Annotated in this window: 47 protein-coding genes (2 of these 47 only partly in view); 1 reads left to right on the top strand and 46 read right to left on the bottom strand. The window is 41.6% G+C overall.

Annotated elements, in window-relative coordinates:
• From DV740_RS11240 to DV740_RS11025, 43 genes are all read right to left on the bottom strand, one after another.
• A protein-coding gene (locus DV740_RS11240; protein WP_278336391.1) for an acetyl-CoA carboxylase carboxyltransferase subunit alpha crosses the window boundary here: on the bottom strand, positions 1–1,164 show its 5' portion. It extends 549 nt beyond the left edge of the window; the window shows 1,164 of its 1,713 coding nt (coding positions 1–1,164); the start codon lies at positions 1,162–1,164; its stop codon lies beyond the left edge, outside the window.
• A gap of 1 nt (position 1,165) precedes the next feature.
• The gene (fabZ, locus tag DV740_RS11235; protein WP_117698965.1) at positions 1,166–1,603 is read right to left on the bottom strand and encodes a 3-hydroxyacyl-ACP dehydratase FabZ; all 438 of its coding nucleotides are present in this window, start codon (positions 1,601–1,603) and stop codon (positions 1,166–1,168) included.
• A 14-nt stretch (positions 1,604–1,617) separates the two neighbouring features.
• Positions 1,618–2,853 (bottom strand): beta-ketoacyl-ACP synthase II, encoded by a 1,236-nt coding sequence (fabF, locus tag DV740_RS11230; protein ID WP_118088107.1) that lies wholly within the window; start codon positions 2,851–2,853, stop codon positions 1,618–1,620.
• Between the two features lie 93 nt (positions 2,854–2,946).
• Positions 2,947–3,687 carry a 3-oxoacyl-[acyl-carrier-protein] reductase gene (gene fabG, locus DV740_RS11225; RefSeq protein ID WP_118088106.1) on the bottom strand — a complete coding sequence of 247 codons (741 nt, stop codon included), beginning with the start codon at positions 3,685–3,687 and terminating at the stop codon, positions 2,947–2,949.
• Positions 3,674–4,588, bottom strand: a complete 915-nt coding sequence (gene fabD, locus DV740_RS11220; RefSeq protein WP_118088105.1) for an ACP S-malonyltransferase — start codon at positions 4,586–4,588, stop codon at positions 3,674–3,676. Before fabD ends, fabG begins: the two co-directional genes overlap by 14 nt.
• Positions 4,589–4,598: 10 nt before the next feature.
• A complete protein-coding gene (gene fabK, locus DV740_RS11215) occupies positions 4,599–5,525 on the bottom strand; it encodes an enoyl-[acyl-carrier-protein] reductase FabK (protein ID WP_022243651.1) in 927 nt (308 codons plus the stop codon).
• A gap of 3 nt (positions 5,526–5,528) precedes the next feature.
• Positions 5,529–5,759 (bottom strand): acyl carrier protein, encoded by a 231-nt coding sequence (gene acpP, locus DV740_RS11210; protein ID WP_022243652.1) that lies wholly within the window; start codon positions 5,757–5,759, stop codon positions 5,529–5,531.
• 328 nt (positions 5,760–6,087) lie between these two features.
• Positions 6,088–7,344: a leucine-rich repeat domain-containing protein gene (locus DV740_RS11205; RefSeq protein ID WP_117946111.1), complete on the bottom strand. Its 1,257-nt coding sequence runs from the start codon at positions 7,342–7,344 to the stop codon at positions 6,088–6,090.
• A 51-nt stretch (positions 7,345–7,395) separates the two neighbouring features.
• Complete coding sequence (srtB, locus tag DV740_RS11200; protein ID WP_118088104.1) at positions 7,396–8,511, bottom strand: class B sortase; 1,116 nt, start codon at positions 8,509–8,511, stop codon at positions 7,396–7,398.
• Between the two features lie 143 nt (positions 8,512–8,654).
• Positions 8,655–9,314, bottom strand: a complete 660-nt coding sequence (locus tag DV740_RS11195; RefSeq protein ID WP_118088103.1) for a hypothetical protein — start codon at positions 9,312–9,314, stop codon at positions 8,655–8,657.
• Position 9,315: 1 nt separating this feature from the next.
• Positions 9,316–11,412, bottom strand: coding sequence for a transglycosylase domain-containing protein (locus DV740_RS11190; protein ID WP_118088102.1), 2,097 nt, complete (start codon positions 11,410–11,412; stop codon positions 9,316–9,318).
• Between the two features lie 52 nt (positions 11,413–11,464).
• A complete protein-coding gene (gene spoVT / locus DV740_RS11185) occupies positions 11,465–12,013 on the bottom strand; it encodes a stage V sporulation protein T (protein WP_022243657.1) in 549 nt (182 codons plus the stop codon).
• 131 nt (positions 12,014–12,144) lie between these two features.
• The gene (locus tag DV740_RS11180; protein ID WP_330414772.1) at positions 12,145–13,503 is read right to left on the bottom strand and encodes an MATE family efflux transporter; all 1,359 of its coding nucleotides are present in this window, start codon (positions 13,501–13,503) and stop codon (positions 12,145–12,147) included.
• A 15-nt stretch (positions 13,504–13,518) separates the two neighbouring features.
• Complete coding sequence (locus tag DV740_RS11175) at positions 13,519–14,046, bottom strand: hypothetical protein (protein ID WP_117841425.1); 528 nt, start codon at positions 14,044–14,046, stop codon at positions 13,519–13,521.
• A 51-nt stretch (positions 14,047–14,097) separates the two neighbouring features.
• The gene (locus tag DV740_RS11170; protein WP_147339146.1) at positions 14,098–14,631 is read right to left on the bottom strand and encodes a hypothetical protein; all 534 of its coding nucleotides are present in this window, start codon (positions 14,629–14,631) and stop codon (positions 14,098–14,100) included.
• Positions 14,632–14,845: 214 nt separating this feature from the next.
• Positions 14,846–17,140: a hypothetical protein gene (locus DV740_RS11165; RefSeq protein ID WP_147342281.1), complete on the bottom strand. Its 2,295-nt coding sequence runs from the start codon at positions 17,138–17,140 to the stop codon at positions 14,846–14,848.
• Between the two features lie 4 nt (positions 17,141–17,144).
• Entirely contained in the window at positions 17,145–19,880 is a 2,736-nt protein-coding gene (locus DV740_RS11160) for a GH36-type glycosyl hydrolase domain-containing protein (RefSeq protein ID WP_118088100.1), read from the bottom strand.
• A gap of 16 nt (positions 19,881–19,896) precedes the next feature.
• Positions 19,897–20,754: a carbohydrate ABC transporter permease gene (locus DV740_RS11155; RefSeq protein ID WP_022243665.1), complete on the bottom strand. Its 858-nt coding sequence runs from the start codon at positions 20,752–20,754 to the stop codon at positions 19,897–19,899.
• Between the two features lie 3 nt (positions 20,755–20,757).
• Positions 20,758–21,645: a carbohydrate ABC transporter permease gene (locus tag DV740_RS11150; RefSeq protein ID WP_118088099.1), complete on the bottom strand. Its 888-nt coding sequence runs from the start codon at positions 21,643–21,645 to the stop codon at positions 20,758–20,760.
• Positions 21,646–21,700: 55 nt separating this feature from the next.
• Entirely contained in the window at positions 21,701–22,978 is a 1,278-nt protein-coding gene (locus DV740_RS11145) for an extracellular solute-binding protein (protein ID WP_118088098.1), read from the bottom strand.
• Between the two features lie 227 nt (positions 22,979–23,205).
• Positions 23,206–24,147 carry a helix-turn-helix domain-containing protein gene (locus tag DV740_RS11140; RefSeq protein WP_117697219.1) on the bottom strand — a complete coding sequence of 314 codons (942 nt, stop codon included), beginning with the start codon at positions 24,145–24,147 and terminating at the stop codon, positions 23,206–23,208.
• A gap of 30 nt (positions 24,148–24,177) precedes the next feature.
• Positions 24,178–24,885 carry a YjjG family noncanonical pyrimidine nucleotidase gene (locus DV740_RS11135; protein ID WP_118088097.1) on the bottom strand — a complete coding sequence of 236 codons (708 nt, stop codon included), beginning with the start codon at positions 24,883–24,885 and terminating at the stop codon, positions 24,178–24,180.
• Between the two features lie 32 nt (positions 24,886–24,917).
• On the bottom strand, positions 24,918–26,309 hold the full coding sequence (mgtE, locus tag DV740_RS11130; RefSeq protein WP_117841433.1) for a magnesium transporter: 1,392 nt from the start codon (positions 26,307–26,309) through the stop codon (positions 24,918–24,920).
• Between the two features lie 873 nt (positions 26,310–27,182).
• The gene (locus DV740_RS11120; protein ID WP_022243671.1) at positions 27,183–27,746 is read right to left on the bottom strand and encodes a helix-turn-helix domain-containing protein; all 564 of its coding nucleotides are present in this window, start codon (positions 27,744–27,746) and stop codon (positions 27,183–27,185) included.
• 109 nt (positions 27,747–27,855) lie between these two features.
• Entirely contained in the window at positions 27,856–29,040 is a 1,185-nt protein-coding gene (locus DV740_RS11115) for an iron-containing alcohol dehydrogenase (RefSeq protein WP_117841436.1), read from the bottom strand.
• An 86-nt stretch (positions 29,041–29,126) separates the two neighbouring features.
• A complete protein-coding gene (locus DV740_RS11110) occupies positions 29,127–30,650 on the bottom strand; it encodes an APC family permease (RefSeq protein ID WP_118088095.1) in 1,524 nt (507 codons plus the stop codon).
• Positions 30,651–30,662: 12 nt separating this feature from the next.
• A complete protein-coding gene (locus DV740_RS11105; protein WP_022243674.1) occupies positions 30,663–31,268 on the bottom strand; it encodes a cytidylate kinase-like family protein in 606 nt (201 codons plus the stop codon).
• A 215-nt stretch (positions 31,269–31,483) separates the two neighbouring features.
• A complete protein-coding gene (locus tag DV740_RS11100) occupies positions 31,484–32,701 on the bottom strand; it encodes an aspartate aminotransferase family protein (protein WP_118088094.1) in 1,218 nt (405 codons plus the stop codon).
• A 442-nt stretch (positions 32,702–33,143) separates the two neighbouring features.
• Positions 33,144–34,088 (bottom strand): GTP-binding protein, encoded by a 945-nt coding sequence (locus DV740_RS11095; protein WP_118088093.1) that lies wholly within the window; start codon positions 34,086–34,088, stop codon positions 33,144–33,146.
• 17 nt (positions 34,089–34,105) lie between these two features.
• The gene (locus DV740_RS11090) at positions 34,106–36,715 is read right to left on the bottom strand and encodes an ATP-binding protein (protein ID WP_118088092.1); all 2,610 of its coding nucleotides are present in this window, start codon (positions 36,713–36,715) and stop codon (positions 34,106–34,108) included.
• Between the two features lie 245 nt (positions 36,716–36,960).
• On the bottom strand, positions 36,961–37,626 hold the full coding sequence (locus tag DV740_RS11085) for a cytidylate kinase-like family protein (RefSeq protein WP_118088091.1): 666 nt from the start codon (positions 37,624–37,626) through the stop codon (positions 36,961–36,963).
• A gap of 15 nt (positions 37,627–37,641) precedes the next feature.
• The gene (locus DV740_RS11080) at positions 37,642–38,382 is read right to left on the bottom strand and encodes an amino acid ABC transporter ATP-binding protein (RefSeq protein WP_118088090.1); all 741 of its coding nucleotides are present in this window, start codon (positions 38,380–38,382) and stop codon (positions 37,642–37,644) included.
• A gap of 11 nt (positions 38,383–38,393) precedes the next feature.
• A complete protein-coding gene (locus DV740_RS11075) occupies positions 38,394–39,149 on the bottom strand; it encodes an amino acid ABC transporter permease (RefSeq protein ID WP_022243680.1) in 756 nt (251 codons plus the stop codon).
• 49 nt (positions 39,150–39,198) lie between these two features.
• Positions 39,199–40,104 carry a transporter substrate-binding domain-containing protein gene (locus tag DV740_RS11070; protein WP_022243681.1) on the bottom strand — a complete coding sequence of 302 codons (906 nt, stop codon included), beginning with the start codon at positions 40,102–40,104 and terminating at the stop codon, positions 39,199–39,201.
• Positions 40,105–40,285: 181 nt separating this feature from the next.
• Positions 40,286–41,482 carry a helix-turn-helix domain-containing protein gene (locus DV740_RS11065; protein WP_242988671.1) on the bottom strand — a complete coding sequence of 399 codons (1,197 nt, stop codon included), beginning with the start codon at positions 41,480–41,482 and terminating at the stop codon, positions 40,286–40,288.
• 107 nt (positions 41,483–41,589) lie between these two features.
• Complete coding sequence (tuf, locus tag DV740_RS11060; RefSeq protein ID WP_117697235.1) at positions 41,590–42,777, bottom strand: elongation factor Tu; 1,188 nt, start codon at positions 42,775–42,777, stop codon at positions 41,590–41,592.
• 116 nt (positions 42,778–42,893) lie between these two features.
• On the bottom strand, positions 42,894–45,011 hold the full coding sequence (gene fusA, locus DV740_RS11055; protein WP_117697237.1) for an elongation factor G: 2,118 nt from the start codon (positions 45,009–45,011) through the stop codon (positions 42,894–42,896).
• 50 nt (positions 45,012–45,061) lie between these two features.
• Positions 45,062–45,532 carry a 30S ribosomal protein S7 gene (gene rpsG / locus DV740_RS11050; protein WP_207659146.1) on the bottom strand — a complete coding sequence of 157 codons (471 nt, stop codon included), beginning with the start codon at positions 45,530–45,532 and terminating at the stop codon, positions 45,062–45,064.
• 191 nt (positions 45,533–45,723) lie between these two features.
• On the bottom strand, positions 45,724–46,143 hold the full coding sequence (gene rpsL / locus DV740_RS11045; protein WP_022242941.1) for a 30S ribosomal protein S12: 420 nt from the start codon (positions 46,141–46,143) through the stop codon (positions 45,724–45,726).
• Between the two features lie 419 nt (positions 46,144–46,562).
• Complete coding sequence (gene sfsA, locus DV740_RS11040; RefSeq protein ID WP_118088089.1) at positions 46,563–47,225, bottom strand: DNA/RNA nuclease SfsA; 663 nt, start codon at positions 47,223–47,225, stop codon at positions 46,563–46,565.
• A gap of 38 nt (positions 47,226–47,263) precedes the next feature.
• Entirely contained in the window at positions 47,264–47,746 is a 483-nt protein-coding gene (locus tag DV740_RS11035) for a GNAT family N-acetyltransferase (protein WP_118088088.1), read from the bottom strand.
• 264 nt (positions 47,747–48,010) lie between these two features.
• The gene (locus DV740_RS11030) at positions 48,011–48,775 is read right to left on the bottom strand and encodes a hypothetical protein (RefSeq protein ID WP_147340213.1); all 765 of its coding nucleotides are present in this window, start codon (positions 48,773–48,775) and stop codon (positions 48,011–48,013) included.
• Positions 48,776–48,921: 146 nt separating this feature from the next.
• Positions 48,922–50,007, bottom strand: coding sequence for a serine/threonine protein kinase (locus DV740_RS11025; protein ID WP_118088086.1), 1,086 nt, complete (start codon positions 50,005–50,007; stop codon positions 48,922–48,924).
• Between the two features lie 93 nt (positions 50,008–50,100).
• Between DV740_RS11025 and DV740_RS11020 the strand changes: the two genes are divergently transcribed.
• Positions 50,101–50,523, top strand: coding sequence for a hypothetical protein (locus DV740_RS11020; protein ID WP_022242935.1), 423 nt, complete (start codon positions 50,101–50,103; stop codon positions 50,521–50,523).
• Between the two features lie 3 nt (positions 50,524–50,526).
• On the opposite strand, the gene DV740_RS11015 is transcribed toward DV740_RS11020, so the two are convergent.
• The 3 genes from DV740_RS11015 to rpoB all read right to left on the bottom strand — a co-directional run.
• The gene (locus DV740_RS11015; protein WP_118088085.1) at positions 50,527–51,678 is read right to left on the bottom strand and encodes a glycerate kinase family protein; all 1,152 of its coding nucleotides are present in this window, start codon (positions 51,676–51,678) and stop codon (positions 50,527–50,529) included.
• 132 nt (positions 51,679–51,810) lie between these two features.
• A complete protein-coding gene (gene rpoC / locus DV740_RS11010; RefSeq protein WP_118088084.1) occupies positions 51,811–55,482 on the bottom strand; it encodes a DNA-directed RNA polymerase subunit beta' in 3,672 nt (1,223 codons plus the stop codon).
• 20 nt (positions 55,483–55,502) lie between these two features.
• A protein-coding gene (rpoB, locus tag DV740_RS11005; RefSeq protein WP_118088083.1) for a DNA-directed RNA polymerase subunit beta crosses the window boundary here: on the bottom strand, positions 55,503–57,671 show its 3' portion. The gene runs 1,689 nt beyond the window's last position; the window shows 2,169 of its 3,858 coding nt (coding positions 1,690–3,858); the start codon falls outside the window, past its right edge; its stop codon occupies positions 55,503–55,505.

Below are 57,671 nucleotides of genomic sequence, written 5' to 3'. Positions count from 1 at the left end.
CATTCCGTAATTATGACGCATGCAGTCCTTCATGTCCTTTCCCTTCTGGATTCCGATTACCGTAACCGGTTGTCCGTCAAGGTATGCGATACCGCCCACAATTGCCGGGTCATCCCTGTAATAACGGTCTCCATGAAATTCTATGAATTTGGTAAAGATACTGTTGATATAATCCTCTGCGGACAGACGGTCTACCTTACGTGCCATCTTAACCTTTTCCCATGCACTCTTTTCTTTTGTATTGTAAGCGCGTTCCCGCATCAGCTCTGTCGGTCTTCCATCTACTTCAGTTGCCGGGTCAAATTTGGCATATCCACTTACTTTATGCATACGAAGGATTTCATACAGACGTTTCTTTAAATCTTTCCGCTCTACAATGGCATCCACAAAACCATGCTCTAACTGGAACTCTGCTCTCTGGAATCCCTCCGGCAGCTTCTGTCCGATGGTCTGCTCAATTACTCTTGCTCCGGCAAATCCAATCAGTGCGCCAGGCTCTGCTAAAATAATATCACCTAACATAGCAAAGCTTGCTGTTACACCTCCGGTTGTCGGGTCAGTTAATACAGAAATATATAAAAGTCCGGCATCGGAATGTTTCTTTAAAGCTGCTGCTGTCTTTGCCATCTGCATCAGGGATACAATACCCTCCTGCATTCTGGCTCCGCCGGAACAGCAGAAAAGAATAACCGGAAGTTTTTCTTCCGTAGCACGTTCTACTGCTCCCGCAATTTTCTCTCCGACGGCATGACCCATGCTTCCCATCATAAATCTGGCATCACACACACCAATAACCGCATCTTCTCCGTAAATCTTACCTTTTCCTACGGTAACTGCTTCTTTTAATCCGGTTTTCTCACGGACTGCCGTCAGCTTATCGACATAGCCCGGAAAATCCAGTGGATTTGTTCCATGCTCTTCGGCAAACCATTCTTCAAAGCTCTGTGGGTCTAATACCATTTTCAGGCGGTTTCCGGTTTTTACGCGGAAATATGCTCCACACTCATAACAGACATAGCGGTTTCTTACTACCTCTGCTTTATTTACCATTTTGCCACAGGCTTTACATAGTACTTCCTCTTTCCTTTTTTCTTCCTGTAAAATACCTTCTGCGGCATCCTTTACGGCTTTATTTTCCTTGATTTTATCCAGTAATCTGCTCACTTTACTCACCACTTCCAATTGCAAATGTCAACTCTGCTGTTGCAGCTATTTTTCCATCTACTGTTGCAGTTGCCTTTCCAATTCCAATCGGTCCCTTTACTTTTATGATTTCTGTTTCTAAAACAAGTACATCCCCCGGGACCACCTTTTTCTTAAATTTTGCATTGCTGATTCCTGCAAAATATGCGGTTTTTCCTTTGAATTCATCCTGACAGAGCATTGCTACCGCACCGGTCTGTGCCAGTGCTTCTATAATTAAAACACCCGGCATTACCGGTTCTCCCGGAAAATGTCCTGCAAAATAAGGTTCATCAAAGGTAACACATTTTTTTCCTACTGCACGAAGTCCCGGCACCAGTTCTTCAATCGTGTCAATCAGAAGAAACGGATGACGATGTGGGATGATTTCCATAATTTCTTTCGTTGTCAGTACTGACATAGTTCCCTTCTCCTTTATGCCTGATATTTTTTCAGAAGCAGACTTGCATTATGTCCGCCAAAGCCCAGTGAATTGCTGATGGCATATGGCACTTCTTCTTCATATGCCTCTTTGCAGTAATTCAAATCCAGTTCTTCATCCGGTGTCTCATAACCTACCGTTGCATGAATGTAACCTTCTTCGATTTCCTTTACACAGGTCAGGCACTCGATGGCTCCTGCTGCTCCAAGAAGATGTCCAATCATGGATTTGGTGGAATTAATCCGGATATCCTTTGCATGCTCACCAAACGCCAGCTTGATTGCTCTTGTCTCAAATAAGTCATTATGATGGGTGCTGGTTCCATGGGCATTGATATAAGTAATTTCCTCCGGATTTACACCGGCATCCTTCATTGCATTTATCATTGCGGTTGCTGCGCCTGCACCATCCTCTGCCGGAGATGTAATATGGTATGCATCCGAAGAACATCCATATCCGGTTACTTCTGCATAAATCTTTGCTCCACGTTTCTTTGCATGCTCTAATTCTTCTAAAATTACAATTGCGGCACCTTCTCCCATAACAAATCCACTTCTGTTTTTATCAAACGGAATGGATGCATGTTTTGGATCATCCGAAGAAGTAAGTGCGGTTAAAGATGTAAATCCTGCTATTCCAAGCGGAGTAATGCAGCTTTCTGTTCCACCTGCCACCATCACTTCTGCATCACCATACTGGATGGTACGGAAGGCTTCACCAATGGCATTCGTTCCGGATGCACAGGCGGTACTAATATTTAAGCTCTTTCCTTTTAATCCAAACTGAATGGATACATTTCCTGCTGCCATATTGGAAATCATCATCGGGACAAATAAAGGATTTACTCTTCCCGGACCCTTTTCCACTAATTTGCTATGCTCTCTTTCGATTGCCTGTAAACTTCCGACTCCGGAACTGATGGAAGTACCCACACGGTATGCATCCTCTGCTTCCATGGAAAGTCCGGAATCCTCCAGTGCTTCTCCGGCTGCCGCTACGGCAAACTGGCAGAATGCTTCCATTCTCTTTGCAGAGCGAAAATCCATATATTCTTTTGCATCAAAATCCTTTACTTCTGCTGCAAGATGACATTTATAGTCTGTTGCATCAAAATGTGTAATCTCTCCAATACCTACCTTCTGCTGCTTTACTGCAGACCAGAATTCCGGCACATTATTTCCAATCGGGGTAATTGCACCCAATCCTGTTACTACAACTCTACGATTCATGTTCTTATCCTCTCTATCTAAACAATCCATCTCTCGTCATTCGTCATCCGCTGTTCTTTCTAGCTTTTTCATCAGCCAGTATTATTTCTGCATCTACATAGTCATTCCGCCATCTACAGCCAGCACCTGTCCTGTGATATAACCTGCCTCTTCGGATGCTAAGAATGCAACTGCTGCCGCAATTTCTTCCGGCTTTCCGATTCTTCCCAGTGGAATGTTATGAAACATATTTTCTTTTACCGTATCCGGTAAATCCTTTGTCATATCGGTCTCAATCATTCCCGGTGCTACTACATTTGCAGTAATACCGCGGGTGGAAAGTTCTCTTGCAACACTCTTAGTCAATCCAATGACTCCTGCTTTGGCTGCACAGTAATTTGCCTGACCAGCATTTCCGGTAATTCCGGATACGGATGATATATTGATTATCCTTCCACTTTTCTGTTTTAAGAAATAGCGTGATGTATGATGAATGGAATGGAATACGCCTTTTAAGTTTGTCTCATAGACTGCATCAAATTCTTCATCATTCATCTTCATCACAAGATTATCTCTTGTAATTCCTGCATTATTTACAAGAATATCCAGATGTCCATATTTCTTTATGATATCTCTGATCATGGTCTGACATGCCTCGTCATCTGCCACATTGCACTGATAGGATTCTGCTCTGCCACCCATATCGGTAATCATTTTTACTACTTCTTCAGCCCGCTCTTTACTGCCATTGTAATTTACAATTACCGTTGCTTTGTCTTCTGCCAGACGAAGTGCAATGGCACGGCCGATTCCTTTGGCTGCACCGGTTACCAGTGCTACTTTATTCTCCAACATAGGCTTTATAATCCTCCAGTTTTTCAATGCTTACCGTTCTGACATCCCGGTTGATTTTACGCATAAATCCAGATAAAGTATGTCCCGGTCCGATTTCTACAAATTCATCATAACCGTCTGCAATCAGACGCTCGATGCTTTGCTGCCATCTTACAGAAGAAGATACCTGCTTCTTTAACAGTTCTTTTACCGGTTCTGTTGTGGTAACGTAATCTGCCGTCACATTGGTTACATATGGAATAGTGAAGTCCTGCAGCTTTGTATTTTCCAATACTTCTGCTAATTTTTCTCCGGCTCCGGTTAACATGGCGGAATGGAACGGTCCACTTACTTTTAATGGAACCACACGCTTTGCTCCAGCTTCCTTTAATGCTGCACCGGCCTTTTCTACTGCCGCCTCTTCTCCTGTAATTACAATCTGTCCCGGACAGTTATAATTTGCTATAGATACAATTCCTTCGGTATTGCTGCATACTTCTTCAATTGCCTTCGCATCCAGTCCTAAAACGGCTGCCATTGCTCCGCCGGTTGGTACTGCTTCCTGCATAAAGATTCCTCTTGCACGAACGACACGGAATGCATCTTCCATACTCATGACACCGGATGCAATCAATGCGCCGTATTCTCCAAGGCTTAATCCTGCACAAGCTGCCGGTTCTTTTCCAGCTTTCTTTAATGCTGCATAAATTGCTGCCTCTGTGGTCAGCATGGCAATCTGTGTATACTCTGTAATATTGATCTCTTCATTTTCTTCAAAACAAAGCTTTGCAATATCAAGTCCGGTTACTTTTGAAGCAAGCTCATATACGGCTTTACTCTCTTCACAGGCATCATAGAAATCTTTGCCCATTCCAATATACTGCGCTCCCTGTCCAGGGAACATGAATACAACCTTACTCATTTTCTTCTCCTTATTTCCGATTCATCAGACGTTCTGCTTCTGATACGATAGAAGTAATAATTTCCTTACAGGACAATTCATCCTGTATCATTCCGGCAATCTGACCTGCCATCAGACTTCCATTTACCACATCGCCGTCCATCACTGCTTTGCGGAGGGAACCAAGGGTAAGCTGTTCTAATTCATCTAATGTTGCGCCTTCTTTTTCCATCTTCAGATACTCACGGCTCATCTTATTACGGATGACACGGATTGGATGTCCGGTACTGGAACCTGTTATTTCAGAATCAATGTCTTTGGATTTTATCAGCTTCTCTTTGTAGTTTGCATGTACGATAGATTCTTTAGCTGCCACAAATCTTGTTCCCATCTGAACTGCTTCTGCACCCAGCATAAATGCTGCAGCCATTCCTCTTCCATCTGCAATTCCTCCGGCTGCAATCACCGGTGCATCAATGGCATCTGCCACCTGTGGCACCAATGCCATGGTTGTAGTGGAACCGATATGGCCACCGGATTCCATTCCCTCTGCCACAACAGCATCTGCGCCACCGCGGACCATAAGTTTTGCCATGGCTACACTTGCTACTACCGGAATTACTTTAACACCTGCTTCTTTCCAGAGGCTCATGAATTTGGCTGGATTTCCGGCTCCTGTTGTGACAACCGGAACCTGCTCCTCAACTACCACCTTTGCCACTTCCGGTGCATTCGGATTCATCAACATGACATTTACACCAAATGGTTTGCTGGTGCGTTCCTTCACCTTGCGAATCTGCTCCCGAACCACTTCAGGTGGAGCACTGGCTGCACCGATAATACCAAGTCCACCTGCTTCAGATACTGCAGCAGCCAGATGATATTCTGCAACCCATGCCATTCCGCCCTGGATAACAGGCTCTTCTATTCCTAACAGTTCTGTGATTCTTGTTTTCATATTTTATTCCTCAACGCCCTTTGCTTTTAAGTAGTCAATAACATCTCCTACAGTTGCGATTTTCTCTAAATCTTCTGACGGAATCTCTACACCGAATTCTTCTTCCATGCTCATAACCAGTTCAAACAAGTCTAAAGAATCTGCTCCTAAATCATCCTTGAAATTGGATTCTGCTTTTACCTCTCCATCATAGTTTAACTGCTCTTTGATTAATTCTGCTAATTTTTCTAACATTATTTCGTTCTCCTTTTTTGTCTTTTCTTTGATAATACTTTGAGTTACAAATATTTTGATTATCAAATTATTTGTAACTCAAAGTATATACATAAGCATTTCTGTTGTCAACTATATTTTTACTCAAGGAATAAAGAATGTGCCTTGGCACATTCCCGCGCCTGCGGCGGTCGCTTGCGACATCTACCTTATACGCCGCAGTGTGCATCCTCGCGGAGCGTTTTTTACTTTACAGGAAAGCAATTTCCTGTAAAGCAAAAAAGACAGTGTCGGAACTTTTCTGTTCTTTCACTGTCTTATGTTAGTTACTTCTTTTATTTTTTATCACTTATGCAGCTTTCTTACGATTTGATACTACAAAGTAAACACCTACTAATAATACTCCGATGCATAAGAAGAATACCGGATTGATACCGTCACCTGTCTTCGGAGTGCTGTCCTTCTCGTGGCTGCCTGAAGTTACTGTCTTGCCGGAATTGCTGTTCTTAGTTGCGCCAATCACATTTCCGCCGGTCACTGCTGTGCCGCCACCGGTTACTGTAGTAGCGGAACCACTTCCGTTGTTGCTGTTGGAAGTATCTGTTGAACCATTGCTATTGGAATTATTTCCATTATCCGGAGTCGGCTGTGGATTCTCCCCTCCAAGGCTCTGGAAACTGATTCCATTTCCGGTTGCATATACCTGTGCCTGTGTTCCCGAATAACCGGAAATTGTGGATGGACTCCAGCTGCTCTGGCTTCCGATTGACGTTACACTTGCCGGAATCAAAATTGTACTGATGCTGCTGCCGCTGAACGCATCTGTTTCAATAGTATTAACAGAATCCGGAACTGTCAGTGAAGTAACCGACTTGCAGTTTGCAAAAGAACCTGCTCCGATGGTTACAGTACTGGTCGCAATTTTTGCACCGGATTTTCCCTCCGGGCAACGGATTAACCTGGTCATTGCTTTGTTGTAAAGACATCCGTCACTGGATGCATATGTACCATTTCCTGATGCAACACTGATGGATGCCAGTCTGCTGCAGCCGGTAAATACGTTGCTTCCGATGCTGGAAACGCCAGCCGGAATTGTAATTCCGGTTAAAGAAGTACAATCATAAAATGCTTTATCCCCGATGCTTCCTACGGATTCCGGAATTGTAAACTGGGATAATGAACTGCACTCTGCAAATGCCTGGGAACCAATGGATGAAATTGAAGTTCCAATAGATACACTGGTAAGGCTTGTACAGTTATAAAATGTCTCTGCCGGAATAGAACCGATATCTCCTTCTATGCTGACAGAACCAAGGCTTGTACAGTTATAGAAAACTGCGGTTCCCATTCCAGTCACATAAGATGGAATCGTTACACTTGTAATGGATGTATTGGATGCAAATACACCACTTGCAATTGTAGATACTGACTCTGGAATTGTAATTGCTCCACCGGCTCCGCTGTAGGCAACCAGTGTTCCACTGTCATCTACTGTAAATCCATTTTCATCTGTTGTCTCGTCTGCCCGGACTGTCTGTCCCGGCATCACTGCCAGCAGCAAACATACTGCTGCAAAAATAGAAAATCCTTTTTTCAATATCTGCATCTCTCATCTCTCCTAGCTTTATCTGCTTGATACATTATACTTCTTATCTACTTACTGTACACGCTTTGCCAGTATAAACATTCTTCCGTCCTGTGTGTAATTATTGCAGGTAGAAAGAGTCAGCAGCTGGTCTCCATAAGCACTGTCTATCTCTTCGCCATATACAGAAAGCTGTGCCACATTATTTAAATATTCCTGGTATTCTTCTTCAGAATCTGCATTCAGGAAATTATAATACCGGAATACATTTTCATCCTGATACTGGACCTCCGATAATCCCACTTCAATAACTTCATAGACTCCTCTTTCATAAAGAGTATTAAATTCTATCGTCTTATGGGCATTGTAGAAATCTTCGTCCAGATATTTCTTTAATTCGCCAAACATCATTCCGCTTTTCATATTATGTCCGTAAATGATGATATTGGTATCCCTGTTTATGTAATCATTTCTGGCATCGATAAAAAGGGTGCCATTCAGGTCGTCATTTTTATCAAAATCATGTTTCAGATAATAATCCGGTTCTTCCTGTAAAGACTGCATGACCGGATAATCAATATCCGTATCCGGAATATGTAACCATCCGATTAATTCCGGATTTTCCGCATACAGGGAAACATAATCCTCTAACATAATCAGTGGCTGCTCTGTTGTCTCTCCTGTTTCAGTTGCATCTTCTGTGATTTCCGGATTCATCTGCTCCGTTCCTGTTACAAGGTGCTCTACTACATTATTCTGTTTCTTATTCTGTAAATCCTTAAGCCTGTTAGCAGCTTTATAATCCGCATATTCCGAAATCGCATAATATCCGATACAGGCTGTCGCAACAATGATGCATACGATGCCGACCACCTTCTGCCAGGTAAAATGAAATGGCAGCTTTGCTTCTGCTTCCGCTTCTTCCTTGGCAATTTTTTCTTCTATCATGTTCTGCGAACTATCCGCAACAATATCTGAAATGCACCAGAAGAACGATTTTCCGATTTCACTTTTAAAACGGATTTTCTTCGTGCGCATCATGGTATACAACCGGATTGCTACTTCCGGATCATAAATATCCAGTTCATCGGTAATATACTTGATTTTCTTTAAATCTTCCTGCGCCTGCCTGTATTCCCTTAAGGTTTCGAATTCATAATCGCCTATTTTATAAATCTTTTCATCCATAATTTATGATTCATCTGCCTTATCTTCTCGTGGTCCAGGTAGTTTTATTATAGGTCATTTTGTCATCTTTCGCAAGATTTTTCCGCAAGATATACACAATGTACCATTTCTTATTTTTATATCGTCTATATCTTGCGCTTTCTTTAGTCTAAATTGGATTTTTCCAGCAAATAACGGAACATCTGCTCCGCTGCTTCCTTATGTTCGGAGCCAAGGGCAATACCAAGAATACATTCCTTTTCATAATAACCATGTTCAACCGGCCAGCTTCCGGCTCCAAGACGGATGCCTGCTGCAAAAGTATCTCCGGTGTCCTTATCCTCTACATAGAAGATATAATCCTTTAACTGTTCCAGCTCGTCTTTGGAAAAGTACTGCGTCAAATCTGCTATGGCACCAGACTGGGCAAGATTTTCAAAGACCATTTCATCGGCGCCCAAAACATCTACTCCACCGCCTGCAATCACTGTCTGCAGGGACTGATAGGAATAGAGATTACTGGTATCTGTGCTGGTTAAATCCACATAATATGCATCATTTACCACAACCTCCCGGGCTGCTGGATCATATCCATATTGCTCCATGAATTCTGAGAAATCCGGTTCTTCATCTGCCGGCATACTCTTTGCATTTACCAATACAATCTGGGAAATATCTTCCTTTGTGGTCATATAATGATGTACCGTCATACCAATCAAAATAATCACTGCAACTACTGCCAGTATTACAAGCCTGTAATAGTCCCAGACAAATCCGATCCGCTGTTTCCAGGTCATTGTCTTTAAATCAGCTTTCTTTTCCATATTATCGCCTTTCTTCCTCTGCCGGAGCTGTATTATCTCCTGTAGTGTCATTCTCTGCTGTATTACCCTCTGTCACATCTGTGCCACTCTCAGCATCAGCATCATTGCCTGTGCCAAGAGGTGCCACAAAATCTGCATACGGTAATTCTTTATGTAAATTTTCCATATAATCATACCAGATTTCTCCCGGATAGCTGGCTCCTGTCAGTCCTGGAAGTTCTGCCGGAATATCATATCCAACCCAGACGCTGGTGGTGTAATACTTTGTATAGCCTACAAACCAGCCATCCTTATTGGAATTGGTGGTTCCTGTTTTCGCTGCACTGGCAGTCTCGGACAATGCCAGTCCCTTTGCTGTTCCTTGTGTCAGAACACCCTCTAATATATTGGTCATCCAACGGGCTGCATTGGTTTTATAAACCTGCTTTTCATCGACAATTTTCTGATAGATAGCGTTTCCGTCTGCATCCTGTATCTCTACAATGCAGGTAGGCTCCCGGTATTTTCCATCATTTTCTATGGTGGCATAAGCCGCCGCCATTTCTACCGGAGAGACTCCATTGGTAAATCCACCCAGGGATGCCGCCGGTCTTTCATCCTCCGGGGACAGCTTTGCGAAATTCATCTCCTTCAGATAGGAAATTCCTGTAACGGGAGTCATCTCTTCCAAAAGATTCCACGCCACTGTATTAATGGAATTTTCTACTGCATAACGCAAGGTTACGCTGCCAAGATACCTGCCACTGGCATTTTCCGGTCCATCCTCAATCGGTGCATCTTCCACCACAGTATCCGGGGTATAGCCCCGCTCCAACGCCGGTGTGTATACAATCAACGGTTTGATGGCACTGCCCGGCTGCCGGTAACTCTGATAGGCGCGGTTTAGCATATGCCCGTCATATTCCTGACTTCTGCCGCCTACAATTGCCTTTACAAAACCGGTCTCATTGTCAATGCATACTGCCGCACTCTGCAATGTATAAATGCCCTCTTCATTGACATCGGTAAAATCCTGCAGCTTCTCATCCACTGCATTCTGAAGCTGCTCTTCCATATTTAAATCAATGGAAGTATAGATTCTATAGCCTCCTGTATAAAGAGACTGTTCGCAGGTTTTATACTGCTCCTGATAGGCATCTTCATAGGTCTTTCGATCTTCCTCCGAAGAAAAATCTGTCCGGAATTCAAAGCCCTGCTGCTCCATCAATGCCCGTGTTGCACAATAGCAGGCATAGGTCTCTACCGCATCATAACGCTTTGTTGGCTCTGCTGTGCTGAGTACAATCGTTTCCTGTCTGGCATCCTTATATTCCCTGCGGCTGATTTTGCCATCTTCATACATGTTTTTTAAAATGCGGTCACGTCTTCCTAACGTATTATCCGGGTTCTTATAAGGATTATACATCGTCGGATTATTCGGTATCGCACAAAGATATGCCATCTGGGACAATGACAAAAATGAAACATCTGTATCAAAATATCCCCGGCTCGCCGCCTGAATGCCATAATATCCATTTCCAAAATAAATATTGTTAAGATAAAACTCTAAGATTTCATCCTTGGTATATTTCTTTTCCAGCTCTGTGGCAATGAAAATTTCTTCCATTTTTCGCTGCCACGTTCTGTCATTATTTAGGAAAATGGTTCTTGCAAGCTGCTGCGTAATGGTACTTCCGCCCTGGGTTACTTCTCCATTACGCACCATCGCCCAGACTGCACGGATAATTGCCTTAAAATCAATTCCGCCATGACTGTAAAATTTTTTATCTTCTATACTGACCATGGCTTCTTTGACTTCTTCCGGTATCTCATCACTGGTCAGATAGCTTACATCCTTGGTACCACGAAGCGACATGATTCTCGTTCCATTCACATCATAAACCTGACTGGTCTGCTCCGCACGGAAAGTGTCCTTCGTCGACTCTTTTACAAACCGGACTGCCTCTTCATGCATGGCACTGACCTGACTGGCATACCCGCCAAAATAGTAATACGCCAGCCCGCCGATTACCAGAAGTACCAGAACTATCTGCAGCTTTACAAAAAGCCAGAAACCACGGTATTTCTTTTTCCTTTTTTTCTTCTCTTTATGGGACATGGGTTTCCTCCGTATTGCTCTATTTTACACTGTTCCATAAAAAGATACAAGGCTACTGTTCCATTTGTCTTCCTAAAAATCCCGCCGCTGTAATAGCAAGCTTGCTTTCGGTTTCTCCCATTTTTGCAGTTTCATTTTTCTCATATAAAACAACTGCTCCGATGGCATCTCCTTCACAGATAATCGTGCTGATTGCCTGGTCATGATAGTTCCCGGTATCATCTAAGGTAATTCGTACAAATTTGCTGTCTCCCTGCTGTGCAAGAATATTTTTCCGGTCTTCGATCAGTTCCTCTAACTGCCTGCTGATTGGTTTTCCTTCGAATTCCTTCTTTCCGTTTCCTGCAGCCGCAATCACATGGTCCCGGTCGGTAATACATACCAGATGCCCGGTGCTCTGCGCAAGGCTCTCCGCATACTGTCCGGCAAACTGGCTCAGTTCTCCAATCGGTGAATATTTCTTAAGAATAATCTCACCTTCCCGGTCTGTAAAGATTTCCAGCGGGTCACCTTCCCGGATGCGCAGTGTCCTGCGGATTTCCTTTGGCACTACAACTCTCCCCAAATCATCTATTCTACGTACAATTCCTGTTGCTTTCATTAAAAATTCCTCCTGTTTCCTACATACTTTCCATTTTTGTGCTGTATGGGTAGTATGTGGAAAACAGAAGGAATTATGCAAGCCTTCCTCGTATTTACATTTTTAAATCACTGGTATTTTTATTAGCAAAATCAATCTTTTTTCATTTTTTCCTTCCGGTTTAAGATTGTAAATGCAACAACACAGATGATTGCGGAAAGCAGGGAGCCTGCTGCCGTTGCCAGTCCCATTGGGAATAAGGTATCCGGGAATAAAGTCGAAGTCAGATAAACGCCCGGAATTCTTACCAGTGTAATTGCAATGATATTATGTAAAAATGAGATGCCGGATTTGCCGCAGGCACAGAAATATCCGCTGAAGCTGAAATGAATTCCTGCGAACATGCAATCCCAGACATATCCCCTTAAGTATTGACCTCCCAGACGTACCACTTCCGCTCCCGATGCATCCGATGCATCTGTAAATAACGCCACCACCGGACTGGCGAAGAACTGCATGAAGATTCCTACGATAATTCCAAAGCCCACTGTAATCATCACAGCATAGCGCAGTGTTTCATTGGCACGCTGCCTCTTTCCCGCTCCGATATTTTGTGCACCAAGTGCAGATACTGTTGATAACATGGAGGACGGAATCAGGAACAGGAAGCCTATTATCTTTTCCACGATTCCCACAGCCGCTGCATCATTTAATCCACGCTGGTTCGCAATGATGGTGATAATCATAAATGCCACCTGAATGAAACCGTCCTGCAATGCAATGGGAATACCGATTTTTAAAATCTGTCCCATTACATTTCGGTTCGGTCTGAAATCTTTTCTGCTAAGAGAAAATTTCTCCCGCTGTCTTATAATCATAACGAGGGAAATCATTACACTGATTGCCTGGGCACAAGTGGTTCCAAGAGCTGCACCTGCCGGTCCAAGATGCAGACCGCTGATAAATACATAATCCAAGACAATATTTGCCGCACATGCAATGGCAATAAAGTACATCGGACTCTTGCTGTCACCCATACCACGGAAAATTGCACTGATAATATTATATGCTGTAATAAAAGGAATCCCGATAAAGCAGATGGTAAGATAGGATATCGTTCCCATTACTGCTTCCTGTGGTGTAGACATTACTGTTACAATTGGTTTTGTCAGCAAGAGCAGCACCGTCATCAGCACAAGGGCAACTCCCATAAATAGGATTACCGTGTTTCCAATTCCTTCTGCCACCCGTTTCTTATCTTTGCTTCCAATCGCCTGTCCGATGCTGACCGTTGTTCCCATGGCAAGTCCCACCAGCATAACTGTTATCATATGCATGACCTGTGAGCCAATGGATACCGCCGTAGTGCTGGCAACTCCTTCAAACTGCCCGATGATAAATAAATCTGCCATTCCATACAATGTCTGTAAAAAATAAGATAAAAGGTATGGCAGCGAAAATATAATTACATTTTTAAATACACTTCCTGTAGTAAGATTCCGTTCCACCATTTCATTCTGCTTCCTCTAAGCCAGCGCTGCGCCCAGATGACGGGTCAGCAAATCCACCAGCCATGCATGGTCTTCTGCTGACAGCTCGCTCTGCCTTACCAGAATCACCTGATTGGACAGATTTCTGATATAAATATAATTTTCATAGAATCCCCAGTCCTTATAGGCAGTCCACAGATTCACACCCTCCGCTATTTCTGATTTTATGCTGATGCTTTCTTCACTGAAAATATACTTGCGGTGGCCACTTACCAGTGCCTTCTGTGCATTTGCATAAAATCTCTTAAGTCTTGCTTTCTGCTGTACCTTTTTGCCGCCGCATGCAAAATATAGAAAAGCTGCCCAAAGAATCATAAAAAGTGAACCCATTTCTGCCCTGCCAAGCATAAAGCTTAACATTCCGGATGACAGACAGACTATGCACATAATCACAGAAGTAATCGTTACCACTTTTCTTCTCTTCCGGTATACATCCGATTGCAAAGTTATTTCCAACAGCGCGTCCCGCTCTTCTTTTCCGATTTCAATTTCATATTCTAACATCTCTGTTCCCCCATTTTCTTTTCGTCTATTTTTTATTTATTTTCTTTCCATTCATTTCTCATTTACTGCTTTTCCCAGATGACGGGTCAGTAAATCAATCAGCCATGTCCTCTCTTCTGCCGACAATTTATCCTGTTTTACAAGAACATTTTCATTCGACAGATTCCTGATGCAGATGTAATTTCCATAGATTTCCCAATCCTTATAAAGTGTCCATGCAGTATTTCCTTCTGAAACTTCTGATTTTAAAAGAATTCCATCTTCACTGAAAGTATACTTCCGATAACCGGATTTTAGTTCTTTATCCATTACTGTAACAGATTTCTTTAATACCGTCTTCTGCATCAGCTTGCTTCCTCCGCATATCATAAAAAGACTATATGCAGCCAAGAGTGAGCAAAGTACAACAAGCCTTGTATCGCTATTTGTTACTCTCCATATTATAATCAAAATACAAGCTACAATCAGAATTAAAAATTTTATTGCTTCCGCTTTTCTTTTCTTTCGATACTCCTTCGAATTCAAAGCGATTTCAAGCAGCGCATCCTGCTCTTCTTTTCCGATTTCAATTTCACATTCTAACATCCCTGTTCCCCCATTTCTTTTTTCTAAAAACATTGTAATGAACACTGCTTATTCTGTCAAACACTATCGGTTGTTATCTTTGCTGTTCTGCTTTTGCATGAAACTCTGACTCCTTTTGAAATTCCGGGAGCACTGCTGATACTAATCGGCACAATACCGACTTCTATAGAAAATGCCTCATAGACGCATAAAATGTCTATGAGGCATTATAACTTTACTCGGCAAATATCTGCTCAATTATTTTATCAAACTCTAATGTGTGATATCTTCTTTTTAATGAATCGAGATTGTAAAGTGCCTGACCATTTATCAGTCCATTACAAGTATCATTATCATCTCCTTTATTTTTTGCTACAGCTCCCGAAAATTCCAAATCATCTGTATCAGAAAGCCATAAGGATGTCAGAAATCCTTCACACTGAATTCCAGGCATTGTATATCCATACATTCTTTGTGGCATAGATAAACCGTGCTGCATTCCTAATGTTACAATTTTTCCCAATATAGCCAGTTTTTTATTCCCGCTATACTCTGCAATTCGCATTAAATCTGGTACGAATTCTACAAATTCATCGTCCACATAGCTACATCCCGGAATAACATCACACCCTGCCCAGCCAGTTGTTCCAAAATCATTCTTTCCAAGAAGTGTATTTTCATCAAACGGAATATCCCAAAGATAAGTCCATGATGCAAGAATCTGTGCTGCTGATTTTGCGCCATACAAATATCGTTCTTTTTTGGTAGTTTCATATGCCAACAACAATGTCCGCATATTATACATTACTCCAACAGCATCTATCTTTACAGACTTTTTATGCGTTGTATCATTTAATCCTCCCAGATATAAAACATCTTCTACATAATGTTCCATAATAAAATCAGCAGCTTTACACAATGCACTTCTATATTTCTCATTACCGGTGTATTCATGTACTAATGCTAATACTTCTCCCGGAAAAATTGTTCCTGACCCCTGCTCTATCACATTACTTCCAAACCATTCTTCCGGATATGTCATTGGAGTACCTTCCATCGTATATGCCCGATACCAGGAGCCATCTGTATTCTGAATTTCAATCATTTTATCACAAAATGCAACCACTACATCCAGCCAGTCTTTATGTAATGTTCCATTTTCCTTTTCCTCCAGAAAACAGAGCATTAAATAATACATAGCCTCCGTCATAGTCCGGCAATAATTTCCTTTTGTTCCTTTTAATTTTTCTGCAATTCCCATCATTGCACCTACGACCTGATTCCCCAGAAATTTTTCTAATTCTTTCCTGTTTTCCGAATACTGAAATGGCATTAATACGCCAGTCCACCAATAAACAAATTCTTCTTTTTCTACACTGTACATTGCATTCGGCAAACCACTTTCTGCAATACAGTGTTCCACAAAAAATTGTATTGTTTTTAATGCCCGTTCCCTATATTCTTCCTTTCCTGTTTCTTCTGCAGCCCGAAGCATTTCATAGCAAACCATAGTCTGATTTCCAGAAAATCCATATTCCAGTACATTCTGATTTCCATATTTTTCTCTTGGTGAGAAATGGCACACATAACCACAAGGATGATTTTTCTTTTCTGGAAAATCTCTAAAGCTATTGTGTAATAAGTCTCTTCTGTATGGTATTGTTTCTTCCAGACTAAATGGATGTCTGATATCATCATTAAGAATTCGTTCCATCTGAAATACGCTCGTCTTCCACGATGCTTCTGTCAGATTTTCAGCTTCTCCAAACTGCAGGATATATGAAACTTCCAATTCTTCTCCCTGTTTTATCTTTCGATATGCAGCCCACTCCGATCCATCTACATTTAAGCAAAATGAATTTCTCTCATAAAATGGATAATCACAACGTAACAAAAATTCTTCCATTCTATTTGCAGATGGTGCAATTCCCAGGGATCCAATATCTGTATTATGAACAAAATGCCTTTCTGCTATCTGTTTTCTGGTTATTGTAGTATCCACCTTTGGAATATCTGCCCGAATTAGTGAAATAAATTGCTTGTCATTTTTTGCAAATCCTGTCACTGACAAATTTGGATTTCTATCATCCTTATAATCCTGCTCAAAAGTTCCAAGATAATCATCCTGTCCATTCTGGTCTGTATCATTCTTATTATAAAAAGCACCCGGTATTACAAATTGATAATCGTCAAAATTTTTTGCATGTTTTGATTTACAATGGAATTCCGTAGATATCCGGATAGCAGTCTCTTTTTCTGCTGAAATACAGGCCACCTTTCTACTCAGTTTTATATTATTTGTATTTTGTTCCCACATATCAATAATATGAAATCTGTTTTCTTTATTTACTTCTACGTCTGCTTCTGCAATATGAATGTTTTTTTCACTTCTTATAACATCATACTTTGCTTTCTTATTTCTTTCCTTTAAAATCTGAATCTGAACCGGCCACGGTACTTCTATTTTTATTCCGTCCCTTTCTATTAAAACTTCATTTTTTTCTAATCCTATCGGAAATTTAAGTTCCATCACATCATCCCTTCCTTTCCACTAATTCGATACAAATTTGATTTTTCCTACCTGCTATAAGCTTTTCTTCCAGTTCAGCCTGATGTAGCACAACAAAGGTACTATTTATCTGATTCTTCCATACTTCTCCATTTATGCTAAGTTCTCCCAACTGATATTCTCCATAATCCAAATATTTTCTGTTATAAAAAGAAACACATACTTCTTTTTCCGCAAATAATGTGTCTACTGTTAAAACTTCACCGGAATCATACTGCTCCTTTACTAGTTTTGGTTCAATTAATAAGTCTCCAAGCTTTCCCCTCACACCATATACCTGTGTCAGCATTAGAAAAATTGTCCAGCTTCCTGCACCAGTAACATAAGAATACATTCCCCTTCCTCTGCTACTGATATACTCCGGCACACCAGGATATATTTGTGCTATTTGTGTATTTGTAGAAAGTTCATAAATAGATTTTATAATCTGATAACCTTCCCTTGCATACCCTCTGCTATATAACGCATAAGCATACATAGTTGTCATATGGCTAAACATGCCACCATTTTCTTTTTCTCCATAAATAAGTGCAAATCCTCTTCCAAAATTCCAGGTATTATCTCCCAATGGTAACGTCAGCCTGATTCCTCCGGTATTTTTATCCGGAAGATAATTATTTACAGCATGTATTGTTTTTTGAACCTGTTCATCCGTCGCCGCCCCTGACATAATAGAAAAGGTCTGGGCTGTCAATCCAAATCGCAATTTTCCATCTCCAAGAATTCCATCAACTGCATTTCCATTATTATTATAATAACCATTAAAAAAGCCTTCTTTTGATGATAATTCAATCCATTCATTTTCTCGGACCTGCTGTAATAATTGTTTTCCTTTCCAGCGCAACATATCTTTTAATTCTAAAACCGGTATTTTTTTCTTTTTTCCGCTTATTCCAAATCTTATGTGTTCATAATATTTCTTTAATACTTCCACTTCTTTTTGGGGTTCCTTTTCCTTTAATCCCTCAAGCAGTATTTCCATTTCTTCAAATACAGAAATCGTTTTTCGGTCTTCTTTCTCTATTTGAATCTCAAGTAAATCTGCTATATCACATATATTTTTTCCATAAAAAGCCGTAAATGGTATTGTTTCCCCTTTATCCGGAGCCATATCCAACTGATCATTCCAATCTCCATCTTCAAGCTTTATATTCCCGTGTTCTCCAATATTTAAGCTGCAAATTAAATTTTCTAAAAGTAAATGCTCTAATATTGTTCCGGTATAACATTCACCATCCTTTGTCTTTTGACTATTTCCATCTTCTTTTTTCCAATTTGTGTCAATCCTTTTCGCTCTTTCAATTTGTGCATCTTTCCAGTAAGACACTTCTTCATCTAAAATAGAAATATCTCCAGTTTGATTCATATATAACAACAGTGTAAATAATGGCCAGACACCATGATCCATCCAAACTCTGGATATTTTGTTTCTGTCTGCCTGAAAATTGCCCTCACCGTCCAAAATAATAGTTGCATTACTTCCATCCAGTCTGACACCTTTCATGTTATGAACAAAAACACTTCGAACCCGCATTGGATTTTGTAATAATAATGTCAGATAATCCTGCCACAAATCTCTCCACCCGCGACCACCTCTTCCATAATCATGATATGGAAGAAATGAACAACCATATATTTTTCTTAAAACAGGCTGTATACTTACCCACCTTAACCAGCCATCAAACTTATCTGAATTACCTTGAAATTTTATCTTGTCAGCTTCTCCATTCCAATGCTCTTCATTTTGTTTCCACGCAGCTTCAACCTTTTCTTTACTGTTATACTTTTCAAACTCCTTGTTAAAATTTTCTTTTTCAGTAATTCCAGCGCAGATAATATATTCTTTTTTTTCGCCTGGTGCTAACCGTACCTTTGCAAAACGCATTGCGCCAATGCATTCCATACCATCTTTCCGATATGTCATATCATGTTCTGGTATACTATTTTCTACTACTGTTCCAGGCCAGTCCAATGTTCCTCCCTTTCCAATAAACTCCTCTACTGTAGGGAACATTTCTACTGCTGCCTGCCCGCTTTCATCTGATCCATATACAAAATAACTTGTATCATTCGGTTCATGACCTCTTTCATCATGGTGTATCGTTGGCTTTACAACAATCCCGTTTTCTTCCAATGTTATCCTCTGCATCAGTGATGTTGCATGTCTATGATCTCTTAAATTATCTGCCGATCGTCCAAAAATAGGAAATGCCGCTGTTGGCACAAATTCCAGAATTTCTGACCCGTAATTTTCCAGAATAACCCTGTTAATTTCTACTACATCCTCATTTGCCGGACAAAACGTTGTAAAAATACAGTTTAATTTCAATTCAGGGATTGCATAATACAAGCTGTGATATAGCAATCCGCACTCTATTTTATTCCATTTTTCTTCATCTTTAAAGCAATGCTCCGCTCTCTGTCTTGCAGAATTTCCCACCACAGAAAATGCTCCCTGCTCTTTTGTATAAACCCAGAAATTTCTTCCAGAACGATTATTATGTAAGTCCTCTACTGAAACTGGCAGATACAAAAATTCATTTTGATTCTTTTTGGCATCTCCATTTAAGCAGGGTGTCACCGATGCTTTCATTCCAGCCTCATTGCATATAGGAAAATATAATTGATTTACTTCCCGGGCATTTTCACAAACAAAAGTCCCTTTTTTGTCAATAAAATTCCACTTAAATCCGTGTTCCATTCTTTACTCCTTTTTCTTAACCCTTAACCGCTCCTGCCGTTAATCCTCCTACAATATATCTTTGGAAAATTAGTGCTAATACCATTGGTACAACTGTAGCCAGCAATCCTGCAGTCATCATCATTCCATAATCAATTCCATACTTTGTTCCAAACTCTGATACCGCAACCGTTAATGTCTTCGAAGTTTTTGATGTAGTAAAAATTAATGCGTACAGAAATTCATCCCATGCCATAAGGAATGCAAGAACACCTACTGCAACATACCCCGGTAATGCTGTTGGCATAATAATTTTCCAAAACACCTGATTCCAACTACAACCATCTACCCGTCCTGCTTCTTCAAGTTCAAATGGAACCGATTTAAAATATCCGTTCAAGACCCAGATTACATAGGCAAGAACTGCATTTGTATTAATTAATATTAATGTTCCCAAATGATCCAGCAGCCCCATCCGGCTAATCATGATATAATACGGTATTACCAATGCAATTGGTGGTAGCAGCTGAAAAAACATTACTCCAAATAACATTGGTTTTTTCATTCGAAAGCGTAATCTTGCAAACGCATAGGATGCCACTGCACCTAATACAAGACTAATTACTGTTGTTGTACCCGCAACAATGCAACTGTTTTTTATTGCCATTCGGAATACTTCAACTTGTTTTGTTGGATTTTTATCCCACAATAACATTTTGTATCGTTCCCAGGTAATTGATGTAGGCAGTATTTTGTCACTACTTAACAATTCATTTTCTGATATGATACTGGATATAAACATCCAGATAATTGGCAATAGCGTCCAAAGAACCAATAATATCACTGCCAAATATAATAATATCCTTCCTATTCTTCTCTTTACCGTTCGATTCATATCTTAATCCTCCGTTTTTCCTGCTTTCAGGTAAAGAAGGCTCAATAACAATATAACAACTGCTATAATTACGCATATTGCCGAACCTTTACCATAATGTAAGTAATCAAAGATTTCATGATACGCATAAAAGCTTACTACCTGTGTACTGTCATTTGGTCCACCTGACGTCAACGAATATACAATATCAAAAACTCGAATCGTCTGAATTGTACGCAAAACAAGAACCACTATATACATTGGCTTTAATGCAGGAAAATACACTACTTTAAATCTCTGCCATGCATTTGCCCCGTCTATAATTGATGCCTCCTTTGCATCATTAGACACGGTCTGGAGTCCTGCAAGCAGCATAATGATAACAAGTGGAAGCATCTTCCATGTATCTGATAATATAATCATATTAATTGCAAGCTTACCACTTCCAAGCCAGACTATATTTTCATCTATCAAATGTAATTTTAATAATACTTTATTCAAAATTCCTGCGTTCGCATTAAAAATCCATTTCCACAAATTTGCATTTACAATCGTTGGCACTGCCCATGGAATCAGAATAATTCCACGCACAAAGCCTCTTCCCTTAAAATTTTGATTCAGCAATAATGCTGTAAGTGTTCCCAATATAATCTGAATTATCACTGATACAACTGAAAAATATAAAGTAATTTTTAAAGAATTCCAAAATGCATGGGTACTCATAACTTCTGCATAATTCTTTAATCCAACAAATTTCGTTGCAAGACTACCTGGATTTACATCATTTAAGCTGAACCACAATGTAAACAAAACAGGAAATAATCCTAATCCCATGATAATCAGCATGGCAGGAGTAATCATTCCATAAGCAGTTCGTGCTTGTGATATATTTGATTTATTCTTCCTCTTCATATTCTTACCCTCATATTAAAAATGGCAGGCAGTTTACCTACCTGCCATTCTCTGTTTAATTTGCAAAACTTTCCGATACTTCTTCTGCCTGATTTAATGCATCCTCTATTGAAGTTGAACCAGACAGTGCTGCCGAAAATAATGGCTGTACTGTATTAGACCACTCACTGTAATCAGCAAGCTGTGGTCTTGGATGTGCTGTTGCAAACTGCGGATAAAACTTAGCCAACTCTTCATGTTCAGCCACCAGATTCTCATCTTTATATAATGCATCAATTGTCGGCAACACATTATAATTCTCATAAGCATATTTCTGAATATCCTCACTCGTAAATAACTCAATATATTTATATGCATACTCCGGATATTTTGAGGTAGATAATACTCCGAAGCCACCGCCACCAGTCACTGAAGCACTTTCTGCTTTATCAGTTCCAGGCATTAAACATACATCTACATTTCCTGCAACAGTAGAATTTTCCGGATTATTTGCATATCCATACACATAAGCCCAATTCATAACAAATGCTGTGTCTCCCGCCATGAACGGATCCAAACAATCTCTGTCCGTATAGGTAATTGATGCCGGATCTGCCCATCCATCCTGCATAGAATCATACATGAACTGTACTGCATTATTTGCACTTTCACTGTTAACGTCAAATGAACCGTCTTCTTTCTGCCACGTTCCACCAAAACTGTATATCATGGTTGTCAAATCGCAAATTAAACCTTCTGCCTGGGATGCTCCCCATGCAATACCATACTTGCAAATGCCTTTATCCATCATATCCTGAGACATTTCTTTTAATTCATCCCATGTTTTTGGTGGCTCCTCATATCCAGCATCCGCTAACATCTGCTTATTATAAAACATCCATTTTCCACCATTTGCAAACGGAATTGCTTCTGTTTTTCCATTATAAATCATCTGATTTAACGAACTCTCAATCAAACTGTTTTTTACATCTTCATCCATATATTCACTTAAGTCTATGGTTACTCCCTTACTTTCAAATTCTGCAACCCATGGAATATCTACATAGCAAACATCCGCATTGCCTCCACCGGTCCATGTTGTAGTAATTTTTTCGTGTGTACTATCATAGGACTGACAAATCAGATTTACTTTTACACCATACATTTCTTCGTACTTCTTTCCAGCATACTCATAAAGTCCTTCTTCGTCGGTTGTACAAATAACGCTAATGCTTTCCGGTTTATCTCCGGCTTCTGTTCCTGCTACTTTGTTATTTTCTGTTTCAGAGTTACCACAAGCTGTAATTGATACTGCCATTGTCATGCACAACAGTACTGCAACTAATCTCTTCATTCTTTTTCCTCCTTTTACACTAATACTTTTTTGTTCTTCTCCCCTGGCGCCTTTTACTTTATTCTCCTTGCTTTTTGTAGTTTAAATATAACGATTTTATATTCATGATTCAATTTCATTCTTGCTTTATTTTTGCACTATTTTGCGCAAGACATTTTTAATTAAAAAAAGACGAAATATACTAATCACATTTTGTATATTTCGTCTCCTTTATATACTACTATATTTTAAATTCTGGAATGATGATAACCCTCACAGTTTAATTCTTCATTTCCACTTATTTTACGGTATCTGCTTGGTCCCATAGAATATACTTCCTTAAACTTCCGGTTAAAATAGCTCAATCCCGAGAAACCAGATTCATATGCCACTTCACTGATGGGGAGTTTTGTGGAAAGCAATAATTTTTCTGCAGATTTTAATCGGATATGATTTAAATACTCTACAAATGTATAATCTGTTGCCTGTTTAAACACTCTGCAAAATGTATACATACTCATGCAACACAATTCTGCTACATTTTGTAACTCTATATGATTTTGATAATTTTCTTCTATGTAAGACAACGCAGGTCTAATTTTTTCCAAGGCTATCATAACTTCTGTCGCAGGTCTTCTGGCACAAATATAATCATTTCGCATAAAGTATACCATTAGTTCCATAATATACGCAGGTATCCGAATCTCATATCCCAAAATCTTCTTTTTATATTCTCCCTCTATTTTCCACATAATGGATTCTACTTTTTTACTTCTCAAATTAAAATGTCCAACTTTTCGAAACGGATCTAATAATATACTTGGAATGTGTTGATATTCCTTTGCCACAGAAAAATAGGGTAAAACAGGTTCCATTTGAAACTGTAACAACAATATTTTATGTCGCTTTGTAATTTTTTCCGTTTCATGTGGTTCTTCCCCAGAAATGACCGTGATGTCGCCTGGTCTTGAAATAATCTTCTCCCCACCAAATCTTACATATGCTTCACCCTCTAACTGGCACAAAATTTCCCATGAATGATGCCAGTGCATCGCACACCCCGCTAAAGTATAAATTCCTGCTGAGAACGGTAATTTTGCCTCTTCAATATAAAAAAGCTCCGAAGAGTGAAACTTATTTGCAGTTGATATGGGTTCTTTGATTTTTATAATTTCTTTCCTGTCTTCCATTTTTTCTCCTGTTAATCTCCCCCATTCAAGCTATAATTTATTTGTCAAATCCACCAATTTTTCTACTCTGTAATCTGCCTGCTGTTCTAACTCTTTTAATTTTTCATTGGTTATGGCATCTGCCGGATGATACCAACAGGTTTTAAGTCCTGCAGCATGCCCTCCTGCAATATCTGCTGTCAGGGAATCGCCTATCATCAGGCATTCTCCCGGTTTAATTCCAGGCAATTCTTCCATACATTTTTCAAAGAAACGAAGGGCTGGTTTCTCTACGCCAACCTTTTCCGAAACAAAGCAATGTGTAAAATATTTACGCATGCCGCCTCGTTCCAGGCGGTTTAGCTGCTGCTCATACGGTCCGTTGCTTGCTGCACAGAATATGTATTTTCCTGCTAAAGCTTCCAATGTTTCCAATGCACCGCTCACCGGCACTGCACTATTATGAAGATAGCTTCGGAACACATGCTCCATTGCCACACCATCGGCTTTTAATCCCAGCCGTTTTAATATAATCTGCCAGCGGACATAGGGAAGGTCTTCCCTTGATAATTCACCCTTTTCGATTTTGTCCCAGATAATATGATTTTCTTCCTGAAAAACATTAAACATTTCCGGTTTAAACTCCAGCCCCAAATCTGCAAATGCCTGTTTCATGGAATCTTCTGCTCCCGCATCAAAATCAAGCAGTGTATTATCAATATCCCAAAAAAGGACTTTTATATTCTGGATTTTATTCATCCTTTATTTCCTCATCATCCTAAGGTTTTATGCTATGCAAAATGCAATACATCTATCAACAGCAGCCAGACTAATCCATAATAGGTTACTACTGCTACCAGGTCATTAATTGTGGTAATCAATGGACCGGATGCCACTGCCGGATCAATCTTAATCTTATGAAAAAGCATTGGAATCAAGGTTCCCACAAGGCTTGATATTACCATTGCTATCATCAGTGCAAGACCCACGCATCCTGAAATAATAAATGCATGACTCACCGGATTATTCTTTAACAACCAGACATATAATCCGATAAAGGAAAATGCCAGTATCCCCAGAAAAAGCCCGTTCATAAACCCAACACGCATTTCTTTTCCTACCAGATGACGCTTCTGTTTTGATGTAAGATTTTCATCTACCAGTACACGAATGGTTACAGCCAGCGACTGTGTTCCTACATTTCCTGCCATGTCAAGTATCAGCGACTGGAAGCACATGACAATTGGAATTACGGCTACAACGGTCTCAAAAATCCCCACTACAGAAGATACGCCCATGCCAAGTACCAGTAAGATAATCAGCCATGGCAGACGTTTCTTCATACTCTCTACCAGCGTTTCCTGTAAATCTTCTTCGGCGGTCAGACCTGCTAACTTTGCGTAGTCATCACCCATCTCATCATCCACAACTTCTACGATATCCTGAGATGTGATAACACCTAAGATTTCATCATTTTCATCCAGTACCGGAATGGAGTCCTCTGCATAGTCCTTCATTCGCTCGATACATTCACTGATCTGTTCATGATCCCGCAAATACGGATAGGATGTACTGATGATATCTTCCAGTGCATTATTTTCACGGGCAATGATTAAGTCCTTTAAATCAATAGCTCCATAGAATTTGCCTGCTTCATCAGTAACATAAACTGTCAAAATGTTATCATTTTCTCCCGCCTGACGAATCAGCTCCCGCATGGCCTGCCGGATGGTAAGATCATTCTTAATCACAATGAAGTTCGTAGTCATCTTACTACCGACTTCATCATCCTCATAGGACTGAATCATCTTAATGTCATGACTGGATTCTTCATCCAGCAACTCTACCAGCTGTGCCTGCTTGGAATCATCCAGTTCGTCTAAGACATCTACCGCATCATCGGAGTCCATGTAGGAAATAACCCGTGCCGCTTTATCCAGATCCAATTCATTCAGATATAGATCCGGGTCATCAATATAAGTAAAGATTTCCGCAACCTGTTCCGCTCCCAGAATTGGGTATAATCTCTTTCGTTCTTCTTCATCCAGACGCACAAATGCATCCGCAATATCATTTTCATGATAATCGGATAATTTATCCCGCAATTCCTCATTACTCTTTGTACTGCGGATAATCTCTATTAACTCTTCTACATAATTCTGCTCTTTTAATTTCTCGTCCACTGCTTCTGCCTCCTTACATCATTTTCCTGCAGTAGCAGCACAGATGATACCCTCACAATTACAGGAAACACACAGCGCATTTCCAGCGTAAAAAGAGCAATTGTCCTGTCTGGATTCTTATCAGAAATCCATGGCCAATTGCGCCAAAATCATCTTCTGTCTGCCACCGCAGATACTACTTCGCCCAGTACTGTCGCAACTGTCCATGCATTTCACCTCCTGATTCATTCTCTTTTTCCATTCTAATCCTCGGAATGAATCAAGTCAAGTTTTGCTTTGTCTGATATTTGTATAATCTTTGTAAAATATATATTCTTTATTCTATTTCTTCCATAAATATTCCAGGCAATTGTGAATGAGGGATTGAGAAGAGTTGCCACAATAATATTACGTTGATTCGCAGTGGATTTTCTTTCGCTACGAAATACCACAGTTCTAAAATGCGGGGGTTTCTTTTGGTTATAAAAACAGTCTTTCCAATGTTTGTCAGAATCGCTGTACGGTTCGTCGAAGTACAGATGCCTGATAAGGGCTGTTAGGGGCACTGGGAATTTCGTCTGGCAACGGGCAACGCTGGTACAGGGATGTACCAGCGAGGTGCAATTGAACATGGATGTGAATTTGTGCCGGTTGCCAGATGAAATTATAATTATATCGAAATTCCCAGTGCCCCTTGCAGGCTTTATGTGGCATCTGCTCTCGACGGACAGTGCAGCGATTCTGACAAAGCAAGCGGAAAGACAATTTACAAGCAAGAAAACCCCGCATTCTAAGAACTGTTGGCATTTCATATCGGATAAAGATAATCCTCTGTGAATCAACGTAATATTTTCCGTGCAAAATCTATCTCTCTTTCGCAATTGCCTGCTATATTTATCGAATATTTGTATAGTCTAAGAAAAAGCACATACAGCTTGCCCGCTCACTTCCTTCATTCCGGTAAATGTGCGGCTGGTCTGTTTCGAATTTGTAGACCTGGCTCTTTTCCACCTTCTGGCTGTGGTCATGGCATTCTATGGTCAGCGCGCCGTCAATTACCGTAATATATTCTCTCGTCCGCTCGCCGTGGCTTCCACTGGTGTATACACCGCCCGGCTCTACGTCAATCCGGTAGATTTCTACGGACTGGGAGTCCTCAAATGGAAAGCAGGTAAAGACCTTATACTGTCCCTCCAGTTCCTTGGTTGGAATCATTTCTTCCGGCTTCACCAGACAGAAATCCACACGGGGAGCTTCAATTAAAGTCTGAAATTCAATCCGCAGTCCGCTTGTAATCTTTCCAAGCACACCCAATGATGGATTTGCCGTTCCCTTTTCAATCTGTGCCAGCATACTCTTACTTACACCGGTCTGCTCTGCCACCTGATCAAGACTCATTCCCTTGGACTGACGCAGTCTCTTTAAATTTTCCGATACATTGTGTGACAGGTAATCCATGCATTTTCCTCTCTTTCCATTTGAAACTTCCACTTCAAATTTTTTACATCAAACTTTTCGCATCAAATTTTTATGATATTAACCGATGTTTTTGATAAAGATATCTGTTTTACAGTGCCTTGCGGTATAACATTTCTATATCACACTGACGGGATGACCGTGGGTTCACTGCAATATTGCCGCTCTTCATGGCATCTGCTGCCATTGCTTCTATTTTCTCTTCGATGGTCTCCCGGCTGATGCTTCCTGTTTTGCCTGCCTGATTGATGGCTTCCGTAAGATTTGCCGGAATTCCGATGGCTTTGCATAAGGAACGGATGGCATCCACTAACATCATCGGTTCAAATTCATCTTCATAGGCCGGAATTTCACTGATGTAGTTATAAATTTTATAATACCTTCCATGGTCAGCTAAGGCATTATACTCCGCTACTACCGGAAGCAATACTGCATTGGCAACTCCGTGTGGCACATCAAAAAATGCACTGACCGGATGGCTCATGGCATGTACATTTCCAAGTCTTGCAAAAGAAAATGCAATTCCAGCAAACAGTGAGCCTACCATCATTGCCTCTGCCGCCTCCACATCGGTGCGGTTTGCCACAAATCTCCGGATATTTTCTCCGATGAGCTCCATTGCTTTTTCTGCCATGGCATCGGAAAATGGAGAAGCCGCAGTTGAAATATACGCCTCTTCTGCATGGATAAATGCATCAATTCCGCAGGCTGCCGCCACACTGGCTGGTGCCGTTGTAATCAGGTCTGCGTCCAGAATAGCATATGCCGGCAGCAGTTCATAAGAAAATACCGTCAGTTTATAGTCTCTGCTGTGGTCAGTAATTACAGAAAATGCTGTTACCTCAGAACCGGTTCCTGCTGTAGTCGGTAGTGCCACCAATGGAATAATTTTGCCCGGCACTTTATGTGCCCCTTCGTATTCGGTAATGCTTCCACCGTATTTTGCTACTACACCGACTGCCTTTGCTACATCCATCGGAGAACCGCCGCCAAAAGCTACGATAAAGTCTGCCCCAGAAGCCTGAAATGCTTCTGTCGCTGCTTCCACGGTTGTAACGGAAGGATTTCCTTCGATATCCGTAAAGTCATCCACCAAAATTCCTTCGGCTCTTAAAGATTCTGCCGCTTTCTCCACCAGTCCCATCTTCTTAAGATGCGGTCCGGATATGATAAACGCATGCTTTCCACCCATTTTTTTTGCAACTTCCGGAAGTTTTGCCATAGAGCCTCTTCCTACGATAATATTCTGTGGTACTGAAAAATTAAATTCGTTCATAGCTTTTCCTCTCATTTTCTGTCGGTATTTTCAGAACTTACTACACGACTTTTCTATATTCTGCTTTCTTTACTCCATACATTCCATTATCCTGCCAGCCGCGCCAATACACGGTCGATTGCCACATCGATTACCTGATCCAGCTCCACATCATCTGCCTCCGGCATCAATGTTGCTGCATCTTCATCTGAAATAAGCTGTACCAGACTGCCAAAGGACTCTTTGTATTTCTTTTTACAGATTACAAAGAATACAACTCCAAGCAAGCTCCAGGCTCCAACCATCAACCACTCCGGAAGAATCAGGCTGCCGCCGGTTCCCGGAATGCAGTACATGCATACCATAAATCCTGACATTAAGACTGCCATTACACCCACAAATTTATAACCAGGCACTTTATACGGACGAGGCATATCCGGTTCTTTCTTTCTTAAAATCAGAAATGAAATGGATACCATACAATAGGCAAGACAGCATCCAAAGTTACCTGCATCACAAATCCATACCATCATGACACGTCCCGCAAACGGTGCTAACATCGTAAGAATTCCCATCAGGATTAATGCATTTAACGGGGTCTTATGCTTTGGATGAAGTTTTGCAAAAGTTCTTGGAATCATATAGGATTCTGCCATGGAATATAAAGCACGGGAACCACCAATCATAAAGGAGTTCCAGGAAGTAATGATTCCGCACATTCCACCAACAATAATTACTTTTGCCATGACCGATGTTTTAAACGCTACTGCCATGGCATCTGCGGTTACAAGACCGGTTCCTGTCTGTGATGCTGCAATGGCATCCTGCTTTAATACCAGACCTACTGCAATGATAACCAGCGAGTAAAACAGCACTGCCAGTACAACAGATAATATCAGCATTTTTCCAATTTTCTTCGGTGGAACATTGATTTCCTCTGCCGCCTGCGGGATAACATCAAATCCGATAAAATAAAATGGAGATAACACCGCAACACTAAGCACTGCCTTGATTCCACCTCCGGTTGATGTGCCGGCAAACATCTGTCCGTTAAGATTATCCACACTTCCATTGATGACGGATGCAACAATCAACAAAATCCCTGCTCCACCAATGATAATAGTAAGAATGGTCTGTAAAATAGCTGCTGTTTTGGCTCCAAAAATGTTTATTATCATAATTAAAAATGCAACGATAATTGCTACAATCAGCCAGGAAGCATAGATATCAAATCCAGCTACCGTATAAAGATATCCCTTTAAAAATCCCGGCCAGAGATAGGTCAGAATCGTTGGAAATGCACATGCTTCAAAGCAGGTAACTCCGACATATCCCAGGACGATTGCCCATGTACAGATAAAGGAACCATTTGAGCCCATTGCCCGGTAACTGAACACATGCTCACCACCACACTGTGGCATGGCTGCCGTAAGTTCTGCATAAGTCAATCCCACAAAGAATATCATGATTCCACCAAGAACAAATCCGAGAGCTGCTCCAAGAACTCCGCCTTTCTGAATCCAGCCACCGGAGGATACGACCCAGCCCCATCCAATCATGGCACCAAATGCAATGACAAGAATATCCCAGGCATTAAATACTTTATTGAATTCTGTTTTCTTCTGTTCCATATTTACTACCTCCTATTCCTGAAATACTTTTCCGGCTACTTCTTCAATCAACTGTGCAGTTCCATCCACACCCAGCAAATCGCTGTTAATCAGCATATCCCTGTTATGTCTGTCTCCACGATTGCTTCCGGTCAGTGCCATATGTCTTTTGTGATAACGTTTATCTTTTTCCACAATCAGCAATTTTGCATCATCTGCCGAAAGATTGTGGCTTTCCATTACATTCTTTATCCGGATTTCGTCCGGTGCATAAATGAAAATGCGTAATATTGGTTTCTGTTCTTTTAAAATATAATCAGCAGAACGTCCTATAATCACACAGGACTCTCTTGCTGCGAGTTTTCGAATAATTGTTTTCTGGACGTGAATTGCACGTTCTGTCAAATCAGCGTATTTGGAGAAAGAACCCCTGACATCACCTTCTGCTCCTTTACCGGCAATGGTCACTCCTTCTTCTACCTTTTCCATAATATCCTTGGGAATTCCTACTTCTTTGATAATCTCATCTACCGTTTCACGGTCATAAAACTTGATGCCCAAATCCTGTGCAACCTTTTTCCCAATCTGATTTCCTTTTGCGCCATATTCGCATCCTATTGTAATAACAAGATGTTCCATTTTGCTTCCCTTCCTTAATGTATATACATACGTTTTTTCTCATCCATACGAACCTGCCACTGGCAGCTTCGTATGGATGCCTAACAACTATCTGCATAAAAAAGACGAGGGCGCACTTATTTTCTGTGACATCCTCGTCTTTTCTGTTTCTTATTTTTTTATTTTTCTGTTATTCTTCCGGTGCCCGGTTTGAAGGACACGGATTCCTAAATTTCTTACTTTTCCAGTGATTTTACCGTTTCTTCAATGATTGCATATGCCTTGTCGCATTCTTCTGCGGATACGATAAGTGGCGGCACCATACGAATGACATGTGCACCGATAGCTGTAATCAGAAGCTTTCTGTCTAAGCAGCCATGTTTTACATCTACACCGGAAATGGTATCATCAAATTCTACACCAACTAATAAGCCCTGATGTCTTACTTCTTTTACATGTGGTAATTTTTCTAATTTTGCTGAGAAATAATCTCCCATCTTCTTTGCATTTCCGGCTAAGTCATTGTCTAAGAGCTCCCCCACCTCAGCCAAAGCTGCTGCACAGCTGATTGGATGTCCACCAAAGGTTGTTCCATGGGAACCAGGAGTAAATGCTTTGGCGACCTCTTCCGTTGCACAGATTGCACCGATTGGCATTCCGCCGCCAAGACCTTTTGCCATAGATACGATATCCGGTTTTACGCCATAATTCATATAAGACATTACTGCTCCGGTTCTGCACCATCCGGTTTGTACCTCATCTAATAATAAGAGCATTCCTTTCTCATCACAGAACCCTCTTAAGCCTTTCATGAATTCCATGGTTGCCGGATGTACTCCGCCTTCACCCTGTACCGGTTCAATCATAATTGCAATGGTATTCTCTGTGCATGCATTTTTAAATGCTTCCAAATCGTTGTATGGTGCATAAGAAAATCCATAAGTCATTGGTCCAAATCCCACCTGGCATCCATTTCCCGGCTGACCGGTTGCTGACATTGCTCCAAATGTTCTTCCATGGAATCCCATTTTTGCAGTTACGATATGATATTTATTTGGACCGTATTTTTCAATTCCATATTTACGGGCCATTTTAATCATTGCTTCATTGGCTTCTGTTCCGGAGTTCTGATAGAAAATCTTATCCATGCCAATGGTCTTACAAACTTTTTCTGCTAACAGTGCCTGTGGAATGGTATATGGATAGTTGAAGGTATGCATGATATCATCTACCTGATCTTTGACTGCTGCTACTACCTTCGGGTTACGGTTTCCTGCATTGTTAACAGCGATTCCTGCATAGAAGTCAAGATATGGTGTTCCTTTCTCATCATAGAGGTACATGCCCTCTGCTGTCTCAGCCAGGAAATCGAAACGCTCATATGTTTCAATCATATATTTATTTACTTTATCTTTAATGTCCTGTACGCTTAATCCTGTGTCTTTTAATTTCATAATTGAATCCTCCTTGACATATTCTTTACTCTTTTTTGTTTTCTCTTTAAACCGGTTTGTTTTGTTCAATCGACGGAACAAAGCATGTGCCTCGGCACATTCTCGCGCCTGCGTCGGTCGCTTGCGACATCTACCTTATACGCCGCAGTGCGCATCCTCGCGGAGCATTTTTTACTTTACAGGAAAGCAATTTTCTGTAAAGTAAAAAAGGCACTTACCGATTGGTAAGCGCCTTCGCTTTTGTTTGTCTATTATTTTGAACAGTTATACAATATCACGTCTTTTTTGCTCTGTCAATATTTTTTTACAAAAAGTTATATTTTCCTGTTTTTTCTGCTTTTTCCAGTCTGTTCGTTAGAATTAATAGAATATATTGTGTTATTTTGTGTAGTATATTGTACACTTGTATTATCCATTCGTACACTATAATATCGTTTTATCTTTATACACTCTCCGCTCCGATATATGCTTCGATTCTATCCCGCTGCAAATGCTCTCCGATTACAATAATAACTTCCTGGCCTTCCTGAATCGGTTCCATTCGCACTCCGTTGTGGGTAGCATTGAGTTGTATCCAGGAATTATCTGCTGCCTTTATAAATCCCTTAATCCGGAATACTGCTCCGCAGGAGCTGTCTTCTAAGATTTCTTTTGCGACTCTCTGCATTTTTTCTGCTGTCATAGATACATTCATAAAATACTGTGACTCGAAACCGGAGTGTTCCTCCAGATCCATTTTCTCATAATTTTCCATCACATAGCCACTGCTCATAATCCGGTGCAAATCTTCCGAAGTAAGCTGCGGTGTACTCTTACGCAGAATCTCTTTTCCCAGTCTTCTCTTACAGTGAATCTTCTCCAAGGCTTCGTTGATGTGTGCAACCGTTGCATCCATTTCTTCTGCTGTAGCTTCATCAGCATGGCTTAATAGAATGCAGCCTGCATCTGCCACCTCTGATGCCAGAATAAAATCTGCCTCATCGGACAGCTCTTTTTCCAGCTTGGCATCTACGATTGCAATTACATTTCCAATCTCATACCACTGATCCAGCGGTTCTTCCCGCAGTGCATCAAAGAATTCGTCCACATCAAAAATTCCGGATGGCTCCACCAGCACCCTGTCATATCCGCACATGCCCATGGCGATTAGCTTTGTCTTAAAACGTCTTCTGTGGCAGTCCTTATCACAGCCTCCGGCTACCATTTCCAGCTCACAGTTATCTCCCATCAAATCCTGCAGCAGCATCATGTCCACATTTACTGCGCCATAGTCATTCTCCAAGATTCCAATATTCATGCCCTGTTCCATCAGATACTGGGCGTATTTTCTTATAAATGTTGTTTTACCGGAACCTAAAAAGCCGGTAATTAAGTCGATTTTTACCATGTTTGTCTTCCTCCTTCTCAGACATCCCGCTCCAGCCGCTGCAAGAGCTCCTGGTATGCCTCCATTACTTTATCATGATGACTTCGGATATAATCCGTATCTGGAATGTCATGATTCTTGATGGCATACTCTAATCCCTTAAACTGCTCGGACAGCTCCATGGCTCCGATATTCGCAGACACATTTTTCAGTCCATGCACATGAATCTGATACTGTGCCCAGGTCCCTGCCTCATAATCCTGCTGCAGAGTATCCACCATCTCATCTTTCAGATAAACTTTTAATATCTTAAGATAAAAATCTTCGTCTTCCATGCATACGGACATTCCCTGCTTCGTATCAAGATATGGGAAACGCTCCTGTAATGATTTCTTATTTTCTTCTGCTCCACCGTCAGGATTTTTCTTTTCCACTGCCTCTGTCTGCTTGTCCGCCAGAAAACGTTCCAGTATCTTCCACATCTTCTCTTCAAAAATCGGTTTGGAAATATAATCGGCAAATCCATGCTGCAGATACATTTCCTTTGCTCCTTTTACCGCATTGGCTGTCATGGCAATTACCGGTGTAGTTTTATTCTGATGATTCATTCTCTTCATTTCCTCAAAGGTGGCAATACCATCCATATCCGGCATCATCTGATCCATGAAAATAAGATCATAGTGCTGCTCTTTCATCAGAGTCAGCCCTTCTTCTCCACTGCCTGCCACATCCACGATTGCACCTGTCTGCAGCAGCATCTCTTTTGCCACAATGCGGTTCATTTCCATATCGTCTACCACAAGGATATGCGTGCCGGCAAACTGAGGTACCGGCATCATTGCACCGACAGAAAGCTCATAGTTTTCGAAAATCTGCTTCATATCACCAATGCCATCTTCGCAGATGACCTTCTGCGGTATGATTGCCGTAAATGTTGAGCCTTCACCATACTGGCTTTCTACCTGTACTTCTCCGTGCATCATATCTACCAGACGTTTCGTCAGGCTCAGTCCCAGTCCGGTTCCCTCGATATTGCGGTTCTTATGCTCTTCTAATCTTGTGAAATTCTGGAAAAGGTTCTCCATATCCTTCTTCTGGATTCCAATTCCGCTGTCCTTTACATCGATACGCAGGTTGATACTTTCCTCGTCTATCCTGCTATAAGAAATTTTTAAAATTACATGACCACGCTTGGTATATTTTACCGCATTGGACAGGAAATTATTTACAACCTGGCGGATGCGGACATCATCTCCATATAAAATGGATGGAAGATTCTCATCAATTTCCATATACAGATCCAGATTCTTTTTCTTGCAGTTAGAAGCAACTATCGTATAGCAGTCATTGATGAGGGAAGCCAGCTCATAACCCTCGCAAAGCAGCTCCATCTTTCCTGATTCAATTTTGGAAATGTCCAAAATGTCATTTACAATAGCAAGCAAGGTTCTGCTGGCCCGCTGCATATTTCCTGCATACTCTGCAATCTTCTCTCTTGGCAGCGTATCAATCTGCCGGAGCAGGAGACTGTTCATTCCCATAATACCGTTGATTGGCGTACGGATTTCATGGGACATATTCGTAAGGAAATCGGTCTTCGCCCGGTCTGACACCCGTAGCCGCTCTAAAAGTCCTTCTTCGTAAGTAATATCCACTAGCGTTACGATAGTGTTCTGCATCTCGCCATATTCATCGCAGACCATCGAAGACGTTACCGATAAAATCTGATTGCCCTGCAGGCATTTCACCTTGCAGTGCTCTAATTTTCCCTGATAAAGCTGTTCTGCAAATTCTTCCTTATTGCACTCGCAGGTTACCAGTTCTTCAAAAGGCTGTTCCACATCTGCACCGAACAACACTTCTGCATTTGTATTATGTAAAATATGTGCTCTCTGATAATCATATACCATCACACCATAGTCAATCTGATTAAACAGATAATCTGAAACTGTTAATTTTGATATTCCAAAAGTATCATACCGGATACTAAAAAATACAGTCATTAAAAACGAAACTGTTACACCATAAACCGAACTGGGATAAGATTTAATTCCATAAAATGGCAACACCGTATCCGGAATTGCCGAAAGAAGCATAATTGTATTTCCCAGAATGATATATGCCACATATTTTCTCTGACTTTTACGCATAATTTTCTTCGACCAATATAGTACAATATAGATGCAGCACAAAAAGCAAAGCATAATATACATCCAGTGATAAAACACGCTGCCATGAAATTCTGTGGTAAAGCAGGTTCTTCCATTGACCCTGTAAAAATGGCGGATCCGCATACTTCCAAAAGAAACACCATCCACCAGAGATGTCAGTATTCCTAATCCAACCATCAGACCATATCCCTTTATTTTTACACCAGTCAGACACGCCACATAAATTACAATCGCAATGACATATAAATTAAAGCCCACAATTGTCATGCAAAAGAAATTCTGTGCCAATCTGTCATCTGTACAATTTCCATACAATGCTGAACCCAGTGCCCAGATTCCTCCTCCTATTCCCAGAAGCAGGATGCAAATCCGCCCCTTGTTTTTCGTATTATTAATAAAAAAGTAAAAGATGCCAACGCCAATACATATAGTTGCACATGCCACCAAAAGCACTGTTGTAATCATTCCTGCTTCCATCAATTTTTCTCCCGAGTTGTTTTACTTCATTATATATAAAATCCAGTTTGTTCGCAATAAAACAATCCCTGTGGAAGCTGCCACCAGCATTTTCTTATTGCCGCAAAAAAGCAGGAGCTCCGTTCCTGTTCCGGTGTTCCTGCTTTTTTCTGTCTTTTTCTAATTTTCCAACTCTGTTCCTACTTTGAACTTTTATTTTGAACTTTTATTTCAAACTTTTTACTTCAAACTCTTATCCCAAACTCTTATTTTAATTCTCCTGCCGGATGTATCATATCCGGTGTAATCAGCTCTTTGATAATCAGGTACTGCTCAATGGTTTTTACACAGTTCTGCATGCCAACCCGCTCACTGTTTAATGTCATGTCATAATTGACCGGGTTTGTCCAGTAATTTCCATGGGTGTAATATTCATAATAATCTGCCCGGAATTTATCCGTCCGCTCTATGGTTGCATTAGCGACCTCTTCGGTCACACCCATATTTTCCATGGTACGGTTCACACAGAATGCTCTCGGTGCCTCAATATAGATGCTCACCACATTTGGTTTGCCCTTCAGTACATAATCGGCACATTTTCCGACGATGACGCAGGACTCTTTTTCTGCCAGATCTTTGATAATTTCACTCTGATATTCAAACAGCTTGTCATCCGATACGAATTTTTCATTTCTGGAAATGTAACGTCTAGACCGTGGCAGTCCTCTTAAAAAGCTGGAAAATCCACTGGTCTCCCTCATTTTTTCATTTACTTCCTGAAAAATATTCTCATCCAGTCCACTGAGCTGGCTTGCCAGTGTTAAGATTCGGTTTTCATAACAGTGAATACCTAACTCCTTTGCCAGCTGGGAAGCAATCGCCTTTCCGCCTGTTCCGAATCCTCTTGCAAAGGTTATTACAAAATTCTCCATATTTTCTGTCCTCCTTTAACCTGCTAAATAACGACTTAAGAATTCCCGTGTTCTCGGATTTTTCGGATTGGTAAACAGTTCGGATGGAGCTGCATCCTCTGCCACATAGCCGGAATCCATGAAAATGGTTCTGGTGGACACATCCCTTGCAAATGCCATCTCATGAGTAACAATAATCATTGTAAGTCCCGTCTTGGCAAGCTCTTTCATAACATTTAATACTTCTCCTACCATTTCCGGGTCCAGTGCAGAAGTCGGCTCATCGAAAAGAAGTACTTCCGGATTCATGCAAAGAGACCTTGCAATGGCAACCCTCTGTTTCTGTCCTCCGGAAAGCTGTGATGGTTTTGCATTGATATAAGGAGCCATTCCTACATCCTTTAAATGTGTGATTGCCCGGTTAAATGCCTCTTCTTTGGAAATATGAAGCACCTTTCTGGTGCAAAGCATGCAGTTCTGCAATACAGTCATATTGTTAAATAGGTTAAAGGACTGAAATACCATTCCCACCCTGGAGCGGTATTCATTGATGTCCTTCTGTATATTCCGGACTTCCTTATCATGGTAAAGGATTTTACCAGAGGTCTGCCGCTCCAGTTTATTGATACACCGCAGCAGCGTTGACTTTCCGGAACCGGAAGAACCAACTATACAGATAATTTCCCCTGCTTCTATATCAATATCTATTTTTCTTAAAACCTCATGATTCCCAAATGATTTGCTCAAATCCTTGATTGAAATTACTGTCTCTCCCATATCCGTTCCTCCTACTGATTATCCATATACTCAATTGCCAGTGCGTAATCTGTCTTGCCCTGCATTTTCTTTTCAATAAATTTGAAAATCTTATCAAAGACAAAGCACAATACAAAGTAAATCACTGCAATTACCAGGTATGACTCGAAGTATTTGTAATAATTTCCTCCGACTGTTTTTGCAGCCATGAAAAGTTCCTGTACTGCAATTACATTTAATACGGATGTCATCTTCAGGTTTGTCAGGAATGTATTTGCCATCTCTGGGATAATATTTTTAAATGCCTGTGGCAATACCACATACAGCATTGTCTTAAATGGCGACATTCCCATTGCCCATGCACCTTCCCGCTGGCCCATATCAATGGAGCCGATTCCGGCACGTACTGTCTCACCCATGTAAGCTCCGGTATTTAATACCGTTACCACAATACCTGCAAATACCGGTGTCATTTCTACTCCCAGCATTTTTATTCCATAGTATACAATCATTGCTTGAACAATCATTGGAGTGTCACGGAAGATTTCCACATATACAGTAAAGATGATTTTCAAAAGCCGCATCAGAAGCTTCTTGAAAACATTATCACCCTCGCTGATTTTTGCATCATTTACAAGTCCGACAATATAGCCTAACACAAAACCAACCAGCGTTCCGATTACAGCAATTTCCAGCGTAAGCCAGGTTCCTTTGATAAACATACTTGCATATTTCTGGGCTAAAAATATCATCCACTCTAACGAATTACTCGGATTTTCTACTAACATATTTCTCTACCTCACTTTATCTGTTACTCAGCTCACGCTGGAAATATTTCTAGTTTGCTGCCGGCTGCTGTGTCAGAACAGTATCCATCAGCTCATCCATTTTGGCTTTATCATTCCAGCCAATGGCATCCATAGCATCCTGGATTTTATCTCTTAATGCGGTATCATCTTTTCTGGTAGCGATACATACATTTACCATTTCATCATCACCGGTGAAAGAATCATCTGCATCTAACTGAATAATCACAAGATCATCATTGGTAAGTGCTGCTGACTGTGCGGTTGGCAAATCTACGACACATACATCTGCAACACCATTGGATATTGCCATGAAACATTCGGATGTTGTCTCATAATTTCCTGACTGCTCTGCACCTTCAATCTGGTCCAAAAGAGGTACCCAGCCGGTTCCTAACTGTGTTGTTACTTTACATCCGGTTCCTGCCAGATCAGAAAGTCCTTTTACATTTTCATAAGCACTTCCCTTTTTTACTACAATACAGTTATCTCTGTAATAATATGGTTCTGTAAATGAATAAGAAGCTTCTCTTTCTGCTGTTTTTCCCATTCCTGCAATGATTACATCATAATCTCCTGCATCTAATGAGATTCCAATGGAAGACCATTCTACTTTATGAACCTCTAAATCCATTCCCATCTCATCAGCAAGCTTCTGGGCTACTGCCACATCATATCCATATGCATAATAGTCAGATCCATAAATCGGAACCGCCTTGCTTCCATCCGGTGTTGTATCACTGTCCTGTGTCCAGTTAAATGGAGCATATGCACATTCCATTCCAACTCTTAATACATTCTTATCAGATGTCTCTGCTGTCTCTGAGGTTTTCACATCTGTATCGGATGTTTTTGTATCTGATGAACCACATCCTGCCAATGTAGATATTGCCATAACTCCTGTCAGTACCAATGCTAATAATTTTCTTTTATTCATAATATGTTCCTCCTTAAATGCAAATGTGAAGCCGACTTTTTGTTTCTCTAGAGTATCAAAAAAGACGCTTGAGATTTCTTTCTCTCAAAGCGTCTTTGCTGATAGACAGTATAGTATACTTTCTTTTTCTTCTTTTCAACTTTCAAATTGCACAATTTGGTTGTGCGTTTTGCACAGTCTTTTAATTAAACATCAGTCTTTTTACCAGAATACAGTTTACAATATCGAGATATTCCATGGAATCTTCCAGGTCAACCTCCAGTATTTCTTCTATCTTCTTCAGGCGGTACTGCAGAGAATTCCGATGGATATACAAAGCCTCTGCTGTCTTTCCCACATTAAATCCACTCATATAATATGTCAGCAGTGTCTCCACCAGAAATGCCCCATTGGTCTGGTCATACATCTCAAGCTTCTTTAATTTGTCATTGCAGTAGTCCAGTATCTCCTGCTGATTTCCATTGTTAAACATATATTTATAAATGCCCATGGAACTGGCACTAAGCACTTTTTTATTAGTAGGATTCGGCAGATAATCTTTCTTTGGAATCAGATTTTTTGCTTCCTGATAGCTCTTGCCAAATTCAGACGGATCCGTATAAGCTGCGCCTAAAATACAGGTACTGTGTATCAGCCCGGCAAACTGCGGGCGGCTGTCCAGCTTCTTTAGCAATTGTTCAATCTGCCGCTCTGTCTCCTTATCCTCCGTTGCCTCAAACAGCAGCACAAATTTATTTAAGAATCGCATATACATCGGACGATTTTCCATATGCATTACTTCCCGGTTCAGACAGTCCGTATAATAGAGATAAGTATGCTCATCCTGCTCCAGGTTAATTCCATATTTCCGGTCAATTACAATGATTCCAACACGATATGCCCGGTCGAAAGCCAGTCCAAACTGGCTGGATATTTTTTCAATATATTTATCATTTACTTCATATCCAAACAGCAGATTATATAAATAGTCCCCGGTACGCTTATTTGTAATATTGGTTTCCAGTATCAGCTGCCCGATACTCTGTGCAATATCCACGAAGGTTGCGCCTTCCCAGCGGACATAGAACAGTGGCAATTTCAATTCAACCGCCTTGTCTATCATTTTCTGTGGAATCTTCTCCCGGTCATCCACAATCGATATTGCAAGCCCGGAAATTCCCAATGCATTCAGTTCTACCATTGTTTCAAAGGTCTTCTCGATGTCAAACCTCAGATAATCCACTACAATCAGTGCAAAGTTACCTGGATTCATATGCTCTTCATAGGGCTTCGTCTGCACAAAATATGTCCAGGACACCACTCTGTCCAGTCCTACTTCCCCTGTCAGCAGTTCTACTCCATCCAGATCCAAATTATTGACGTCTCTACAAGTAACCATAATGTCTCCCTCTGTTGGTTGTGTGCAAGTTGCAAAAAACCCGGAGAAGTGCGAACACTCTCCGGGTTAATTTTACTTATTTTAGCAATTCATTGCAAGAGCAAAGATTACTCGATAACTGTAGCAACACGTCCTGAACCTACTGTTCTACCACCTTCACGGATAGCGAAAGTAAGACCCTGCTCCATAGCTACTGGATGAATCAGTTCGATAGTCATTTCTACGTTATCACCAGGCATACACATCTCTGTACCTGCTGGTAATTCACAAACACCAGTTACGTCAGTTGTTCTGAAGTAGAACTGTGGTCTGTAGTTATTGAAGAAAGGTGTATGACGTCCACCTTCATCTTTTGTTAAAACGTAAACCTGAGCTGTAAATTTTCTGTGGCAAGTAACAGTACCTGGTTTAGCAAGAACCTGTCCACGAACGATCTGATCACGGTTAACACCACGAAGAAGTGCACCGATGTTATCACCAGCCTGAGCCTCGTCTAACTGTTTACGGAACATCTCGATACCAGTTACAACTGTCTTCTGAACATCTTCCTTAACACCAAGGATTTCAAGTTCGTCATTCAGATGTAATGTTCCTCTTTCTACTCTACCTGTTGCAACAGTACCACGACCTGTGATTGTGAATACGTCCTCAACTGGCATTAAGAAAGGTTTATCTGTATCACGCTGTGGATCTGGGATATAGCTATCTACAGTATCCATTAATTCCATGATCTTGTCGCCCCATGGTCCGTTAGGATCTTCAAGAGCTTTAAGAGCAGAACCCTGGATGATTGGGCAGCCTTCAAAACCATATTCCTCTAACTGCTCTGTAACTTCCATTTCTACTAACTCGATTAACTCTGGGTCGTCTACCATATCACATTTGTTTAAGAAAACAACGATGTAAGGTACACCTACCTGACGAGACAGAAGGATGTGCTCCTTTGTCTGAGCCATAACACCATCAGTTGCAGCAACAACAAGGATAGCGCCGTCCATCTGAGCTGCTCCGGTAATCATGTTCTTTACGTAGTCAGCATGTCCAGGACAGTCAACGTGTGCGTAATGTCTCTTCTCTGTTTCATACTCAACGTGAGCTGTAGAGATAGTGATACCTCTTTCTCTCTCTTCTGGAGCTTTATCGATGTTAGCGAAATCTGTAGCTGTATTACCTGCAACTCTTGCTGCTAAAACTGCTGTAATAGCTGCTGTTAAAGTTGTTTTACCATGGTCTACGTGACCAATGGTTCCGATATTACAATGTGGTTTGGTTCTTTCAAACTTAGCTTTTGCCATTTTAAAACGTCCTCCTTAATTTTATGCCCTTTCTGGGCGCTTATTTTTACATTTTAATAAGTCACTCGGCTATTTCTGATTATATAAAAAACTTGCGAGTTTTTCAAGCATTTTTATTATTTTGCTTTAGATGCAACAATCTTGTCCTGTACAGACTTCGGAACCTGCTCATATTTCTCGAAGAACATTGAGTAGTTACCACGTCCCTGAGTTCTGGAACGTAAGTCTGTTGAGTATCCAAACATCTCAGCAAGTGGAACATATGCTTTAACCATTTTTCCACCACCGATGTCATCCATACCTTCGATACGTCCACGACGAGAGTTAATGTCACCAATAACATCTCCCATGTACTCTTCCGGCATAGTAACTTCGACTTTCATGATTGGCTCAAGAATTACAGGAGCTGCTTTTGCCATAGCCTCTTTGAAAGCCATGGATCCGGCAATGTGGAATGCCATCTCTGATGAATCGACCTCATGGTAAGATCCATCATATACGGTAGCATGAACACCTACTACTGGGAATCCTGCAAGGATACCAGCTTTGGTAGCTTCTTCGATACCTTCGCCTACTGCAGGGATGTATTCCTTAGGAATAGCACCACCAACAACTGCAGAATCAAACTTGAAGAGTTCATCTCCGTTGGCATCCATCGGCTCGAATTTAACTTTACAGTGTCCGTACTGTCCACGTCCACCAGACTGTTTTGCATATTTGTATTCCTGATCAACTGGCTTTGTAAATGTCTCTTTGTAAGCAACCTGTGGAGCACCTACGTTTGCTTCTACATGGAATTCACGAAGCAGACGGTCAACAATGATTTCCAGATGGAGCTCACCCATACCAGCGATGATGGTCTGTCCTGTTTCTGTATTTGTATGAGCACGGAAAGTAGGATCTTCTTCTGCAAGTTTTGCAAGAGCTTCACCCATCTTACCCTGTCCAGCTTTTGTCTTAGGCTCGATAGCAAGCTCGATAACTGGCTCTGGGAATTCCATGGACTCTAAGATAACCGGATGCTGTTCATCACAGATGGTATCACCAGTAGTTGTAAACTTAAATCCAACGGCTGCTGCAATATCTCCAGAGTAAACTTTTTCAAGCTCTGCTCTCTTGTTTGCATGCATCTGAAGGATACGGCCTACACGTTCTTTTTTATCTTTTGTTGCATTCAGTACGTAAGATCCGGAGTTCATTACACCAGAGTAAACACGGAAGAATGCAAGTTTTCCTACGAATGGGTCAGTCATAATCTTGAATGCAAGAGCGGAGAATGGTTCATCATCAGATGAATGTCTCTCTACTTCATTTCCTTCAAGGTCAACACCCTTAATAGCTGGGATGTCTGTTGGAGCTGGCATATATTCTACGATAGCATCCAATAATTTCTGAACACCCTTGTTACGGTAAGCAGAACCACAACATACCGGAACTGCTGTACACTCGCAGGTACCTTTTCTGAGGGCAGCCTTCATATCTTCAACAGATGGCTCTTCTCCCTCTAAATACTGCATCATAAGGTCGTCATCTAACTCACAGATTTTCTCAACCAGTTCGGTATGATATAATTCTGCGTCGTCTTTCATATCGTCCGGAATGTCTGTTACGGAGATATCATCTCCCTTATCATCATTGTAGATGTAAGCTTTCATTTCAAACAAATCGATAATTCCCTTGAAATCATCTTCTTTACCGATTGGTAACTGAAGAACGATTGCATTTTTACCTAATCTTGTACGAATCTGATCAACAGCTCCGTAGAAGTTTGCACCCAAGATATCCATTTTGTTAATGAATGCCATTCTAGGTACGTTGTATGTGTCAGCCTGACGCCATACATTTTCTGACTGAGGCTCTACTCCACCTTTTGCACAGAACACGCCGACAGCGCCGTCCAGTACACGAAGTGAACGCTCAACCTCAACCGTAAAGTCTACGTGTCCAGGAGTATCAATGATATTGATACGATGCTCTAAAGCACCTTTCTTTGGCTTTGTAAACTCTTCCAAAGTCCAGTGACATGTCGTAGCGGCTGAAGTAATGGTAATACCTCTTTCCTGCTCCTGCTCCATCCAGTCCATGGTAGCAGTACCTTCATGAGTATCACCAATCTTATAGTTAACACCGGTATAATAAAGGATACGCTCTGTCAACGTTGTTTTACCAGCATCGATGTGCGCCATAATACCAATGTTTCTGGTTCTCTCTAACGGATATTCTCTTCCAGCCAAGGTTTTTTCCTCCTAATTTTCTTAACCGAAAAAATATGCTCTCGTTCTGATTAGAAACGATAGTGTGCGAAAGCTTTGTTTGCTTCTGCCATCTTGTGCATATCTTCTTTTTTCTTTACAGATGCACCAGTATTGTTTGCTGCATCCATGATCTCATTTGCCAGTCTTTCTTCCATTGTCTTCTCGCCTCTCTTGCGTGAAAACAGTGTAAGCCAACGAAGAGCCAGAGCCTGACGACGGTCCGGTCTAACTTCGATAGGTACCTGGTAAGTTGCTCCACCGATACGTCTAGCCTTTACCTCAAGTACTGGCATAACGTTGTTCATAGCTTCCTCGAATACTTCAAGAGCTGGTCTCTCAGTCTTCTCTGCAACTCTGTCAAATGCACCGTATACAATCTTCTGTGCAATACCTTTCTTACCATCTAACATAATGTTGTTGATAAGCTTGGTAACCACTTTGTTATTGTACATCGGATCTGCTAATACGTCTCTTTTCTGAGTATGTCCTTTACGTGGCACGTTACTTCCCTCCTTAATCATGTTTTGCATCACAGGTCATTGTGCCTGTCATGTAGTATTTGTTTCGATTAATTCAACGGTACTCACATGTGTCTCTCTAAAATGTGTTCGTGCGGAAATATATCGTATGTGACAATAATTCCAACACTTACCTTTAGCTCTGTTTGTGATACTATTGGTGTGCGCTAAGCTTATTTAGCGTCTTTTGGTCTCTTAGCGCCGTATTTGGAACGAGCCTGTTTTCTGTTAGCGACTCCTGCTGTATCAAGAGTTCCACGGATAATATGGTATCTTGTACCTGGTAAGTCCTTAACACGACCACCACGAATAAGAACAACGCTATGTTCCTGTAAGTTGTGTCCCTCTCCTGGAATGTAGCTTGTTACTTCGATTCCGTTGGAAAGACGAACTCTGGCGATCTTTCTAAGAGCTGAGTTAGGTTTTTTAGGTGTAGCTGTCTTAACAGCGGTACAAACACCTCTCTTCTGAGGAGCAGAAGTATCAGTTGCTTTCTTCTTTAAAGAATTGTAGCCCTTCTGAAGTGCAGGTGCAGTAGACTTCTTAACAGATGTCTGACGTCCTTTTCTTACTAACTGGTTAAATGTTGGCATTATTTTCACCTCCTGTGCTATTATTTGATAAATGTGCATTTGTATGCACACTAATTCAGTATATAAGCCGATTCGCCACTTGTCAAGCAAATTTTTCGTGCAAGCTACGAGCCAGAGAAAAAAAGAAGGCTTTCAGCTGTTCAAATTTATTTGATAACGGCTGAAAGCTTTCTTTTTGATGTGGCGACAGCCACGACTGAGATGGAGCGTCAGCGGAATCGAAGTTGCGGTTCTCGTTCTTATGCCTGAATCTTTCCGTTCATGTGGCGACAGCCACGACTGAGATGGAGCGTTAGCGGAATCGAAGTTCTCTGGCTCGCCGGCTAAATCTTTCCTTCCAACCTCACCGGCTTCCTTACCTCTATCAGATTTCTATCTAAATCATAGAAGCGCACTACCTTTTCTTTATACCACATTTTTTACTCCCGCTGCTCCACTACTCTGAGGCTGTCCTTTTCCACCTTACACATAAGAAACAATACTTTTACGCCTGCTGCCCGTGCTTCTTCTAACGCATCTTTAAACTCCGGGTGTGTCTCTTCATTTGCCCGGACTTCCGTTACGCCTTCCATCTGAATCACAAATGCCACAGCACATTCATAACCGGCTTTTTTTGCTCCAATCAATTCCCGTAAATGCTTTACCCCTCGCTCTGTTGGTGCATCGGGAAAATAACCGATTCCCTGCCGTTCTAAGGTACAGCCCTTTACTTCCATCAGATATTCCTGCATCCCTTTCTTCATATAGAAATCAATTCTGGAATTTCCATATTTATACTCCGGTTTCACTACATCATAATTCTGTGTTTCAAGCCATTCCTTTGCCACCTTATTGGGTGCCTGACTGTCAATATTTATTAAGCCAAAATTTTCTTTATAGACCGCAATCAAATCATAGTCTGTCTTTCGTGCCGGATTGTCTGCCACTTCCAGATAAACTTCCGCATCCGGAAGCAGCAGTTCCCGGCACCGCCCGGTATTCTTTACATGTACCGTCTGAATCTCACCGTCAATCTTAACATGGGCTATAAAACGATTCGGGCGGTCTACAAAGCTTCCTTTTACTACTTTTTTATATTTCAAAGTTCTGCCTCATTTCGTTTTTATAAGATATTCCAATTTTAGAAAGTCAGACGCATCTTGTTCCACACCACGTTTCCATGAGTAGATTCCGATACGCCTTCATTTTCAAAACCAAATTTTGCATAGTAATGTATCAGCTTATCCTTGCAGGTCAGCACCAGCCCTTTTCTTCCCTGGGCTTTTGCATCTGCAATAGCTCTTTTTAATAGCTGCTCTGCCAGACCGCATCTTCGATATGCCGGGATGGTATTCACACCGAAAATCATCTGCCAGTCACCCTGTTCCTCATGCAGGTCTGCTTTTTCATACATTTCATCTGTAAGGTCTTTCTGATTGCTCACCATGCCATCTACAAATGCCACCAGATGTCCCTCATTGAACATCAGCCAGAAATGGTCTTTATAATATTTTAAACGTTCTGCAAATTCTTCCCTAGTTGCTGCTTCTGCCGGCGGGAAACATTCTGTCTCCACTGCTGTAATTGCATCAATATCTTCCATCTGTGCGGTACGGATTGTCATTTTGAGTACTCCTTTTATAACCTTTTATAACTTTTATATTCTTTTATAAGTCTTTATAACTTTTTATAACTTTCCACATTCACTGCAATTGTACCATAATTTTTTCTTAAAGCAATGTGAACTTCTTAAGTTGTCATAATGCTTTCCAAATGCATAGGTAAAAATATATTTTTCACTACTCGCACAAGCACAAAAAAGCACAGCAGCCTTGCCCTCCTCAGGCAAATCCTGTTGTGCTTTTCTATAATATTTCCGTAAATACTTTTATTCCTTTGCCGGCACCAGACGGATATTCACTCCACTTACCTTTAAATCCACACCATCACTGAATTCCACATTTTTCACTTCAGAAGTATAAAGACCATTTCCGTCATCCACACCAAATATCTCATTCATTCCACCGTCAAGCAGATTGGATGAACTGACATTTCCGGTTCCGTCCACCGCTGTCACCGTATAGGTTCCTGCCGGAAAATCTGTTCCTGCGGTATAGTTTCCACTGCCTAATTCTACCGCCTGGGATTCATCATATTCTCTTCCGGTCATGCCACCAGTCACTTCTGTATAACTGACCTGTACAACTACATCTCCGGAAATATGAAATACTACATTTTCTTTCATCTTAAGTCCGTTAAAGGATGATTCGTAAAGATCATTTCCATCATCCACGCCGAACATCTCATTGACTCCACCCTTCAGAAGATTGGAGCTGTTTATATTTCCATTTCCGCTGACTGCGGTAAGGTTACATTTTCCAACCGGCAAATCAATACCTGCGGTGTAATAACCTGCTCCAAGGGTATATTCTGTTTCTACAGCGGATAAATCTTCTTCCGGTTCTGCATCTTTTGCATCGGAGTCCTTTGTCTTTGCGTCTTTGTTATCCGTCTGCTCTGTACCGGCAACAGAATTCTTTCTCGAATCCTTTTTGTCACTTCCGCTGCCGCCTGCTGCAATTGCAAATACAACTACTACAATAATTACCCAGAACCACCATTTCTTATAAATCGGTTTCTTTACTTTTTCCATTTTCTTGCCTCCCGGTTTTTCATCATTCTTAAGTATGAAATCATCATATACGAGTCGGAAGGCTTTGTGGTATGCCGGCAGCATACATTTTCAGCCGTGTTCAAAATCGGAGGCATCTTTCATAGCCCGATAACTTTCGATATTTTCTATTTCAGAGACAGACCAAGTAAGGTTATTTTTACATAGTTTTCCAGCTTCATGCCAAAATAAAAGATAGTAAGTGCCAGTATAATCCGGATTATAATCCGTACCGGCTTCTGCAGGGAGCGGATTCCCGGCACTTTGGTGTCCCACAAAAGGAAATTAAATCCAACCCCGCAGGATATCCACGCATAGATGAATACCGCAATTGCTTCCAGGCAAAAAGTCAATGGAGTCTTGCCATACAGCATCAGAAACTGTATGCTTCCCACAATCAGAAATAGATATACAAAAACTGCCACTATCTCTTTCCAGACAACTCCGGTCCGGAATCCCGGAAGAATCGTTTTCTTTTTTACAGCACCCGGATTTTCTAATTTTAATGCCTCCCGAAGTTCCCCGGCATTCTGATAGCGGTTCTGCGGGTCAATCTCTATACATCTTTTTATCACATTACAAAATGGTTTCCGGGCAGTCAGATGCACATTTGGCAGCGTCCCCTCCAGCATCACATTCATAAGAACACCCAGTGCATAAATATCTGCGGTTGCATCTGTCTGAAGGAAACCATACTGCTCCGGAGATGCAAATCCTACGGTTCCAAGAATTGTCGTGTCTGCATTCTGATTTCGCTTACGTCTCCTTGCAATATCAAAATCCAGTAATTTTACAACTCCATCCGTAGAAATGAGAACATTTTTCGGAGAAATATCACGGTGTACGATTCCCTGTGCATGAATCTGCTCCAATGCTTCCAGTAACTGTCGGATATAATATTTTACAAGCTCCGGCGGCATAACGCCCTGCCGGTGCAGCTTCTCATCCAGTGTCTCACCGCTGATATATTCTTCTGTTACCATGCCGATGTCCTGCTGCTCTTCACAGCTTATAATCCTGGCAAGATGTGGACTTTCTAATTGCTGCAGTTTCCGGTAAACCGGAATACTGTCTTTTTGTATTGCTTTTTGAACCAGAATCTTTCCTGTGGCAGCATCCTGTATCAACCGGGTCTGATAGGGCGGCTGGCCCCCCAGTACGGTAAGCGGTATTTGCCGCTGCCGCCGAAAATCCTGATATAATTTTTCACTCATTTGTTATCACTTTTTCCTTTTCTACTTGAATTTTCATTCCCACAATTCTATGATAATCAATATCACTATAGCAGAAATGAGAGGATTCGCCAAATGAAAAAATCAACCCAGGAACTTTTAGATATTTTGAAAAACACACCTGCTTTCTCCAACTATGCAGAGCAGGAGGAAGCTGAGCTGATCGAGGTCTCACTTTCGGATTATCTGAACCGGTTGATTCAGGCAAAAAATCAAGACCTGCCTTCTCTCATTCGAAAAAGCGGTCTTGACCGTACTTACTGTTATCAGATTTTTGATGGACGTAAGCGTCCTTCCCGTGACAAAGTGCTCGCTCTCTGTTTTGCCATGGACCTGTCCTTCACGGAAGTGCAGCAGCTTTTAAAAGCCACCGGCTATCCGATTCTCTATGCCCGTATGGAGCGGGACAGTGCGATTATTTTCTGCCTGCAAAGAAACTGTGCTCTTTCCGATGCCAATGAGCTGCTCTATGAACTAGGGTACGAAGGGCTGGCATAGAAATTATTTTATATAACAGTTCCCAATCAGCCGGAATACCTGCTCTGCCGTATAGCTCATATTCTCATATGCCACTGTCTTCTGCATGGCCTCTTCCAATGTCATCACACCTGGTAAAATTGGAAATGCTCCATCTACAAGCTGCATTTCATCCTGCACTTTCCGGACGCCCTGTGGTTCAATGCTGCCGGCAAATACCAGTACCATGCAGTCCTTTTCTTTTGCCCGCTTTGCAATTCCAACCGGCGCTTTTCCCATAGCAGTCTGTCCGTCAAATCTTCCTTCTCCGGTCACTACGATATCAGCTTCACTTAATTCTTTCTCCGGCAATACCGCATCTAATACTATCTCTACGCCCGGACGTAAATCCCCGCCCAGATAAGATGCAAATGCGAAGCCCAGTCCGCCTGCTGCTCCGGCTCCCGGCATGTTCCGGTTGTCTACGCCTAAAGCCTTTTCTGATACATCAGCAAAATGAGATAATGCCGCATCCAGTTTTACTACCATGGTCTCGTCTGCACCCTTCTGTGGTGCAAACACAGCACTGGCTCCTGTTGTGCCACATAACGGATTGGTCACATCACAGGCTATTTCAAAAGTACATTCTTTCAGTCTCTTATCCAACGCCTCCGTATCTATCGTTTCCAGGTCTTTCAGTTCTTTTGCTCCAAATCCTATTTCAATTCCATCTTTTTTATAAAAATGACACCCTAAAGCCTGCAGCATTCCGACACCGCCATCATTGGTGGCACTGCCGCCAATTCCAACGATAAACTTACGGCAGCCTCTATCCATGGCATGGCTTATCAGTTCCCCCACACCATAAGTAGTGGTTTCCATTGGATTTCGTTTATCCACCGGCACCAGTGGCAGTCCGGCGGCTTCTGCCATTTCAATGACTGCTGTTTTATCAGGCAGGATACCATACGCTGCCTCGACCTTCTGTCCAAGGGGACCTGTTACCGCTACCTTTTCCAGACTGCCCTGCAATCCAGTGGTCAGGGCTGTTACTGTTCCTTCTCCACCATCTGCAACCGGCCTTATCATAACTTCTGCTGTTGGTATTGCTTTTTTAATACCATCTTCCACTGCTTTTCCTGCCTCTAAGGAACTTAAGCTGTCTTTTAATGAATCTATTGCTACGATTACTTTCATTGCATTTTCCTCGTTTGTTTATTCTACCACCTGTATAAAAGCTTAAAAGAATCTCTAACTCGAAAGGGAAACTCCGGCCTATTAAGCCAGAGCTTCCCTTCCATTAGCTCTGCCAGTTCACAGAACTGACTCTTATTCTTCTGTAGAAGCAGTTACTTCTTCTTTTGCTTCTGTCTCTTCGATTTCATCTGTCACAGGTGCTTCATCGAATCCGTCAAAATCATCAAAGGAGAGTTCTTCCTCTTCGTTTACATCTGTGTTCAGTTTGATGTTACGATAACGCTTCATACCAGTACCAGCCGGAATCAGCTTACCGATAATTACGTTCTCTTTCAGACCAATCAATGGGTCAATCTTGCCCTTGATAGCTGCTTCTGTCAGAACCTTAGTTGTCTCCTGGAAGGATGCTGCTGATAAGAAGGAGTTGGTTGCCAAAGATGCTTTGGTAATACCAAGTAATACCTGTTTACCTTCTGCCGGCTCTTTGCCTTCTTCCTCTAACTGCTCATTCATCTCTTCGTAATCCAGATTATCTACTAATGTTCCTGGCAGGAACTCAGAATCTCCGTTATTTTCAATACGAATCTTCTTTAACATCTGACGAACGATAACCTCGATATGTTTATCATTAATCTCAACACCCTGCAGACGGTATACACGCTGTACTTCCTGAATCAGGTAATCCTGTACGGCACGTACGCCCTTAATCTTAAGGATATCGTGTGGATTTACAGAACCTTCGGTCAGTTCATCACCAGCCTCTAATACTGCGCCATCCATAATCTTAATTCTGGAACCGTAAGGAATCAGATAAGTCTTAGTCTCACCTGTTTCATTGTTTGTTACAATGATCTCACGTTTCTTCTTGGTATCTTTAATGGTTGCAACACCACCAAATTCTGTGATAATTGCAAGTCCCTTAGGCTTTCTTGCCTCAAACAGCTCCTCGACACGAGGAAGACCCTGTGTAATATCGTCACCGGCAACACCACCGTTGTGGAATGTTCTCATGGTAAGCTGTGTACCAGGTTCTCCGATAGACTGAGCTGCGATAATACCAACTGCTTCACCAACCTGTACTGCCTGACCGGTAGCCATATTGCTTCCATAACATTTTGCACAAACTCCGATGTGGGAACGGCAGGTAAGAATGGTACGGATTTTAACCTTGGTTAATGGCTCTCCATTCTCATCTACACCCTTACTCATAATTGCTGCAGCACGTTTTGGTGTAATCATATGGTTTGCTTTTACAAGCACATTACCATCTTTATCGCAAATTGTCTCACAGGAGAATCTTCCTGTAATACGCTCTTCAAGACTTTCGATTTCTTCTTTTCCATCCATGAATGCTTTGACATACATACCAGGAATCTCTCTTCCTGTGCCTGCGCAGCAATCAGATTCACGGACAATCAGGTCCTGTGATACGTCTACCAGACGTCTGGTTAAGTAACCGGAATCGGCAGTACGTAACGCAGTATCGGACATACCTTTTCGGGCTCCATGTGCGGACATGAAGTACTCCAATACTTCAAGACCTTCACGGAAGTTTGATTTGATAGGCAGCTCGATTGTTCTACCGGTTGTATCAGCCATCAAACCACGCATACCTGCTAACTGTTTAATCTGTTTATCAGAACCACGGGCTCCGGAATCTGCCATCATGAAGATGTTGTTGTATTTATCCAGACCGGAAAGCAGTGCTTCTGTCAGCTCATCATCAGTCTCTTTCCATGTTTCAACAACTTCTTTGTAACGCTCTTCCTCTGTAATAAGACCACGTTTGTACTGTCTTGAAATGCGGTCTACCGTATCCTGAGCCTTTGCAATCATTTCCGGTTTCTGAGGCGGTACTGTCATATCTGAAATAGATACGGTCATAGCTGCTCTTGTAGAGTACTTGTAACCCATGGACTTAATATCGTCTAATACCTCAGCGGTCTTGGTTGCTCCGTGTGTATTAATAACTTTTTCCAGAATCTGTTTTAACTGTTTCTTTGCCACATGGAAATCGATTTCCAGTACCAGTTCATTTTCAGGCTTGCTTCTATCTACAAAACCTAAATCCTGAGGAATGATTTCATTGAAGATAAATCTTCCCAGTGTTGACTCAACGACACCAGTCTTAACAGTTCCATCCGGCATTGTCTTATGAACACGCACATGGATTCTGGAATGCAGTGTAAGTGCCTGATTCTCATATGCCAGAATTGCTTCGTTTACGCTCTTATAGTATCCGCCTTCTCCTAAGGAACCTGGTCTTTCCTGTGTCAGATAGTAGATACCAAGAACCATATCCTGTGAAGGAACGGCTACAGGGCCTCCATCAGAAGGTTTTAACAGGTTGTTCGGTGAAAGCAGCATAAAACGGCATTCTGCCTGTGCTTCCTGTGACAGTGGTAAATGGGCAGCCATCTGGTCTCCGTCGAAGTCGGCGTTGTATGCGGTACATACCAATGGGTGAAGCTTAATTGCTTTACCTTCTACCAGGATTGGCTCAAATGCCTGAATACCGAGTCTGTGCAGTGTAGGAGCACGGTTCAGCATAACCGGATGCTCTTTGATGACGTCTTCTAAGACATCCCAGACTTCCGGCTGTAATCTTTCAACCATCTTCTTTGCACTCTTAATATTGTGTGCAGTTCCGTTTGCAACCAGCTCTTTCATAACAAACGGTTTAAACAGCTCGATTGCCATTTCTTTTGGCAGACCACACTGATAAATCTTAAGTTCCGGTCCTACGACGATAACGGAACGTCCAGAGTAGTCTACACGTTTTCCAAGAAGGTTCTGACGGAAACGTCCCGATTTACCTTTCAGCATATCGGACAGAGATTTCAGAGCACGGTTACCAGGTCCGGTTACCGGTCTTCCTCTTCTACCGTTGTCAATCAGGGCATCTACTGCTTCCTGCAGCATTCTCTTCTCGTTACGAACGATGATATCAGGTGCACCTAACTCTAACAATCTTCTCAGACGGTTGTTTCTATTGATAATTCTACGATATAAATCATTTAAATCAGATGTTGCAAAACGTCCACCATCCAGCTGTACCATAGGACGTAAATCTGGTGGAATAACCGGGATAACGGTCATAATCATCCACTCCGGTTTATTTCCGGATTCACGGAAGGATTCTACCACTTCCAGTCTCTTGATGATTCTTGCACGTTTCTGGCCGGTAGCATCTTTTAATTCTGCTTTCAGCTCTGCTGCATCTTTCTCCAGGTCAATTGCCTGTAATAACTCAAGAATGGCTTCTGCACCCATTCCAACACGGAAAGAGCTGCCATATTTTTCCCTTGCATCCTGATATTCCTGCTCGGATAATACCTGCTTTACAGATAAATCTGTAGAACCTGCATCCAGTACGATATAGGAAGCAAAGTACAGAACCTTCTCCAATGTTCTTGGAGAAAGATCTAAGATTAATCCCATACGGGATGGAATTCCTTTGAAGTACCAGATATGGGATACCGGAGCTGCAAGCTCGATATGTCCCATACGCTCCCTACGAACGCTGGCTTTGGTAATTTCAACACCACAGCGGTCGCAGACAACACCTTTATAACGAATCTTTTTGTACTTACCACAATGACATTCCCAGTCTTTGCTCGGTCCAAAAATCTTCTCACAGAATAATCCGTCTTTTTCCGGTTTCAAAGTTCTATAGTTAATGGTCTCAGGTTTCTTAACTTCTCCTCTGGACCACTCTCTGATTTTCTCAGGTGATGCCAGACCAATCTGAATTGCATCAAACTGTATCGGCTGGGAAGTTTCCTGTTTTACTGTTCCTGGCATTAATGACACTCCCTTCCTATTTATTCTTCGTCAAGAACTTCATCGGCAGCATCGTCAAAATCGAAGCCTGCGTCATCATCCTCTTCCTCTTCTTCTACGTTGTTGAGTTCTCCACTCTCAGAATCAAATTCCTGTTTGGTGAAGCCCATCTTTCCGAAGGACTCGCTGTCTTCAAACGCGAAATCTTTATCGCCTGAGATAATGGAATTCAAATCTGTGTTACCATATTCGCTGGTCTCCATCAGTTCAACTTCGTTACGGTCTTCGTCTAATACTCTGACATCAAGACCAAGGGACTGAAGTTCTTTGAGAAGTACCTTGAAGGATTCTGGGATTCCCGGTTCAGGGATATTGTCACCCTTAATGATTGCTTCGTATGTCTTCACACGGCCAACCACGTCGTCGGACTTCACAGTCAGAATCTCCTGTAATGTGTAAGATGCACCATAAGCTTCCAGTGCCCAAACCTCCATCTCTCCGAAACGCTGTCCACCAAACTGAGCTTTACCACCCAGAGGCTGCTGTGTTACTAAGGAGTAAGGACCGGTAGAACGTGCATGAATCTTATCATCTACCAGATGATGCAGTTTCAGGTAATGCATGTGGCCAATGGTAACCGGTGAGTCAAATTCTTCTCCGGTACGTCCGTCACGAAGCTGAACCTTTCCGTCACGGGAAATCGGAACGCCCTTCCATAATTCTCTGTGGTCTCTGTTATCGGAAAGATACTGCATTACATCTTCACGCAATGTATCTTTATATTTTGCTTCAAATTCTTCCCAGGTGGAGTTGACATAATCATTTGCCAGTTCCAGGGTATCCTGAATATCAATCTCTCGTGCACCGTCAAATACAGGAGTCTCAATGTTAAATCCAAGTGCTTTCGCTGCAAGACTTAAGTGAATCTCCAGGACCTGACCGATATTCATACGGGAAGGTACACCCAATGGGTTCAATACAATATCCAGTGGACGGCCGTTCGGCAGGAATGGCATATCTTCTACCGGAAGTACACGGGAAACAACACCCTTGTTACCATGACGTCCAGCCATCTTATCTCCAACGGAGATTTTTCTCTTCTGTGCAATGTAAATACGAACTGCCTGATTTACACCAGGGGATAATTCGTCACCATTTTCTCTTGTAAATACTTTCGCCTCTACAATGATACCATATTCACCATGTGGTACTTTCAAGGAAGTATCTCTTACTTCTCTTGCTTTCTCACCGAAGATGGCACGTAACAGTCTCTCTTCTGCGGTAAGCTCTGTCTCTCCCTTTGGAGTAACCTTACCTACCAGAATATCACCGGCACGAACTTCTGCACCGATACGTATGATTCCTCTTTCGTCAAGGTCTTTCAATGCATCATCGCCGACACCTGGAACGTCTCTTGTAATTTCTTCCGGTCCTAATTTGGTATCACGGGCTTCTGCTTCGTACTCTTCAATATGAACAGATGTATAAACATCATCCTGTACTAATCTTTCACTCAGAAGAACAGCGTCCTCGTAGTTGTAACCTTCCCATGTCATGAATCCGATTAACGGGTTCTTTCCAAGAGCAAGCTCACCATTAGCAGTAGATGGTCCGTCAGCAATTACTTCGCCAGCTTCTACATGATCACCTTTGAACACGATTGGTCTCTGGTTGTAGCAGTTGGACTGGTTACTTCGTGAGAACTTGGTCAGTTTGTATACGTCTCTTGTTCCATCATCATTCTTCACGGTAATCTGGTTTGACTCAGATTTCTCAATAGTACCGGATTTCTTTGCAACTACACATACACCGGAGTCTACTGCAGTCTTGGTTTCCATACCGGTTCCTACTACAGGAGCTTCTGTGGTAAGAAGAGGTACTGCCTGACGCTGCATGTTAGATCCCATCAGCGCACGGTTCGCATCATCGTTCTGCAAGAACGGAATCAATGCGGTAGCAACAGAGAATACCATCTTAGGAGATACATCCATATAATCAAACATCTGCTTGTCATATTCCTGTGTCTCATCTAAGTAACGGCCGGAAACGGAATTTCTTACGAAATGTCCTTCTTCATCCAGTTTTTCATTCGCCTGTGCTACATGGTAATTATCCTCTTCATCTGCGGTCATGTATACAACATCTTCTGTAACACGCGGATTCTTAGGATCTGTTTTATCAATCTTACGATATGGTGCCTCAATGAAACC

Origin of the sequence: Roseburia sp. AF02-12 (genome assembly GCF_003461765.1) — a bacterium.
Classification (GTDB): Bacteria; Bacillota; Clostridia; order Lachnospirales; family Lachnospiraceae; genus Roseburia_C; species Roseburia_C amylophila.
This window is presented reverse-complemented; position numbering and strand designations above follow the sequence as displayed.

Bases quoted from the DNA above. Each gene is read 5' to 3' on its own strand.
- fabZ (WP_117698965.1), bottom strand. From the start codon at position 1,603: ATGTCAGTACTGACAACGAAAGAAATTATGGAAATCATCCCACATCGT.
- fabF (WP_118088107.1), bottom strand. From the start codon at position 2,853: ATGAATCGTAGAGTTGTAGTAACAGGATTGGGTGCAATTACCCCGATT.
- fabG (WP_118088106.1), bottom strand. From the start codon at position 3,687: ATGTTGGAGAATAAAGTAGCACTGGTAACCGGTGCAGCCAAAGGAATC.
- fabD (WP_118088105.1), bottom strand. From the start codon at position 4,588: ATGAGTAAGGTTGTATTCATGTTCCCTGGACAGGGAGCGCAGTATATT.
- fabK (WP_022243651.1), bottom strand. From the start codon at position 5,525: ATGAAAACAAGAATCACAGAACTGTTAGGAATAGAAGAGCCTGTTATC.
- acpP (WP_022243652.1), bottom strand. From the start codon at position 5,759: ATGTTAGAAAAATTAGCAGAATTAATCAAAGAGCAGTTAAACTATGAT.
- DV740_RS11205 (WP_117946111.1), bottom strand. From the start codon at position 7,344: ATGCAGATATTGAAAAAAGGATTTTCTATTTTTGCAGCAGTATGTTTG.
- srtB (WP_118088104.1), bottom strand. From the start codon at position 8,511: ATGGATGAAAAGATTTATAAAATAGGCGATTATGAATTCGAAACCTTA.
- DV740_RS11195 (WP_118088103.1), bottom strand. From the start codon at position 9,314: ATGGAAAAGAAAGCTGATTTAAAGACAATGACCTGGAAACAGCGGATC.
- DV740_RS11190 (WP_118088102.1), bottom strand. From the start codon at position 11,412: ATGTCCCATAAAGAGAAGAAAAAAAGGAAAAAGAAATACCGTGGTTTC.
- spoVT (WP_022243657.1), bottom strand. From the start codon at position 12,013: ATGAAAGCAACAGGAATTGTACGTAGAATAGATGATTTGGGGAGAGTT.
- DV740_RS11180 (WP_330414772.1), bottom strand. From the start codon at position 13,503: ATGGTGGAACGGAATCTTACTACAGGAAGTGTATTTAAAAATGTAATT.
- DV740_RS11175 (WP_117841425.1), bottom strand. From the start codon at position 14,046: ATGTTAGAATATGAAATTGAAATCGGAAAAGAAGAGCGGGACGCGCTG.
- DV740_RS11170 (WP_147339146.1), bottom strand. From the start codon at position 14,631: ATGTTAGAATGTGAAATTGAAATCGGAAAAGAAGAGCAGGATGCGCTG.
- DV740_RS11165 (WP_147342281.1), bottom strand. From the start codon at position 17,140: ATGGAACTTAAATTTCCGATAGGATTAGAAAAAAATGAAGTTTTAATA.
- DV740_RS11160 (WP_118088100.1), bottom strand. From the start codon at position 19,880: ATGGAACACGGATTTAAGTGGAATTTTATTGACAAAAAAGGGACTTTT.
- DV740_RS11155 (WP_022243665.1), bottom strand. From the start codon at position 20,754: ATGAATCGAACGGTAAAGAGAAGAATAGGAAGGATATTATTATATTTG.
- DV740_RS11150 (WP_118088099.1), bottom strand. From the start codon at position 21,645: ATGAAGAGGAAGAATAAATCAAATATATCACAAGCACGAACTGCTTAT.
- DV740_RS11145 (WP_118088098.1), bottom strand. From the start codon at position 22,978: ATGAAGAGATTAGTTGCAGTACTGTTGTGCATGACAATGGCAGTATCA.
- DV740_RS11140 (WP_117697219.1), bottom strand. From the start codon at position 24,147: ATGGAAGACAGGAAAGAAATTATAAAAATCAAAGAACCCATATCAACT.
- DV740_RS11135 (WP_118088097.1), bottom strand. From the start codon at position 24,885: ATGAATAAAATCCAGAATATAAAAGTCCTTTTTTGGGATATTGATAAT.
- DV740_RS11120 (WP_022243671.1), bottom strand. From the start codon at position 27,746: ATGGATTACCTGTCACACAATGTATCGGAAAATTTAAAGAGACTGCGT.
- DV740_RS11115 (WP_117841436.1), bottom strand. From the start codon at position 29,040: ATGAACGAATTTAATTTTTCAGTACCACAGAATATTATCGTAGGAAGA.
- DV740_RS11110 (WP_118088095.1), bottom strand. From the start codon at position 30,650: ATGGAACAGAAGAAAACAGAATTCAATAAAGTATTTAATGCCTGGGAT.
- DV740_RS11105 (WP_022243674.1), bottom strand. From the start codon at position 31,268: ATGGAACATCTTGTTATTACAATAGGATGCGAATATGGCGCAAAAGGA.
- DV740_RS11100 (WP_118088094.1), bottom strand. From the start codon at position 32,701: ATGAAATTAAAAGACACAGGATTAAGCGTACAGGACATTAAAGATAAA.
- DV740_RS11095 (WP_118088093.1), bottom strand. From the start codon at position 34,088: ATGGTAAAAATCGACTTAATTACCGGCTTTTTAGGTTCCGGTAAAACA.
- DV740_RS11090 (WP_118088092.1), bottom strand. From the start codon at position 36,715: ATGGAAGCAGGAATGATTACAACAGTGCTTTTGGTGGCATGTGCAACT.
- DV740_RS11085 (WP_118088091.1), bottom strand. From the start codon at position 37,626: ATGGAGAATTTTGTAATAACCTTTGCAAGAGGATTCGGAACAGGCGGA.
- DV740_RS11080 (WP_118088090.1), bottom strand. From the start codon at position 38,382: ATGGGAGAGACAGTAATTTCAATCAAGGATTTGAGCAAATCATTTGGG.
- DV740_RS11075 (WP_022243680.1), bottom strand. From the start codon at position 39,149: ATGTTAGTAGAAAATCCGAGTAATTCGTTAGAGTGGATGATATTTTTA.
- DV740_RS11070 (WP_022243681.1), bottom strand. From the start codon at position 40,104: ATGAATAAAAGAAAATTATTAGCATTGGTACTGACAGGAGTTATGGCA.
- DV740_RS11065 (WP_242988671.1), bottom strand. From the start codon at position 41,482: ATGGTTACTTGTAGAGACGTCAATAATTTGGATCTGGATGGAGTAGAA.
- tuf (WP_117697235.1), bottom strand. From the start codon at position 42,777: ATGGCAAAAGCTAAGTTTGAAAGAACCAAACCACATTGTAATATCGGA.
- rpsL (WP_022242941.1), bottom strand. From the start codon at position 46,143: ATGCCAACATTTAACCAGTTAGTAAGAAAAGGACGTCAGACATCTGTT.
- DV740_RS11035 (WP_118088088.1), bottom strand. From the start codon at position 47,746: ATGACAATCCGTACCGCACAGATGGAAGATATTGATGCAATTACAGCA.
- DV740_RS11030 (WP_147340213.1), bottom strand. From the start codon at position 48,775: ATGGAAAAAGTAAAGAAACCGATTTATAAGAAATGGTGGTTCTGGGTA.
- DV740_RS11025 (WP_118088086.1), bottom strand. From the start codon at position 50,007: ATGAGTGAAAAATTATATCAGGATTTTCGGCGGCAGCGGCAAATACCG.
- DV740_RS11020 (WP_022242935.1), top strand. From the start codon at position 50,101: ATGAAAAAATCAACCCAGGAACTTTTAGATATTTTGAAAAACACACCT.
- DV740_RS11015 (WP_118088085.1), bottom strand. From the start codon at position 51,678: ATGAAAGTAATCGTAGCAATAGATTCATTAAAAGACAGCTTAAGTTCC.
- rpoC (WP_118088084.1), bottom strand. From the start codon at position 55,482: ATGCCAGGAACAGTAAAACAGGAAACTTCCCAGCCGATACAGTTTGAT.